Genomic DNA, 54,749 nt, shown 5'->3' on the forward strand with positions numbered 1-54,749 from the left:
TCCTCGGGCTCATCGAGCGCCTGCAGGGCGGCGGTGCGCCATTGCTCGAGCGTCTGGGGATACACGCCATGCTCGCGGCACCAGGCCCCTTTGCTCGCCTCGTCCATCGCGGCCGTCGAGAGTACCGCTTCGAAGCGGGCCCCCGCACTCCAGCCCCGCTCGCCAACGGGCTGGGAGAGTGCCTCGGCACGCCAGCGCGCTAGCGTCGCAGCCGAAATGCTCAGCTCACGGGCAACGGTCTCCACCGTCGCACTCTCTGGCGGCAACAGCCGTGCAACCGCCCTGTCCTTGAAGGACTGTCCGTATCTGGCCACTTCGTTCTTCCTTTGTCGCCCTCTGGTTTCAGGATCTATCGAGACGACAACTATTCTGACACAGAGGGGGGTAGAGTCAGCACCACTTCCGTGTTGATCGCACCCGGCACCAGTTTGCTCACCGTGCCGCGCAGGCGGTTGCGGGCGCTAGCTTTCATGATGACTCCTTTTTCAAGAGAATGGGTTGCGTAGCCGTTGTTTAGAGCAATGCGGCCAAGGCCGCCTCCGGCGCTGTGTCCAATAATATTATTTTGAGTGGCGCTTTGGCGGCCCCCATGGGGCTGCGCTTGCCTTGTTCCCTGTTGTGTAGGGTATCCAGGGGAACATTGCAAAGCAAGCCTCGCTTTTCACCTACCCCAAACCCGCCTGCAGCCACAAGTCGTTGAAGTTGTCGCCCACGCCCCAGCCGACGTTTTGGCCCAGCTGGCGCACTCGGTCGAGTCTGACCAAGAAAGGCGCCTGCTGCGGCTCGGGCAAGGCCAGCACGTACTTCAGCGCCTGCTCGAACATGTTCACGAGCGCGTCGTAAAAGCCTTCGTCCTCCATGCCGCAAACGGCCAGAAACGCAAATACTTCCTCGCAATAGAATACCGTCAGTTCGGCCAAGGCCTCCGGCTGGCCCAGTGCTTTTTTGTAATCGCTGATGGCTTTCTTGGCCTTGGCCACGGACTGCGGCTTGCGGGGGTCGGCAGGGTTGATCCATTGCGTGATCGTCGCTTTGTAAGGCTTGAGCGGGTCGTCACCCAATGCAAATCGAGTGTGCAAAAAAGCCTGGTTTTCCTTGCTGGCCGCGTACAGGTCATGCACCAGCCCGATCAACCCGGCGCGGTCGAGTTCGGCGAGTTTGGCCTTGACGTCGCTCCACGTTGGAGGTGTCTTTTTCACGTTCATACTCGATACTCGGTTTCTTCACCCCAGTTTTTCTTCGATCCACTCCCAGCGCTTGTCTGTGACCATCACGAAGCGGCAGCGGCCTTGCGACAGGCTGGCCCACAGGCCGCCGATCAGGCGGTCATCTTCGGCGGCGTTCCAGCGATCCGCGCCCTTGTATTCCACCGCCAGAATTGGCCCCGGCGCGTCTGCTGTGCCGGGCAATTGGCACAGGAAATCCGGGTAAAATCGGCCGTCGGCCTTCTGTAAGAAGAACGAACTGCCTTCTCGCCGAACGAGGTTGCGCACCCAGAACTGGATACGGCCCTGCTGCGCCCACATATCCAACTGGCAGGCGCATTCGAACTCTTCCTTGCTGTCGAAGTCGCCGATGCGGCCGTAGAAGTGCTTGCGAAAGTCGAAATGCCCGAAGCGGCCGTCGTAGTCGCGGCTGGGCGCGTAGGCCAAGGCGTGAAACTCGAAGGCGTACTGATCGGTCACGGTCACGCGCGTGGCGGCGTCGTCACCAAAGAGCGTCTGCTGGTAGGCTTTGCGGACGGCCTGCCTGCGGAGTTCGCGAATGCGCGCCTCCAATAGATTGCGGATCAGGAACTTCTGCAGGTTGACGCGCGCCAGCGTGAAGCCGTCCCGGCGCAGCAAGGCCGTGAGCCACGCGGCGACGAACGCCTGCTTGTTCTCATGGGTCAGCGACGGTTCGGGCAGGTTGCGGCACAACCAGGTGGCGAGGCGTACTTCGTCCCAGTGTTCGGGTGGATACACGAGACCCAAGTCGCGCTGCAATTCGGGCAGGAAACGCGACACCACGTGACCACCCGCGTCGACGTCGATTTCGCCGCCCTCGGCCACCTTGAGCGCCGCACCCAAGGCTGCGAGTTCGCCGGCCGTCGGTTCGGCGTCGTAGAGCGAGAGGTTCCACGGATATTCGAGCACTTCCGGATCGTCGAAGAGCTGCAACTTGCCCTGCACGCGCAAGGCCAGCTGCGGCACGCGAAAGCGCTCGCCCAGCTCGGCGGGCGTGCGGAAGAACTCGATCGCGGTGGTGCGGCTTTCTTCGGCGGCCTGCTCGATGGCCGCGGCTGCCGTTGCGGAAGTGACCGATGCCTTGAGCGCTTCGGTTTCATCTTCCGAGAGCGGCGCGTGCAGGGTCAGGGTGTTGAGCGCACTGTCCCAGCTCAGTTTGTCGCGCACCGGTTTCGGCACGCTTTTGAGGTCGGGCTTTTCCGGCAGCGTCACCGCCACCGGCCGCACCACCACACGCCCGGCGTGAGCTTCCAGGTCGAGACGCGCCTGCTCCGGCAAAGCCGCAGCCACGAATTCGGCCACCTCGCGCCGCTCGAAGCCGGCCCCGGCCACCAGCCGGTCGCGCAGCGCGGCCGCTGTTTCGGCAAAGTTGCGCGACACCACGAATGCGTAGGATTGATTGAGGCGCTGGTTGGCAAAGTGGCGCGCGTTCGGCTGGCGCAGGATGCGCCCCAGCAGCTGTTCCACCGCCGTGGCCGATTTCAGCTCGGCCATGCTCACCAGAATGTAGGCAAACGGGCAATCCCAGCCTTCGGCGAGCGCCTTCTGGGTGATGACGAACTTCACCGGGCAGGCCGGGTCGGCAATGCCCCGTGGGTAGGTGGCGTCGATCTGCTCCAGCCCTTTTTCTTCGCCGGCGGCCACCACGATCTCGGCAGGCGGGATGCCGTGGTTGGCGATCAGCTCGTGCTTCACGCGGTCCAAATCCAGCGTCTCCACGCCCGCGCGGCGCGGTTCGGACTGGATCAATACCACCGGCCGCAGGTAGGGCGCGCCGGCACGGCGTTCTTCATCGGCCAGCTTGTGCAGCGCCTCGCGCCGGGCCAGCGCATCGGCCAGGCACTGCTGCCAGTTGGGCTCGGTTTCGAGCAGCACCGGCAGTTTGATCATTTCTTCCGCCTTCAATTCGGCGGCCGACACACTGTGCAGCACGTTGCTGGGCGTGCGCGTGAGGTCGGGCGTGGCGGTGAGCTCCAGCACGCCGCTCGGGCGAAAGCGCGCCAGCATGTCGAAGGCGAGCTCCGTGCGGCTGTTGTGCGCTTCGTCCACGATCACGAAGGGCCGGCGCAGGCGCAGCACGTTGGCGAGCGAATAGGGCACGGTGCGCTCGCTGCCCTCGCCTTCGGTCAGCAAGGCATCGCGCTGGTGGGGCGAGAGGTTGTCGAAGTGGTGCATCAGCGCGCCGCTCGACTGATACACCTTGCGGCATTCCTCATCCTCCACCTGAAACGCCTGGCGCGTGGCGACGATCACGGTGGTGGACGTGTCCAGCGTGGCGCGCGTCACGCTCTTGGCTTCTTCCAGATCGAGCACCGTCACCGGCCCTGCCTCGCGCAGCGCGGCGTGATAGGGGTGGCTGCGATCCTTCAGCGCCTTGATCGTCTGCTCGCGGATCGACTTGCTGGGCACCAGCCACAAAATTACGCTGTACTCGCAACGCAGCAGGTGCGTGTTCACCAGCGCCACGCTTTTCGCTGCGAGCCAGGTCTTGCCGCCTCCGGTCGGCACGCGCAGGCAGAAGTACGGCATGTCGGCCGGAAAGCCCGTGAGCGGGTGGTACGGATTGCCGCGGCCCCACAGGCGTTCGGTCGTGGCGGTGAAGGCAAGCGCGGGCGAGGGGAGTTCGTGGCAAGCCTTGAAATAGGCCTCCACGCTGTCCAGCACCTGCTGCTGGTAGGTTTTGGGGGTGAAGGGGGTCATGGCTTTCCCGTGTCTGGCGCGTGCAGTGTCTGCTGCAGCTGCGGCGGTTCGAGCTCTTGGGGCCGTACCGCCTCGATCGCGCCGGCACGGCGGATGATGATGGCCGTACCGGTCCGCGCTGCGATTTCCCAGGCACGTAGGGCGGCGCGTTGCATGGCCTGACGTGATAGGCGCAAGTCCTCATCCTGCGCGGTTTCGATCGGTCGTGGATTCATGGCTTCTCGCTCCAGTGCAAACGTAGTTTTGCCCGCGCCGTTTGGCCCGGCAATGATGATGACCTTGCGCGCCTGCATGGCTCACATCTCCAGCGCGTAGGGCGTTTGCTTGAAGATGATGCCCTCGCGCGCCAGCCGTGCGTTGCCCAGGCGGCAGGCGGCGGCGTAGATCACCTTGGGGCCGGTAAACGGCGGCAGCGCGTCGAACACTGCGCCGGTGAGCACGTTGCCGCCGGCCACGGACTTGTCTTTCAAGATGCCGTTGTAGAGCAGATAGATGGCGCGGCCTTCGTGCACGCCCAGCAGCGGCGAATCGGCCATGCCGGTAAAGCCGGTGCCGGTTTCGGCAAACCAGACGAACTCGGCCAGTTGCGCGAAGGTCACATCGCTGCGGATTTGCCCGTCGGCATCGAACAGCGGCTCGGCCGACAGGCGGCAGAACTGGAAGCCGCCGCCCAGGCCCGCGACCTCCTGCCCCTTGGCGTTGGTGTAGCCCTGCGCCACGCGCCTGACGCGCTCGGCGGTGACGTTCTGCGCAATGCCTTCGTCCATCTCGACGAGGATGAAGCGCCGGTTGCCGCCGTCTTCGGTGTTTTGCTTGAGCACCGCGTGGCCCGTGGTGCCGGAGCCGGCGAAGCTGTCGAGGATAAGGGAATCCTTGTCGGTAGCGATTTGCAGGATGCGCTGGAGAAGCTTTGTCGGTTTTGGGGTAACAAACAGGTCGCTGGATGCTCCCAAATTCAGAATCTGGCTGATCTCCTGCTTTGAATGGCGCGTGCTACCAACTTCCTGCCAAGGCCATAGTGTTCTGGGAACAACACCGTCCTTGACCTCGCTGAGAAAACGTTTAATACCAGGGCGACTGCTACCCGTTTTACCCCACCATATTCGATTGTCCCTATCTAGCTCCCAGAATTTTTCTTCGCTTACTCGCCAGTAACTTCCTGATGGCGGACCATCGATAACTTTTCCTGATGGTGTAGTGATCGCATATCGGCCTTGTGCGTAGAAATTACGCGCAGCCAAATCGCTAAGCAACCACGGGCCCCGGGGGTCGTTATCGGGGTTTTTATACCGCGCAATCATCGCTTCGCTGCGAGGCAGAGGATTCGGTCGCCACTTGTCCTTATTCGCAGCATACAACACGATGTATTCGTGATCCTCGCTCAGATACCGAGCACTGTTTTTGGGGCTGTCTATCATGTTCCAGATGGCGGATGCCACAAAATTCTTGGCCCCAAAAATCTCATCCATCAGGAGCCGCAGCGTCGCCACCTCGTTGTCGTCGATCGACACGAAAATCGCCCCATCCTCGCGCAGGAACTGCCGCAAGAGCACCAGCCGCGGGTACATCATGCACAGCCAGCGGTCGTGCCGGTCGAGCGTCTCGCCCTCTTTGCCTACCACCTCACCCAGCCAGCGGCGAATCTCGGGGCTGTTCACGTTGTCGTTGTAGACCCAGCCCTCGTTGCCGGTGTTGTAGGGCGGGTCGATGTAGATGCATTTCACCTGGCCGGCGTAGCGCGGCAGCAGCGCCTTCAAGGCGTGCAGGTTGTCGCCCTGCACGATGAGGTTGCCCGAATCCGCCGGGCCGCAGGAAAGATCCGCGACCGGCTCCAGCAGTCGGAACGGGACGTCCTTGTGATGCTTGACGACGGCGTCTTTGCCGATCCAGTTCAGTGTTGGCATGGGCGCTCATTTCTTGGAAAGGGAAACCCGGCAGGCGCCGCGTTTCCGTTATTGCGTGGGAATGAAGTGTAGCGGTTCGCGCCGGCTCCGGCAACGGCATGGAATGATCCGGTGCAGCGTCGCTGCAGCGCCCGAAATATTTCGACCTGTGCCGCTCTCGGGCAGGCGCAGCGATTCCGGCCCGCGGATGCGGTGGACGCGGCGGCCGCGCAAAGATTCGACTAGATTTTTGTGTCGGTTTTGGTGTCGGGAGAGAGATTTTTTCGGCGAACTGCGCTTCGACGTCCATGGCCCCGTGCAGCACCCGCACGATCCGCACCAGGCCAGGCTCTTCAAAAAACAGCACGAGGTAGTTGCCGTATCCGCTTCGGCCTGCGGCAGAAAGATAAGCCGTACCAATCAGGTTCTTTCGGCCGCTTCAGCCATGGCGAGATACTTCGCCTCCAGTCGATCGAACACCTCGTCCGCCGGGATATCCGGTCCGCTGGCCAGCCCCACCGCAACGGCTTCGCGCAGGGCCTGCAGCTTGGCCGCTCGTTCGGCTTCGTACTCTTCGAGTAGGCGCAGTCCGGCGCGCACCACTTCGCTGGCGTTGTTGAAACGGCCCGACTCCACCAGCTGGCGGATGAAGGCTTCGAAATGGGGGCTGAGTGCCACACTGGTCGGCATCGCGGTGTCTCCTGATGGCTAATAACAGTTATTAAAGTCGGGCTCCTGCCCCTTGTCAAGGGCCGGTCCAGCCTTGGCACAGCGCCCACTTCTGAACAGACAGGCTTCTGATGGTTGGGCCGCCTTTGTCTCGTCGTTTGCCGCAAGAGTTTAGGACGCAAGGAAATCTTCCGGTCCGTGCCGCTCGGGCAGGCGCAGCGATTCCGGCCCGCGGATGCGGTTGACGCGGCGGCCGCGCTGGACGGCGGGGCGCGCGGCGATGTCGTTCGCCCAGCGCACGACGTTTGCGTAACTGTGGACTTGCAGGAACTCGGCGGCGTCGTAGAGGTTTTCTAGGATCAGGCCGCCGTACCAGGGCCAGATGGCCATGTCGGCGATGGTGTATTCGTCGCCGATCATGAATCGGCGCTCGGCGAGGTTGCGGTCGAGCACGTCGAGCTGGCGCTTGACTTCCATAGCGAAGCGGTCGATGGGGTATTGCAGCTTGACGGGCGCGTAGGCGTAGAAGTGCCCGAATCCTCCGCCCAGGTAGGGGGCGGAACCCACTTGCCAGAAGAGCCAGGAGAGGCACTCGGCCCGCGGGGCACCGGAAGCAGGGAGGAATTCGCCGAATTTTTCCGCCAGATAGACCAGGATGGCGCCCGATTCGAACACCCGCGTCGGGGGATCGGTGCTGCGGTCGAGCAGCGCGGGAATCTTGGAGTTGGGGTTGATGGCGACGAACCCGGTCGAGAATTGCTCGCCTTTCATGATGTCGATGGGCCAAGCGTCGTATTCGGCGTCGGCATGACCGGCTTCGAGCAGCTCTTCGAAGAGGATGGTGACTTTTTGGCCGTTGGGCGTGCCGAGCGAGTAGAGCTGGTGGGGGTGCTTGCCCACGGGCAGCTCGGCTTCGTGCGTGGGGCCGGCCACGGGGCGGTTGATGCTGGCGAAGCGCCCGCCGCTGGGTTGTTCCCACTTCCAGACGCGCGGCGGGGTATAGGCTTGATCGGTCATGGGGGGCTCCTCGTCAAAGGGCGTTTCAACGATTCTCTTGGAAAATCACCACATGCACCCTCCTCGGCCCATGGGCGCCGAGCTGGATCGTCTGTTCGACGTCACCCGTGCGGGAGGGGCCGGCGACGAAGTTGATCGTGCGGGGGAGCCGTTCGCGCCAGTCGGCGTCGGAGGTGGCGAGGTGTTGGCGCAGGCGCTGCCACAGGTCTTCGAAGTGGCGCACGATGGCGGCGGCGTCCAGCAGGATGAAGTGGTTGTCGGGCACGAAGAGGTGGGTGACGGGGCTTTCCGGGCCGGAGAGGAAGGCGAGGTTGCCGACTTCGGCAATGCCGGCAAACGCGAGGCTCACGGCGCTCTGGGTGTCGATGCCGGCGGGGCCGGGGTCGAGGGACCAGTCGGCGGGCCAGGGGAGTTCGAGCAGGGGCCGGGCGGCGTGGGTGGGGGGAGGGAGGTCGTGTTCGCGGCACCAAGCGACGAGGTGCTCGACCGCGGATGCTTTCGTGGGCACGAGGGCGCTGGTGCCGCCGCGGGCTTCCCAGCGCCGGCGCCAGCGTTCGACCAGATCTTCGTCGGGCACGGCAATGCGCGGGTGCACCGGGGGCAAGGGGAATTCGGGCGCGGGCGGGGCGGCGTCACGGCCGAGGTTGCGGCGAATCGCGCCGAGCACGGTGTCGCGGCGTCGGGCGGCGAGGGCGTGGTCGAGGGGATCGGGTTCGTTCATTCGTCGCGGCCTTTGGCGTGCCAGAGTTCGAGGAAGGTACGGCCAGCGGGGGCGGGGAGGTCGCGCGCGTCCGTCCAGGCGTGGAGCCCCGCCAGGCGGCGGATGCGTCCTTTGGGTCCGAGGGTGGCGAGCAGCCGCACGGCGAGGCGTTCGAGCCCGTGGTAGAGGGCGGGGCGTTCGGCGACGCGCCGCCACAGGGCCTTGACGCGCTGCTCCGCCGGGGGGTGCAGGCCGTCGCGCTGCTGGGCGTGGCGTACTTCGCGGATGAGTTCGGGCAGGGGGATTTTCACCGGACAGACTTCGCCGCAGCGGCCATTGAGGGTGCAGGCGTTGGGGAGGTCGTAGGCGGTGTCGAGCCCGACGAAGAGCGGCGTGAGCACCGAGCCCATGGGGCCGGGGTAGACCCAGCCGTAGGCGTGCCCGCCGATGGCGCCATAGACGGGGCAGTGGTTCATGCAGGCGCCGCAGCGGATGCAGCGCAGCATGGGGCGCCAGGGGCCGCCGAGCATGCGGCTGCGGCCGTTGTCGACGAGCACGACGTGGTATTCCTGCGGGCCGTCGGGGTCGTCGGCGCGGCGCGGGCCCATGGAATAGGTGGTGTAGGTTTCGCTGTCCTGGCCGGTGGCGCTGCGCGCGAGCAGCCGCAGGAAGAGGGTGGCGTCTTCCAGGGTGGGGACGACTTTTTCGATGCCGGCGGTGACGATGTGCACGCGGGCGAGCGACTGCGTGAGGTCGCCGTTGCCCTCGTTGGTGACGATGACGGAGGCGCCGGTCTCGGCGATGAGGAAGTTCGCGCCGGTGATGCCGACGTCGGTGCGGAAGAACTTGCGCCGCAGCTGCAGTCGCGCCTCGGTGACGAGCTCGGGGACGGTAGTCTTCGGCGGGCCGCCGTGGTGTTCGGCGAAGAGTTCGGCGACCTGTTCCTTGGTCTTGTGTACGGCCGGGGCGATGATGTGCGAGGGGGGTTCCTTGGCGAGCTGCACGATGTATTCCCCCAGATCGGTTTCGATCACTTCGAGCCCGTCGGCAGCGAGCGCTTCGTTGAGTCCGATCTCTTCGGAGACCATGGATTTGCCCTTGGCCACCGTCTTGGCACCGGCGCGCCGGCACAGGGCGAGCACGATGGCGCGGGCTTCTTCGGCGTCGCGCGCCCAGTGGACCTGGCCGCCCACGGCGCGTACGCGCGCTTCGAAGCGTTCGAGCCAGAGGTCGAGCTCGGAGAGGATCTCGTCCTTGCGGGCGCTGGCGGCTTCGCGCAGGGCCTCGAACTCGGGGACTTCGGCGATGGCCTTGGCGCGCTTGCCGATGAACCCGTCGGCGGCTTTGGCGAGCGCGCGCTGCAGGTTGGGGTCGTGCAGCGCGAAGGTGGCGCGGGGGACGAATTCACGGGTACGGATCTGCATGGGGTCGCTCCGTTCAGGCCTGGCCGATGCCGGGGCCATCGGCCAGGCCGGCGAGCACTTCGACCGTGTGATAGACGCGCACCGGGGCGCAGATGCGGGAAAGCCGACCGGCGAGGTGCAGGAGGCAGCCGAGGTCGCCGCCGAGCACGACCTCCGCGCGAGTGGCAAGGAGCCGTTGCACCTTGTTCTCGGCCAGGCGCTCGGAGAGGGCGGGGTATTTGACGCTGAAGGTGCCGCCGAAGCCGCAGCAGACTTCGCGCTCTTCGGCCTCGACGAGTTGCAGCCCCTCGACGCGGGCAAGGAGCGCGCGTGGCGCCTCGCGGATGCCGAGCTGGCGCAGCCCCGAGCAGCTGTCGTGGTAGACGACGCGATGGGGGAATCGGCTGCGGATGTGCTCGACGCCGACCCGTTCGTGGAGAAAAGTGAGGATCTCCCAGGATTTGTCGGCGAGCGCCTGGGCGCGGCCGGCCCAGAGCGGGTCGTCGCGTAGCAGCCGGGGGTAGTCGTACTTGAGGGTGGCAAGGCACGAGCCGGAGGGAGCCACGAGGGCGTCGAAGGCCTCGAACTGGGCAATGGTGCGGCGGGCGAGCGCCCGGGCGGCGTCTTCGTCGCCCCCGTTGTAGGCAGGCTGACCGCAGCAGGTCTGCTCGCGCGGAACTTCGACCCGCCAGCCGGCGTCTTCGAGGAGCCGCGCAGCGGCGAAGCCGATGTTGGGCCGCATCGCGTTCATCAGGCAGGTGGCGAAGAGACCGACGGTGCCGGCGCGACCGGGGGGAGAGGACATGGGCAGTTCGCTCCAGAAAAGTTCTTTGCGTAGGATAATGAGAATCGATGGGCCCGGCAAGGCGGGCGAAGGATGAGGAACGATGCGGCAGACGGAAGTTTGGAACGGAGAGACGATCATCGCGCCGGCGAGCGCCCGGGCGCCGGTGCCGTTCTTTCCGATGACGCGCGCGGAGATGGAGCGGCTGGGTTGGGACGCGTGCGACGTGATCCTGGTGACGGGGGATGCGTACATCGACCATCCGAGTTTCGGCATGGCGCTGCTCGCGCGTTTCTTGGAGGCGCACGGCTACCGCGTGGGCATCCTCAGTCAGCCGGATTGGCACAGCGCCGAGCCGTTCAAGGCGTTGGGGCGCCCGCGCCTTTATTTCGGCATCACCGCCGGCAACATGGATTCCATGGTCAACCGCTATACCTCTGAGCGACGCATCCGCTCGGACGATGCCTATACGCCGGGCGGGGTGGCGGGCAAGCGCCCGGACCGGGCGGTGATCGTCTATGCGCAGCGGGTGCGCGAGGCGTTTCCCGGCGTGCCGGTGGTGCTTGGGGGGATCGAGGCGAGCCTGCGACGGCTGGCGCATTACGATTACTGGTCGGAGAAAGTGCGCCGCTCGGTGTTGCTCGACGCCAAGGCCGACCTCCTCCTCTATGGCAACGCGGAGCGGGCGCTGCTCGCGCTCACGCGTCGGCTCGATGCGGGCGAGCCGATCGGTTCGATCCGCGATCTGCGTGGCACGGTGTTCGCGGTGCCGCCGGGTTGGAAACCGCAGGCGGATTGGCGCGAGATCGACGCGAGCGAGATCGAGGCGCCCGGCCGGCCTCTGCCGCCGCCCGACCCTTATGCGCCGCGCCCCGTGTCGCACGCGCCGCAGCCTTCCGATGCGCCAGAGCCCGTGGGGGCGAAACGCGACCGTAGCCGCGAGGTGGTGCGTCTGCCTTCGTTCGAGTCGGTGCGCGATGATCCTCTGCACTATGCGCACGCCTCGCGGGTGATGCACCTGGAGTCGAACCCGGGCAACGCCCGTGCCCTGGTGCAGCGCCACGGCGAAGGGCCGGGGGCGCGCGAGGTATGGGTCAATCCGCCGCCGCTGCCGCTATCCACCGCCGAGATGGATTTCATCTACGGTCTGCCCTATGCGCGACGACCCCACCCGAGCTATGGGCAAGCGCACATCCCTGCCTGGGAGATGATCAAGTTCTCGGTGAGCATCATGCGCGGCTGTTTCGGCGGCTGCACGTTCTGTTCCATCACCGAGCACGAGGGGCGCATCATCCAGAGCCGTTCGGAAGACTCCATCCTGCGCGAGATCGAGGCGATCCGCGACCGCACGCCGGGCTTTGCCGGGCACGTGACCGACCTGGGCGGCCCGACGGCGAACATGTACCGCATGCGCTGCAAGGACCCCGCGATCGAACGCCATTGCCGGCGCCTGTCCTGCGTCTATCCCGGCATCTGTCCGAACCTGGATACCGACCATGCGCCGCTCGTGCAGCTCTATCGCCGCGCGCGGCAGGTGCCGGGGGTGAAGCGCATCACCATCGGCTCGGGCGTGCGCTACGATCTGGCGGTGCGCTCGCCCGAGTACGTGCGCGAGCTCGTCACCCACCACGTGAGCGGGCGACTGAAGATCGCACCGGAGCACACCGAGCCGGGGCCGCTCTCCAAGATGATGAAGCCGGGCGTGGAGGCGTTCGAGCAGTTCCGCGCCCTCTTCGAGCGATTCTCGCGCGAGGCGGGCAAGAACCAGCAGCTGATTCCGTACTTCATCGCCGCGCATCCGGGGACCACCGACGAGGATATGGTGGCCCTGGCGCTGTGGCTGAAGAAGAACGGTTTTCGCCCCGATCAGGTGCAGACTTTTCTGCCCACGCCGATGGCGCTCGCCACGGCGATGTATCACAGCGGGCGCAATCCGCTGCGGCCGCTCGCGCGCGGCGAGACGGTGGAGGTGGTGCGCGAGGGGCGGCGTCGGCGGCTGCACAAGGCGCTGCTGCGCTGGCACGATCCGGCCAACTGGCCCCTCATTCGCGAGGCGTTGCTGAAGATGGGGCGGCGCGATCTGATCGGGAATCGGCCGGATCAGCTGGTGCCGTGGCAGGATGCACCGGGGGGGCGGGTTGGCTCCGGTGGGCGGCGTTCGCCGGGCACCTCGAGGAGAGGGTGATGTCCACGCTCCGAATGGGTCTGCGCGAAGGGGGCCGTGAAATTCTGGCCTTTTCCCTCGGGCTGGTGCCTTGGGCGATCGCCACGGGCATCGCCATGCGCGCCAGCGGCCTCTCGATCGGCGAATCCTTGGCGATGAACGTGCTCGTTTTCGCGGCGACCGCCCAGCTGGGCACTTTGCCGCTGCTCGTGAGCGAGGCTCCGGTGTGGCTGATCCTGGCCACCGCGGCGATCTTGAACCTGCGTTTCGTCATCTACAGCGCGGCGATGGCTCCGGCGTTCCACGATCAACCTTGGGCGCGCCGTGCCTTGGGTAGTTACCTGCTCGTGGATGTGGTCTTCCTCGTCCAGGGACCAGGTCTGCTCCAGGAACAGGACGCCCAGCGACGTTGGGGGCGTTTCCTCGGCGCCGGCCTGTGGTGCTGGGGGACGTGGCAGATCGCTTCGCTCGTCGGGATCGTGGGGGCGAGTTGGGTGCCGGAGCACTGGTCGCTGGGATTCATGGGAACCATTGCCCTGTTGGTGCTGCTCGTCCCCATGTGCCGGGAACGGGTGATGCTGGTCACGGCTTTGGCTGCCGGTGCGTCGGCTTTGCTGCTGCGGGATTTGCCGCTGCGTACCGGGGTGATCGCCGCCGTGATCGTCGGCTTGGTGGCGGGCTATCTTTTCGAACGGCGACAGCAAGGCGTTGCTCGGGAGCGATGATGGGTGAGTGGCGACTCTATGGGATCTTCGCATTGATGTTCTTTGCCACCTGGCTCACCCGGGGGGCGTTCCTGCTCGCGGGCGAGCGGGTGCGTCTGCCGGCGGGCATGCAGCGCTTCCTGCGCTTCGCGCCAGCGGCGGCGCTGGGTGCGCTGATCGCGCCGGAACTGGTGGGGGGGACGGGACAGCCATTGGATTTTCTCTCGCCGCGCCTCGTTGCCGCCGCGGCGGTGGTGCTCGTGGTGCTTCGCTGGCGCAATCCGTGGGTGCCTTTCCTCGCGGGGATGGGCGTGTTGCTCGCCCTGCAGCATCTGGGGGGGTGAGATGCCTGAACTGCCCGAAGTGGAGGCGGTGCGCCGCGGCGTGGAGGAGCGCCTCGTCGGGAAAATCCTGACGGAAGTGCGGGTGCGCGAGCCGCGCCTGCGCCGGCCGGTGCCGTTGCTCGCCTCCTGGGTAGGGCGGCGGCTGCTGCGGGTGGAGCGGCGGGGAAAGTATCTGCTGTGGCGCTTCGACGGGGGGACGCTGCTCGTGCATCTGGGCATGAGCGGGCGGATCGCGTTCGTGGCGCCGGACGTGCCGCCGGGGCGGCACGATCACCTGGATTTTCTTTTCGCAGAAACTTTGCTGCGCTATACCGACCCGCGGCGTTTCGGTCTCGTCGAGCCACTCGATGCAGCCGCCGAACGGACCCTGGAGGCGCGCCTGGGGCTCGAGCCGTGGGACGAGCGGCTCACCCCGGCTTGGGCCCGCGCCAAGGTGCAGGGACGGCGGCGGGCGATCAAGGAAGTGCTGCTCGCGGGCGACGTGGTGGTAGGGGCGGGCAACATCTACGCCTGCGAAGCGCTCTTTCTTGCCGGTATCCCGCCGGGTCGGCCAGCGGAATCGCTCGACGAGGGCGATTGGGCGCGGCTGATCGCGGCGCTGCGCGCGGTGTTCGAGGCGGCGATCGCCGCCGGCGGCACGACCCTGCGCGATCACCGCACGGTGGAGGGCAAGGGAGGCGAATATCGCGGCCGGCTCGCGGTGTATGGGCGCGAAGGGGAGCCGTGTCCGCGCTGCGCTACGCCGGTGCGCCGGGTGACACAAGGAGGACGGAGTACCTTTTTCTGCCCCTCGTGCCAACGCAGTGGATGAGGGGCATGGTAAGCTTATATGGTGTTTCCATGCCTGGGGATCGGCGGTGAGTCTCGAACGGTATTTCACGGCCTATGACGAATGGCGTCGAGAGGCGCTCGAGGCGCTGGAATCTCTTGCCCGCACGCTGGAATCCCTGGGCGTGGCGGACGAAGCGTTCGCCGGCAGGCTCGAGGCGGCCCGTGAGCGCCTGCGCGAGGAGTGTCTGCGCCTGGCGTTCGTGGCGGAATTTTCGCGGGGCAAGTCGGAACTGATCAACGCACTCGTTTTTTCTTCGCTCGGTGCACGGGCCTTGCCCTCTCGCAGCGGCCGTACGACGATGTGCCCCACCGAGATCGAATGGTACGAGGGAGCGCGTCCCGAAGTCTTGTTGCTGCCGATCGACACGCGCCGCGAGATCGTTTCACTGCACGAGGCGCGACGTCGCCGCGAGTGCTGGAGCGTGCAGTCCTACCATCCAGAAGACCTCGCCTCCGTCCAACGGGCGCTCGAGCGCGTGGGCGAGACCCGGCGTATCCCGGTCGACGAGGCAGAATCCTTGGGTTTTCACATCGACCCGAGCGGCGAGGCCGGCTTGGTGCCGGGTGAAGACGGCCTCGTGGAAGTGCCCGCCTGGCGCCATGCCATCGTGCGCTATCCGCATCCGCTGCTCGCCCGCGGGCTGGTGATTCTCGATACGCCGGGGTTGAATGCCATCGGCGCCGAAACGGAACTGACGCTCTCGCTTTTGCCGCAGGCCCACGCCGTGGTCTTCGTGCTGGCCGCCGACACGGGCGTCACCCAGAGCGACATGAAGATCTGGCGCCATTACGTGCTCGAATCGCGCGTCGACCCCGGCGAAGGGTGTCTGATCGCGCTCAACAAGATCGATTCGCTGTGGGACGGCATCCGCAGTGAAGAGGAGATCGAGCGCGAGATCGCCGCCCAGGTCGACTCCGTGGCCCGTATGCTGGGGGTGAGGCCGGAGCACGTCTTCCCGTTGTCGGCGCAGAAGGCGTTGGCCGCTCGCATCCATGGTGAACGGGACTTGCTGCGCCGTAGCCGCATCGAACCGTTCGAACACGCCTTGTCTCAGGATTTGCTCGGAAAACGCCAGGCACTTACGCGCGAGGCGGTGGAGTCCGCCTTTCGCGAGATCGGTTCGTTGGCTGCGGGAATGTTGCGCGAGCGCTTGTCGGCCGTGGGAACGCAGGAGTCGGAGCTGGTCGCCCTGCGGGGCCAGAACCGCAGCCGAGTGGCGTATCTCTTGCGCAAGGCCCAGACGGAGAAAGAGGAATTCGACGCGGCCTTTCACCGTTATCAGGCCACTCGCGCCGTTTATGTCAAACTCTGTCGTGAGTTGCTCGACGCGGTGGCGATGTCGCGGTTTCGTTTCGAGCTGGCCGACGTGCGCCATCAGATGGAGATGGCGGCGTTTTCTTCCGACTTGAGGGAGCGCATCGAGCAGTTTTTCGAACGGGTGTTCGCCCTCATCGACCGGGCTCAGGCCAAGGTGGCGGAGATACACGAGATGCTCACCACCATGATGCGCCAGCTCGAAGTGGAACACGGCATCGTCTGCAAGCCACCGGCGCCGCTCGATTTCGCCGCCGCCCGAGAGTCGCTCGAGACGGCGCGTACCTTGGCCTTACGCCAGCTTGCCAGCTGGGGCACCATGCTCGCGCATACCAAGTCGGGAGTCATCGAACGATTCCTCGCCTTGGTCGGAAGCGAGGTGCAGCATCGCTGGGCGGCGATGCACCGCGAAACGGTCACCTGGGTCCGGCAGGCGTTGTTGCCGCTCGAGGCGGCCTTGAAAGAGAAGAAGACCGAGCTCGAGTTGCGCATGAACGGCATCGTACGGGTGCATCAGGCGGCGGAATCCCTGGAGCCGCAGCTGGCCGAACTGCATGCGGAGCGCGAGCGGCTCGAACAGCAACTCCAGCGGCTCGAAACCATGTTGCAACGAGGGCTGGCGACCATCGCGCGCCCTCTGCTCGAACGCGCGCCCGAACATGCCGCTTGATCCTGGCGCGGCTTGCGTGTAAATTCTGCAACGATTCATTCACGCGGCCAAGATCATGAGAACACGACAAAAAATGATAAGGGAGTGTGAGCGAGTCGCCCATTTGCTCGTTCAGTCCATCCTGGCCGGTCATCATCCGCGTGGTGCCCGCTTGCCGTCCGAACATGCCTTGAGCGAACGGTTCGGGGTGAGTAGGGCGGTGGTACGCGAGGCGATCGCTCATCTGAAGGCCGAAGGGGTGGTCATGGCACGTCAGGGCTCCGGCACCTACGTGATCGATCGCCCCGGTCGCAAGGGGTTCCATCTGAAGAACGTCGAGGAGGTTTCCATCCTCGAAGAACTGCGCCACATCCTCGAGTTGCGCAAGGTGTTCGAAACCGGCGTGGCCGAACTGGCGGCGGTGCGGCGTACCGAGGCAGATTTGCATCATCTCGAAGCGGTGGTGCTCGCCATGGATCGCTGGGCTCAGCAGGCAGCGCACAGCCCTACCGAGGAGACGACGGGGGCGCAGTGGGACGACGAATTCCACCTGGCGCTCGCGCGGGCGACGCACAACCCCGAGGTCGAACGTTTTCAGGAATATCTGGGCGTGAAAAATACTGCCGTGCACCGCGTCCTGTGGGGCGATGAGGGGCGCGTGCGCGGCTGGCCCGTCGTGGCCAATGCCGAGCACCGCGAGATCCTCGAAGCAGTGCGTGCAGGCGATCCGGCGGCGGCGCGGCGCGCGGCCGAGCGTCACTTGGAAGGAACGGCGGATCGCGTCTCCGAGGTGCTGTGTCCGGCAGGCGAAACCCCTGAAGAACCTTCTTCTTTGGAACCCATCGATGGCTGAGACTGCGCTCCATACTCCTTCTCCCGCCGTCACGCGCGAAGTCTTCGTCGCCGAGTTGCGCCGCCTCCTGCCTGCGGACGGTCTGATCCACGAAGAAGCCGAGCTGCGTGCCTACGAGTGCGACGGTCTGTCGGCCTTTCGCGAACTGCCCTGGGCCGTGGCCCTGCCGCGTACCGAAGAGGAAGTGGTGGCGCTGCTGCAGACGTGCCATCGCCTGCGGGTGCCGGTCGTGCCACGCGGCGCGGGTACGGGCTTGTCGGGCGGGGCGCTGCCGCAGCCGCAGGGGCTGGTGCTGTCGCTCGCGCGGCTCAACCGCATCCTCGCCCTCGATCCCTTCGCGCGCACCGCCACGGTGCAGCCGGGGGTGCGCAACCTCGCCATCTCGGAAGCGGCCGCGCCCTACGGACTCTATTACGCGCCGGATCCTTCCTCACAGATCGCCTGCACGCTGGGAGGCAACGTGGCCGAGAATTCCGGCGGCGTGCATTGCCTGAAGTACGGCCTCACGGTGCACAACGTACTGCGCGTGCGCGGTTACACCGCCGCGGGGGAGCCCGTCGTGTTCGGCAGCCTCGCGCCGGATGCGCCGGGCTACGACCTGCTCGCACTGGCGATCGGCTCGGAGGGAATGCTGGCGGTGGTCACCGAGATCACGGTGAAACTGCTGCCCCGACCGCAGACGGCGCGCTGCATCCTCGCCGCCTTCGACGCGGTGCGCGCCGCCGGCGAGGCGGTGGCCGCGATCATCGCCGAGGGCATCATCCCCGCGGGGCTGGAGATGATGGACCAGGGGGCGACGATCGCTGCGGAGGACTTCGTCCACGCGGGCTATCCGCTCGAGGCCGCGGCGGTGCTGCTGTGCGAGTCCGACGGCACGCCCGAGGAAGTGGAAGAAGAGATCGCCCGCATGGGCGCGGTGCTCGAGCGCTGTGGCGCCACCGAGTGGCGCGTCTCGCGCGACGAGGAGGAGCGGCTGCGCTTCTGGGCCGGACGCAAGGCGGCGTTTCCGGCCGCCGGGCGCGTCTCGCCCGACTACTACTGCATGGATGGGACGATTCCGCGCAAGGCCCTGGGCGAGATGCTGGAGGCGATCGCCGAGATGGAGCGCGAATACGGGCTGCGCTGTCTCAACGTCTTTCACGCGGGTGATGGCAATCTGCACCCTTTGATCCTGTTCGATGCGAATCAGCCCGGCGAATGGGAGCGGGCCGAAGCGTTCGGGGCCGACATCCTGGAGCTTTCGGTGCGGCTCGGGGGCACGGTCACCGGCGAGCACGGCGTGGGCGTAGAAAAAATCAACCAGATGTGCGTGCAATTCTCGCCCGTGGAGCTCGAGGCGTTCTTCCAGGTGAAAGCGGCTTTTGACCCGGCGGGAATCCTGAATCCCGGCAAGGCGATTCCCACGCTGCACCGCTGCGCCGAATACGGCCGGATGCGCGTGTCGCGCGGCAAGCTGCCTTTTGCTGAATTGCCGCGGTTCTGAACGGCGTGATTGCTCGTGAAGCAATCGTCGCAATCAGCAGATGGATTCACAAGCCATGAGTGAGAGGGCCTGGGTGCAGCTGCTGTTGGTCGCCATTCCCGTGTTGGGGCTGATCGGTTCCCTGCTGTGGCTGCGCGACGAGGCGCGACTCGCCGAGCGGCGGCGCAAAAAACGAGAGGAGAAACGATGAATGCGATCGTCGATCGCTTGCGCGAGCAGGTGCTGGCGGCGCGCGGGCGCAGGCGGCTGGAGATCCGCGGCGGGGGCAGCAAATCCTGGTACGGGGCGTCGGATCCGGAGGCCGAGCCGCTGAAGGTGGGTCTGCTCTCCGGCATCATCCGTTACGAGCCCTCGGAATTGGTGCTCACCGCCTATGGCGGCACGCCGCTGGCGGAGGTGGAGGCGCTGCTCGCGCGTCACGGGCAATGGTTGCCTTTCTCTCCGCCGCACTTCGCCGATTCGGCCACGATCGGCGGGGCGGTGGCCGCTGGTCTCTCCGGCCCGACCCGCTGGGGACACGGGGCGCTGCGTGACTACGTGCTGGGAGTGCGGGTGCTCGACGGCCAGGGGCGAGTGCTGCGCTTCGGCGGCGAAGTGATGAAGAACGTGGCCGGCTACGATGTCGCGCGGCTCTTTGCCGGTTCGCTCGGCACCCTGGGGGTGATCCTCGAAGTGTCGCTGAAGGTTTTGCCGCTGCCCCCGGCCACCCTCACCCTGCGCTTTGCCTGCAGCCAGGACGAGGCGATCGAACGCTTCAACCGCTGGGCGGGACAGCCGCTTCCCCTGTCGGCGAGCGTGTGGTGGCAAGGGGAAATGACCCTGCGCCTTGCCGGCGCCCGGGCGGCGGTGGAAGCGGCCGCGGCGCGCCTGGGCGGCGAGGTGCTGCCGGAGGCGGCGGCGCAGCGATTCTGGGAGGAAGTGCGCGAGCAGCGCCTGCCCGTCTGGAACCTGCACGAGGGTGAGGTGCTGTGGCGTCTGGCGTTGCCGCCGACCACGCCTGCCTGGGCGGATGCGGAGGATGCGCTCGTCGAATGGGGCGGAGGGCTGCGCTGGCTGCGCCGCCCGGTGGGCGACGATTCCTGGTTCGAACGCGCTCGCGCCGTGGGCGGACATGCCGTGCGCTGGCGCGGCGCCCGGGCCGGTGAGCGCGTGTTCGCGCCGCGCGGCGCCGCCGAGCGCGCCATCGAAGAGCGGCTCAAGGCCGCCTTCGACCCCGACGGCGTGTTCGCGCGTCGCTTGCCCTTGGAGTGAGCGATGCAGACGAATCTGGCCGATTTCATTCGTGACACCCCCGCCGGCCGGGTGGCCGACGTCATTCTGCGCAAGTGCGTACACTGCGGCTTTTGCACCGCCACCTGCCCGACGTATCAGCTGCTCGGGGACGAGCTCGATGGGCCACGCGGGCGCATCTATCTGATCAAAGAGGTGCTCGAGGGCGTGCCGCCCACGCGCGCCATCCAGCAACATCTCGACCGCTGCCTCACCTGCCGCGCCTGCGAGACGACCTGTCCTTCGGGCGTGGAATACGCGCACCTGCTCGACATCGGCCGGCACGAGGTCGATGCGCGCGTGCCGCGGCCGCTCGCCGAACGGGCCAAGCGTTGGGCGCTGGCGCGCGTGCTGCCTGAACGCCAACGCTTCGCCGCGGCGCTGCGGCTCGCCCGTTTGGGCAAAGGGGTGCTGCCGGATTCCCTGGCGGCGAAGATTCCGGCGAAAAAAGAGGCTGGCCCGCGACCGACGGCGCGCCACCCTCGCCGCTGGTGGCGGCTGGAAGGCTGCGTGCAGCCCGAGCTGGAACCGGCGATCGACGCGGCGGCCGAGCGCGTGTTCGACCGGCTGGGCATTTCGCTCGAGGCCGCGCCGGGGGCGGGGTGCTGCGGGGCGATCGAATGGCACCTCGACGAACAGGAACGGGCGCGAGCGCGGGCGCGGCGCAACATCGACGCCTGGTGGCCGGCGATCGAGTCGGGTGAAATCGAGGGCATCCTCATCACCGCCTCCGGCTGTGCAGCCCAGGTGCGCGACTATGGGTTTTGGCTCGCCGAGGATCCGGCCTATGCCGACAAGGCAGCGCAGGTGGCGCAGCGGGCGCACGATGTGAGCGAAGTGCTCGCCGCCGAATCGGCTGCACTCGAAGCGCTGCTGCCGGCGCAGCCGACGCCGCGCGGGGCCGTGGCCTTTCACGCGCCCTGTTCCTTGCAGCACGGTCTGAAGGTGCGCGGCGTGGTCGAGCGGTTGCTCGCGCGCGCGGGCTACACTCTGGTGCCGGTGCGCGATGCCCACTTGTGCTGCGGTTCGGCCGGAACCTACTCGCTGCTGCAGGCGGAATTGGCCGAGGCGCTCAAGCGCAACAAGCTCGCCGCCCTCACCGAACACGCTCCGGCCCGGATCGCCTCGGCCAACATCGGCTGCATCACCCATCTGGCGCACGGCGCGAGCGTGCCGGTGTGCCATTGGATCGAGCTCATCGACGAGGCGTTGAGGGCATGAACCTTCTCCATTTCACCAAGATGCACGGCCTGGGCAACGATTTCGTCGTGATCGACGCGATTCGCCAGCGCTTCACGCCTACGCCGGAACTAGTACGCTGGCTTGCCGACCGCCATTTCGGCATCGGCTGCGACCAGCTCCTGCTGGTGGAGGCGCCCACCCGCCCCGACGCCGATTTCCGCTACCGCATCTTCAACGCCGACGGCGGCGAGGTGGCGCAGTGCGGCAACGGTGCGCGCTGTTTCGCCCGCTTCGTGGTGGAGAAAGGGCTCACCACCAAGCAGCGCCTGCGCGTGGAGACGGCGAGCGGCGTGATCGAACCCGAGCTGCGCGAGGAAGGGGAGGTGGCCGTCGACATGGGCGTGCCGGTGCTCGAACCCGCGCGCATCCCCTTCGTCAGCGACACCGATGCAGTGGTGCAGACGCTCGAAGTCGACGGCAGGCCGGTGGAACTCACGGCAGTCTCCATGGGCAATCCCCACGCGGTGCTGGTGGTGCAGGACGCCGATCGGGCGCCGGTGGCCGAGCTCGGTCCACGAATCGAGCGTCATCCCCGTTTTCCCGAACGCGTCAACGTCGGCTTCATGCAGGTGCTCGCGCCCGACGCGATCCGGCTGCGCGTATTCGAGCGCGGGGCGGGTGAGACGCTCGCCTGCGGCACGGGTGCCTGCGCCGCGGTGGTGGCCGGTACCCTGCGCGGGCTGCTGTGCCCGCCGGTGACGGTACACACGCGCGGCGGGCGGCTGCGCATCGAATGGGCCGGGCCGGGTCGGCCCGTGATCATGATCGGCCCGGCGCGCACCGTGTTCGAAGGAGTGATCGACCTCGACCAACCCTGGGAGCTACCGCGATGAGCTGCTCGCACGACGACGTTCGCCATTATCTGCAGGAGCATCCGGACTTCTTCCTGCATGAGCCGGCGCTGGCGGCCTCCTTGGCCCTGCCGTCCGAAGGGCCGGGGGGGACTGTGTCGCTCGCCCAGCATCAGGCGAACCTGCTGCGTGGTCAACTCCAGGCGATGGAAGAAAAATTCGCCCAGCTCCTGCAGATCGGGCGGCAGAACGATCAGCTCGCCGAGCGGATGCACCGCCTGGCGCTCGCCCTCATCGGGGCGGAGACGCGTCCGCAGGTGCGCCAGATCCTCACGCGCACCCTCACCGAAGAGTTCGCCGTGCCGACGGTGCGCCTGGGCCTTCCCGGCTGGCTCGCGGCGGAATTACCCGAGACGCTCGCGGCGTTCGCCCGCACGCTCTCCGAGGTGCACGTGGGGTCGCCTCCCCATCCGGCGCTCGCCGCCTGGCTCGGTACCGACGTCGCCTCCTGCGCCGTGCTGCCGCTGCCCGTGCCCGAGGAGGGCGTGGGGCTGCTGGCGCTCGGCAGCCCCGAGCCGCAGCGCTTCTATCCGGCGATGGGAACCGTCTTCCTGCGGCGTATCGGCGAGCTCGCCACGGCGGCGCTCGCCCGCTGCCGCGAGGTGGTGTGAGCCCCGTGGACGAATCCAAGCTGCCCGAGCCGCTCGAGCGCTACCTCGCCGTGCTCGCTGCCGAGCGGCGTAGCGCCACGGCCACGTTGCGCGCCTACCGGCTGGAGCTCGCGGCGCTTTCCGCGGCAACGGGCGGTGAGCCGCTGCGCGCCGACGCGGCTGCCTTGCGCGCGGCGCTCGCCCGGGCCCACGGGCAGGGTCTGGCGCCGCGCTCGCTCGCCCGGCGCCTCTCATGCTGGCGTGGGTTCTACCGCTGGGCGCTGCGCCAGGGCTGGGTGGCGGTCAATCCCGCCGAGGGGCTGCGCGCGCCGCGCGCGCCGCGCCTCCTGCCCAAGGCGTTGGGCGTAGACGAGACCCAGCGGGTGCTCGATGCCACGCCCGAGGCGGAGCTGGAGGTGCGGGATCGCGCCATGGCCGAGCTCCTCTATGCCACGGGATTGCGGGTGGCCGAGCTCGTTTCGCTCGACCTCGATCCCGCCTGCCTCGATCTCGACCAGGGCTGGGTGAGCGTGACCGGCAAGCGCGGCAAACGCCGGACCGTGCCGCTGGGGCGCACGGCCATCGCGGCGATTCGCCAGTGGCTTTCCGTGCGCGCCGGGTTGGCGGCGCCGGGCGAGAAAGCGCTCTTCGTGAGCCGCGAGGGCAGGCGCCTCTCGCCGCAAGGGGTGGGGAGCCGCCTGGTGCGCTGGGGGCGCAAGCACGGCGTGGAGGGGAATCTCCATCCGCACCGGCTGCGCCACAGTTTCGCGAGCCACCTGCTGCAATCCTCGGGTGACCTGCGCGCGGTGCAGGAGCTCCTGGGGCACGCCTCGATCGCCAGCACCCAGGTCTACACTCGACTCGATTTCCAACATCTGGCACACATCTACGACGCGGCCCATCCGCGGGCCAAACGCAAATAGACCGGAATCTGCCCATGGCGACCTTGATCCTCAAACCCGGGCGGGAGCGCTCGCTCATGCGGCGCCATCCCTGGATTTTCGACACCAGCGTCGAGCGCATCGACGGACCGGTGAAAAACGGCGACACCGTGCTCGTGGCGCGGCACGATGGCACGCCGCTCGCGCGCGCCGGGGTGTCGCTCGCCTCGCGCATCCGCGCGCGGGTGTGGCACTTCGCGCCGGATTCGCCCGTCGATCATGCGTTTTTCCGTCGCCGCATCACGCAGGCGATTGCCCGGCGTCTGGCGCATCCCCAGTTGCGCGGACAGCAGGGACTGCGGCTCGTGCACGGCGAGGCCGACGGTTTGCCCGGCGTCATCGTCGATCGCTTCGGCGCGGTGGCGGTGCTGCAGCTCACCTTTGCCGGCGCCGAGCGCTGGCGGGAGGCCATCGTCGATGCCCTCCGGCGCGCCTTGCCGGAGCTGGAAGCACTCTACGAGCGCTCGGATTCCGGGGTGCGCCGGCTCGAAGGGCTGGAGCCGCGCACGGGTCTCGTCTTCGGAACCTTGCCCGAGACGGTGGTGATCGAAGAGTACGGCGTGCGTCTGCTCGTCGACGTGGTGCAGGGGCACAAGACGGGGTTCTACCTCGACCAGCGCGAGAACCGGCGGCTCGCCGGGCAGCTCGCCGACGGGGCGCGGGTGCTCAACGCCTTTTGCTATAGCGGCGGATTTTCGCTCCACGCGCTCGCGGGCGGCGCGCGCGAGGTCTGCTCGATCGACTCGAGCGGCCCGGCGCTGGAACTCGCACGGCGCAACCTCGCCCTCGATCCCGCGCTACCGACGGATCGGGCGCGCTGGTTCGAGGCCGACGTCTTCACCCTGCTGCGCGAGTGGGAGCGCGACGGCGAGCGCTTCGACCTCGTCATCCTCGATCCGCCCAAGTTCGCCCCCTCGGCGGCCCACGTGCCGCAGGCGCGGCGGGCGTATCGCGACGTCAACCTCCATGGCATGCGCCTGGTCGCCTCCGGCGGGCTTCTGATGACGTTTTCCTGCTCCGGCGGCATCGGCACGGAGGAATTCCGCGAGATCGTGGCCGACTGCGCCGCCAAGAACGGGCGCGACGCGCAGGTGCTCGCCCGCCTGCAGGCCGGGCCGGATCATCCCGTGGGGTTGGCGGTGCCCGAGAGCGAATATCTCAAAGGGCTGCTCGTGCGGCTGGAATGAATCCGCTCGGGGGCGAGGTCGAAGATTTTTTCGTTCGATCAACCCCTTGCATTCGTTTCGTGGTACCATCCCGCGCTCTTTCGGCGACCTCGGCGTCGAGGTCGGGTCCTTTGTCCATGGAGGGTTCGATCATGTCGGAGATGGGTTCTGGGGTCCGTCTGCAGCCGGCGGCGCTGCAATTTCCGGTGTCGTGGTATTTCGACGAGGCGCTGTTTCACCGCGAGCTGGAGATCTTCTTCCGCCAGGGGCCGGGTTATGTCGGGCACGAGGCGATGGTGCCGGAGCCCGGCTCCTACCGCTCGCTCGAGTGGTTCGACCACGCCAAGGCGCTGGTGCGCGACGCCCAGGGGCCGGCGCTGCTGTCCAACGTCTGCCGCCACCGGCAAGCCATCATGCTGCAGGGGGAAGGGAAGACCGAGCACGTCGTCTGCCCCTTGCACCGCTGGACCTACGATCTCACGGGGCGGCTGGTGGGTGCGCCGCATTTCTCCGAGACGCCCTGCCTCAACCTGCAGCGCGAGGCGCTCGAATCGTGGAACGGGCTCCTCTTCCGCGGGCCGCGCTCGGCGGCGGCCGATCTCGCCGGCATGGAGCTCGCCCGCTGGTTCGACTTCTCCGGCTACAAACTCGACCGGGTCGTGCGCCACGACTGCCACTACAACTGGAAGACCTTCGTCGAGGTGTATCTCGAGGATTACCACGTCGTGCCCTTCCATCCGGGGCTGGGCAACTTCGTCGATTGCAGCGCGCTCGAGTGGCAGTTCGGTGAATGGTACTCGGTGCAGCGCGTGGGCATCACGGCGCTCGACAAGCCGGGCACGCCGGTCTATGCGCGCTGGCACAAGGCGGTACTCGATCATCATCAAGGGAAACTGCCCGAGCACGGCGCGATCTGGATGCTGTACTACCCCAACGTGATGGTGGAGTGGTATCCCAACACCTTGGTGGTGAGCACCCTGTGGCCGGTGTCGGTGAGCGAGACGATCAACGTGGTGGAATTCTATTATCCCGAAGAGATCGTCGAGTTCGAGCGCGACTACGTCGAGGCGCAGCAGGCGGCCTACATGGAGACGGCGATCGAGGACGACGAGATCGCCGAGCGCATGGACCGCGGCCGCAAGGCGCTCCTGGCCGAGGGTAGGGACGAGGTCGGGCCTTATCAGGAGCCGTTCGAAGTGGGGATGCCGCATTTCCACGCGTTCTATCGCCGGCTGATGGGTCTGGAGGGCGGCTGCTGAGGAAGTGGCGCGACCCGTTTCCCTCGAGGCGCCTGCGGGCGCCTTTTTCATTGCCTGGCTGCGGGTGGGTCGGCATCGGCCGGCCACAGCAGCCACAGGGCGACTTCGTCGCGCCGCCGCCCGGCGCGCTCGCCGGCTTCCTGGCCGCTGCCTTCATAGACGTCCACGCGCAACGGTCCTTGGATGGCGCCTCCCGTGTCCTGCGCCAGCATCAGCCGGGACAGGGGATGCCTGCCTGAGACCACGGCATAGAGCGGCGCACCCAAGGGCAGGAGCGCCGGATCGACCGCGAGGCTGCGCTGCGGCGTGAGCGGTACGCCCAGGGTGCCGATGGGGCCGGGGCCGTCGGGGGGCAATTCGCGGAAGAAGACATAGGCCGGATTGGCGTCGAGTAGCGCCTGACGCTGCTCGGGGTTGCGTTCGAGCCAGCGCCGAATGCCCTGCGCCGAGGCTTCTGGCAGGGTGAGTTCGCCGGCGTCGATGAGCAGGCGCCCGATGGAACGGTAAGGGTGTCCGTTGTGATCGGCATAGCCGATGCGCACGGTGGAACCGTCGGTCAGACGCAGCAGGCCGGAACCCTGAATCTGCAGGAAAAAGAAATCGAGTTCGTCGGCTGCCCAGAAGAGTATCGGGGCGGGCAGCTTCTCGCCCAGGGCGCGGATCTCGGCGCGGCTGTAATAGGGGACGAGCCGATTGCCTTCCAGCCGGCCCTTGAGGCGTAGGTGCTTCGTCGCGGGCACGATTTCACCCAGATCCACGGTGACGAGATCGGCAGGCGGCCCAAGGATGGGGGTACGATGACGGGCATCCGGCGTGCGGCTCGCGGCGATCAGCGGCTCGTAATAGCCAGTGGCGAGCCCGGTGTCGCGGGTGCCGCCATCGGGTAGCACTGCCACGAGCTGCCAGGGGCGCAGGCGTCGTTCGAGGAATCGGCGCAGCACCGCGTCCTCGCGCGGCTGTTCGCGTGCCTCGCGGCAGACGGCCTGCCAGGCGGGTTCGATCGCCTCGAGGCGGGGGCAACCGGCGAGGAAAGCCTCCCACGCCTCGCTGGGGCGATCCTCGCGCCAGCCCGGCAGATCGCTCCAAGCGCGAGCCTCGGCGCGCAGAGCGGGCGCTGGCGCGTGAGGGGGAGCGGGTTGGGTCGTAGCCGGTGGGCAGACACAGGGTTCGGGCGGTGTGGGGGATTCCTGCCTGGTACAGGCGGCGAGAGAGAGCAGGAGTGCGAGCAGCAGGCTGGGGCGTGTGGCCAGTGGCGTCATGGGCGATCGGGCGCGAGAGGTCGTGCGCCGAGTATACTCGGACACCGCGTAACCGTGGCGAGCGGGGGCTGAGCCAGGCGCCCGGAGTGCACAATGCCAGACCCATCAACCGGATAGGCGAGCAGAGCATCCGGGCCTCGTGCACTGCCGCCATGCCGCCGCGCAGTAGGTCATTCGCAGCGCCTACTCGTCTATCATGGTGACCTGCCCGATGGCAGAATCTTTGGGGGAGGGGGACGATGCATCAGCCGAGCAGGAAAATTGCGCCGCCGTTGGTGCTGGCTTGGGTGTTGGCCTTGGTTCTGACGGGGTGGATCGAGGCGCACGCGGGGGATGAACCGTGGTCCGATCTGGACGAGGGCAGGCGCGACGGTATGGACGTCGGTCGCGTGGATTTTGCCCGCTTGCCGTTCGATCGGGCGATCGCGCTGGTGTATGGGACGGGCTCGCGGACGATCGTTTCGTTCGCAGATCCCAACTGCGGCTACTGCAAGGAATCGATGCGCGAACTCGATGCGCTCGGGGACGTAACGGTCTACCTCTTTCTCTACCCCATTCTGGGCGAGGATTCACGGGAAAAGTCCGAACGGATCTGGTGCGCGCCGGATCGGGCGCAGGCATGGCGGGCGTGGATGCTCGAAGGCCGGTTGCCTGCCCCGGCGGCTTGCGATGCGAGTGCGATCGAAGAAAACCTCCGCCTGGGGCGAGAACTGCGGATCTCTTGGGTGCCGACGATCATTTTGCCCTCGGGAAAGCGCATTTCGGGGTTGATCCGTGCCGACGATCTCGGCGATCTGTTGACCGGGGAAGCATCGGGGCTTCGTCGTTGACGACACCCCGAGCGTCGGGTGTGGGGTTCCGTGAGCGTTCGCGACGGCTTTCGCGGTGCCCTCGAGACACGGCGCGGGTATACTCGGGGCCCTTGGTCGCGATGCTCGCTGGAGTAGGGAGACGATGGAAACGATGAACGTGCAAGGACTGGTGGCCGCGATCGAGCGCCTGGCCTCGGTGTTGGAGGCTCGGGCGGCCAGTCAGGAAACGGCGCGGGTGTGCTGGCCGGAAGAAGAGGGTTTGGCCTACTGGTATCGGCGGGTGGGCGGGCGCGGCGTGTTGCAGCCGGTGCGGCGGCCGCATCGTTTGCGCCTCGACGATCTCAAGGACATCGAGCCGCAGAAAGTGCGCGTGGTGCGCAACACCGAGCAGTTCCTCGCCGGACGCCCGGCGAACAACGTGCTGCTCACGGGGGCGCGGGGCACGGGTAAATCTTCCCTCGTGAAGGCGCTGCTCACCGAGTACGCTGATCGGGGGCTGCGACTGGTGGAAATGGAAAAGGCCGATCTGGTCGATCTGCCCGACGTGCTCGCCTGCCTCGAGACGCGGCCCGAGCGCTTCATCGTCTTCATCGATGATCTCTCGTTCGAGGAGGGCGAGCCGGCCTATAAGATGCTCAAGAGCGTGCTCGACGGTTCGGTGTGGGCGCAGCCGGACAACGTGCTCCTCTACGCGACCTCCAACCGGCGGCATCTGATGCCGGAGTTCTTCCACGAGAACGAGGGGACGCGCCACGTCGGCGAGGAGGTACATCCGGCCGAGGCGGTGGAGGAAAAAATCTCGCTCTCCGAGCGTTTCGGCCTGTGGGTGTCGTTCTACCCCTTTTCGCAGGAGGAATATCTCACCATCGTCGCGCATTGGCTGCGTTCGTTCGGCGTCGGTGAGGCCGAGATCGAGGCGGCGCGCGCCGAGGCGTTGCAATGGGCGATCGAGCGCGGCTCGCGTTCCGGCCGGGTGGCCTGGCAGTTCGCGCGAGATTGGGCGGGGCGACATGGCTTGCCGCGCAAGGAGCCTCGAGGGTGAAACGCGTGGAAGTGGCCGCGGCGGTGCTGCGGCGCGACGACGGCGCCGTGCTGCTGGGGCAACGGGCAGAGGGAACGTTCTGCCCCGGCTACTGGGAATTTCCCGGCGGCAAGGTGGAGCCGGGCGAGACGCCGGCGCAGGCGCTGGTGCGGGAGTTGGCCGAAGAGCTGGAGATCGCCGTGGCGCCCGAAGACGTGCTGCCGTGGGTGGTGCGCGAGCATGCCTATGCGCACGCGCACGTGCGGCTGCATTTCTTTCGCATCGTGCGCTGGTCGGGCGAGCCTCGGGCGCGGATCCATGCGGCGCTCGCCTGGGCGCGGCCGCCGGCGATGACGGTCGCGCCCCTGTTGCCCGCCAACGGTCCGGTGTGGAAGTTCCTCGCCCTGCCGGAGCGGATGTTGGTGAGCGGCGTGGCGGCGATGCTCGAAGCGGGGGAGCCGCTCGCCGGGGCGCTCGAACGGCAGGAAGAGGCGCTCGTGCGTGCACGTGCCCTGGGGTCGGTGCTCGTGCAGGTGCGCGAGCCGGCGGCGCTCGCCGAAGTTCTGGTACGACGGCTGCGTCCCCATCTGGGGCCGGAAGATCTCCTGGTGCTCAATGGCGAGGTCGATGCCGCCCGGGCGCTGGGCACGGGGTTGCATCTGTCGCAGCGGCGCTTGGAATCGCTTTTCCGGCGACCCGATCTGCCCTGGGTCGGAGCCTCCGTGCATGAGGCGTCCGCCTTGCGTCGCGCCGAGGCTTTGGCGCTGGATTATGCGGTCTTGGGGCCGGTACGACCGACCCGCTCGCATCCGGGCACGGCGGCGCTCGGTTGGCAGGGGTTCGAGGAAATCGCGCGCGGTGCGGCGATCCCGGTCTATGCCATCGGCGGGTTGGGACCGGCGGATCTGGAGGATGCGCGCCGTGCCGGCGCGCACGGCGTGGCGGGGATCCGTGCCTGGTGGAGCTAGCTAGCCGTCTATTGCGATTCGCCGCCGGATGCGGAGGGCGTGTCCCCGCCCGAGGCCAGGCGATAGCGTTCGTCGGCCCAGGCGCCGAGATCGATGAGTTTGCAGCGCTCGGAGCAGAATGGGCGCCAGCGCGATTCCGGCGTCCAGGGCACCGGTTTGCCGCAGGTGGGGCAGGAGACGAGGCGCGGAGTCTTCGCAACGGTGTCGTTCATGGCGTATCCCTTTCACAGGCGGCACAGTTCGAGCACGAAGGGGACGTCGAGTTCCAACGGTTGCGTGGAGGGGCGCAGATCGCTGCGGGGGGGGCCGAATCTCAGACTGATGAGGTACTTGTTGGCCGACATTGTGGGGATGACTTGCAGAGCGGGGTCGACATGGACGCGAGCGAGCAAGCAGTAGGTCCCTTTGAGTTCGCGCTGGTATGCGCCGCGAGGGGCGATGGCCTCGAAGCGTTCGGCATTGCCGCGCAAGAGGCCCAGCACGAGCTCGACGCCCTCGCGAATCGGCTGCAGCGCAGCGGTCCAGCGTTCGAGCGCCGCGGTGCGCAATTCGGGGGGCTGTTCCAGCCAGAAATGGTAGGCGGGGGCGTCGAAGACGCACAGGCCGCCGGGGACGTGGGCGCGTGAGCGCAGCGCCATCAGCCATTCGTTTTCACGTAAGTAATGATCTACCCGGCCGACCATGTTCAACAGGGCGGCGCGCGTTCGTTCGATGTCTTCGACCAGGTCGGCAACGCGCTGGGCATCGACTTGTTCTGCGGGCAGGGCGAGCAGGGCGGCGCGCTGGCGATCGAGTTCCTGCATCAGGTCGAGCTTGAGGTCGGTGCGTCCGGCGATGTCGGCGAGTTCAAAGAGAGTAACGATCGCGGCGTGGTGGTCGTACCGGTGTGTGCTGTCGAGAAAATGTTGCCACCGCCGCCACACGTCCTCGAGGCGCAGCAAGGTGCGGATGCGTTCGCTGAAGGGGAATTCGAAGAGAATCATGGCGGCGCGTGCCGGGCGAGTTCGCGGTAGAGGCGGTCGAGCGCTTCGACCTGGGCGTGGAGCTGGGCGAGATCGCCTCCGTTGTCGAGAATGTCGTCGGCGGCGGCGAGCCGCTCGGCCCGGCTCGCCTGCTGCGCCATGATGCGGCGGATCAGGTCTTCATCCAGGCCGCTGCGCGCGCGTACCCGCGCGATTTGGATTTCCTCGGGGCAGTCGACCACGGCGATGCGTTGGCAGCGGCGGCGGTAGTCTTCGCCCGCTTCGATGAGTAGGGGCACCACCAGCACGACGTAGGGTGCCTCGGTGGCGGCACGGCAGCGCGCATCGGATTCCTGGCGAATCAGGGGGTGCAGGATGGCTTCCAGCCGACGTTTCACCTCGGGGTCGGAGAAGGCGAGCGTGCGCATCTGGGCGCGATCGAGCGCCCCGGCAGGGGTGAGGATGTCGGGACCGAAGGCGGCGACGAGCGCCGGGATCGCCGCGCCGCCAGGTGCGGTGAGTTCGTGCGCGATCGCGTCGGTGTCGACCACGGCGGCACCGAGCCGGGCGAAGTGCTCGGCGGCGGCGCTCTTGCCGCTGCCGATGCCGCCGGTCAGGCCGATGATGAAGGGGGGATGGCTCATGGGGGGCAGGTGTCGATGGCGATCTGGGGAAAACGGGCTCGGATGCGCTGGCGCAGGTCGGCGATGGCATCTTGGGGGCCGAGGTAGGTGAGGTCGTGGACGGTAGTGCGGTGCTCCACGATCTGGGCATCCTCGACTTTTTTCGCCCGCAGTTCCGCGATCCGCTTCTCGGCGCTGTCGCGGGAGCGGAAGAGCCCGAGCGAAATGCCCCATTGCAACGGACCAGGGTCTCGGATCACGAAATAATCTTCGACCCCGGCTAGACGCAATTGTTCGAGCCGACGATTCGCGGCTGCCGCGCCTCCTTGGGGGGGAAGGAGCACGCGCCAAGCCGTGGTTTTTGTATTGGTTCGCTCTTGGATTTGGATGCTGGTCAGCCCGCGTGGTACGTCTTTGAGCGCCGGCAGCCGATCGGGATCGACCCCGGTGAGCTGCAGGCAATCCGGAGGGGGAGCCAGGCTCGGAGTCATGGCCGGTCGTTCTGTCCCCGAGGTGCCCGAGCCGGGTGCAGCAGAGGCAGGTGGAGTCTCGATGCGCGGTGTGCCGGCAAGGAGGAGCGGGTCGTTGGCTGTGGGGGGGGTGGGCTCCGGCTCGGTGGCGGTGTGCGCGACCAAGGGCTGCGCCGCTTTGGGATCGTGAGCTTCGACCGATGGGGGAGCGGGCGCCTCCGGCCCCGCTGCCGTTTCGAGTATCCTCAGGCGTTCGGGGCGCAGAGGGTGCTCGCCGGCTGCGCGTGCCGCTTCGGGAGAAGGTCGCGGCAGCAGCCCCGCGGTCATCGCCAGCAGGAGCGCGTTGACGAGCAGGAGCAGCGCGATCAGAAGGCGCATCGCCTCGGTACTCCTCTCAGCCTACGCTTGGCAAAGCGCGTAGCGCCTCGGCCAGAAGCTCATCGGGCAGAGTGTAATCTTCGAGCTCGCCGCGCAGGTAGCGCTCGTAGGCGCTCATGTCGAAGTGTCCGTGTCCCGTGAGGTTGAAGAGCAGCACCTTGGCTTCGCCTGTTTCCTTGCAGTGCAGGGCTTCGTCGATCACGGCGCGGATGGCGTGACAGGATTCCGGTGCGGGGATGATGCCCTCGGCGCGGGCGAACTGGATGCCGGCCTCGAACGTGGCCCGCTGCGGCACGGCGAGCGCCTCGACCTGACCCTCATGCACGAGCTGCGACACCAGAGGGGAGGCACCATGGTAGCGCAGCCCGCCGGCGTGGATGCCCGGCGGCACGAAGTCGTGTCCCAGGGTGTACATCCGCATCAAGGGGGTGAAGCCGGAGGCATCCCCGTAATCGTAGGCGTAGGTCCCCTTGGTGAGGGTGGGGCAGGATTCGGGCTCCACCGCCACGCAGCGCAATCCCGCGGCGCGCCGTTCGCCGGCGAACTTGTCGGCGAGAAAGGGGAAGGCGATGCCGCCGAAGCTAGAGCCACCGCCGCAGGGACCGAAGATCACATCGGGATAGAGCCCGATTTTCTCGAACTGCTTCTTCGCTTCCAGTCCGATGAGGCTCTGATGCAGCAGGACGTGGTTGAGCACCGAACCGAGGGTGTAGTTGGTGTCGGGGCGGGAGGCAGCTTCTTCGACGGCTTCGGAAATGGCGATGCCCAAAGAGCCCGGATGATCCGGCTCGGTGGCCAGGATGCGGCGGCCGGTTGCGGTGAGCGGCGACGGGCTGGCGTGCACTTCCGCGCCCCAGGTTTCCATCAGCACGCGGCGCTGCGGCTTTTGCTGGTAGCTCACGCGCACCATGTAGACGCGCACCTCCAGCCCGAACATTTGGCCGGCGAAGGCGATCGAGGAGCCCCATTGACCGGCGCCGGTCTCGGTGGTGAGCCGTTTGATGCCGACCTGGCGGTTGTAATAAGCTTGGGGCACGGCGGAATTGGGCTTGTGCGAACCGGCAGGGGAAACGCCCTCGTACTTGAAGAAAATCTTGGCCGGCGTGCCCAGGCGCCGCTCCAGGCGTACGGCGCGCATGAGCGGCGAGGGGCGCCAGATGGCATAGGTTTCGCGCACCGCGTCGGGAATGGCGATCCAGCGCTCGCGGCTCATCTCCTGCTCGAGGATGGGCTCGGGAAAGATCGCGGCCATCGCCGAGGGATCGACCGGTTTGCCATCGGGCCCGAGCGGGGGTGCCGGCGGGGTGGAGAGATCGGCGGCGATGTTGTACCAATGCGTCGGAATCTCGTGCTCTTCGAGGAGGACCCGGGTTGGTTCGCTCATGGGGTGTGCTCTCGTGCGTCATGGGAGGGATTGGGACGGGCGCTGGCAGCGGCGACCACGGCTAGGCCCCGCAGGACGAGATTATCCACCGTCCGGGCAGGAATGGCCAGATGCCCGGCGATGATGTCGGCGTCGCCACCCGAGAGCAGGGCCATGGCACCGCAGGCAGGCCCCTCCATGACCCGATAGTAATGTTCGATGGCCCCGACCTGGGCGAGCAGGCAGCCGCTGGCGATGGCGTCGTGCGTGTTCGTCGGCGGCAGGCGGACGTCGCCGGTGGCAAAGGGCAGGCGGGCAGTGGCGTGTGCCAGGCTCGCACGCATGGTCGTGAGCCCAGGCAGGATCAACCCGCCACGAAAGAATCCGTCGGCGTCGAGCCAGTCCACCGTGGTGGCCGTGCCGCAGCAGACGACGAGCGCTGCGCCCCGGTGCAGGTGGTGCGCGGCGATGAGCGCGGCCCAACGGTCGGCGCCGAGCCGCTCGGGCTCGTCGTAGCCGTTCGTGACGCCGCAGGACTGCGCCTGCGCCACGAGCCAATGGATCGGACCGAGCTGTCGCTCGAGTTCGCGGGCGAGGCGATCGTGGGCGACATTCACCCCGAAGCACCGGATCGTGGCGGGTAGCCGCGCGCGCATCGCGGCGACCCACGTCGCGATGTCCTCGTGGCGGCAGGCGCCGGTCTCGCGCCAGGTATCCCCGTCGAGCAGGGCCCATTTGAGCCGCGTGTTGCCCAGATCGAGGAGCAGGGTGGGATTCATGCGAGAGGACGCAGCGAGACGTCGCCGACGCAGCAGGCGATGCGCCCGGCCGCGGTGTCGAGCAGCAGGCGACCCGTGTCGTCGACGCCGGCGGCTATCCCGACGGTTTCGCGCTCGCCGTCGCGCACGGTTACCGCAAGCCCCCGGTAGGCGTCGAGTGCGTTCCACTGTTCCTGCCAGGGAGCGAAGCCGTGGCCGGCGAGATAGGCCGCGCGGACGGCATCGAGCCGTTCGAGGAGGGTCGCAAGGAGTGCATCCCGCGGCGGTAAAGGGGAGAGGTGTCGCGCGAGCGCGGTGGCGGGTATTCCGCCGTCGGGGTGGAAGTCCGGCGGCAGGTCGAGGTTGAGCCCCACGCCGACGACGACGCGGATCGGCGCCGCGCTGCGGCTCTGCGCCTCGATGAGTACACCGCCCACCTTGGCGCCGGCAACGAGAAGGTCGTTGGGCCACTTGAGCCCCACGCCGGACACGCCCAGCGCGTGCAAGGCTTGGGCGAGCGCCACGCCGACGGCGAGCGGCAGCGCGGCGAGCGAGGTGCCCGGAGGAAAGGCGAAGAGGCAGGAGAAGGTGAGACTCGCGTCGGGCCAGGATTGCCAGGCGCGCGCCTGGCGTCCCCGCCCTTGGGTCTGTCGGTCGGTACCCACGACGGTGAGCGAGCCGGGATCGGGCAGAGGCAGGCGCATCGCCTCGTCGTTGGTCGAGGCGCATTCGGCAAGCCAATGAAGGTCGAGCCGCCGGGCGAGCGATTCGGGTAAGCGCCGGTGCACGGCCGCCGGATCGACAGGGGGAGAAACGGACATTGGGGTGTCGCAGCCAGGGTGCGAAGCGGTTATTGTACGGCAGGCATCAGCGCTTGAGCTTGCGCGTGAGCGTGTTGCGACCCACGCCGAGCCGAGCGGCGGCTTCTGCTCGGCGCTGGCCGGTGTGGGCGAGTGCCCGCTCGAAGAGGACGCGTTCGAAACGCGCGTGCAGCTCATCGTAGAGGGCGCTGCGGCCGGTGGCAAGCAGGCGGTCGACTTCCTTGGCGAGCAAGTGTTCCCAGGCCGGGGATGCGGAGGAAGGTTCGGTGGTGCCGGCAGGTTCCACGGGGGCGCGCACTTCCGGCGGCAGATCGTGCGGTTCGATGCGCTGCGCCGGGGTCATGACGGTGAGCCAATGGCAGAGGTTCTCGAGCTGGCGCACGTTGCCGGGAAAAGGGTAGCGTACGAGCGCTTCCAAGGCGGCCGGCGAGAGCGTCTTGCGCTCCACCCCCAGTTCGCGCGCGCTCTTCGTCAGGAAGTGGCGCGCCAGCAGCGGGATGTCCTCGGCGCGCTCGCGCAGTGGCGGCAGGCGCAGCCGGATGACGTTGAGGCGGTGATAGAGGTCTTCGCGAAAGAGCCCCTCGCGCACGCGGGCTTCCAGGTCCTGGTGCGTGGCGGTGATGATGCGCACGTTGGCGCGCAGCGGCTGCTGTCCACCGATGCGGTAGTAGTGCCCGTCGGAGAGCACGCGCAGCAGCCGGGTTTGGAGGTCTGCGGGCATGTCGCCGATCTCGTCGAGAAAGAGCGTGCCGCCCTCGGCCTGCTCGAAGCGGCCGCGGCGGGCGGCGGCGGCGCCGGTGAAGGCGCCTTTCTCGTGGCCGAAGAGCTCGGCTTCGAGCAGTTCGCGCGGGATCGCCGCGGTGTTGATGGCAACGAACGGGCCATCGCGCCGCGGACTGTGACGGTGGAGTGCCCGGGCGACGAGTTCCTTGCCGGTGCCGGATTCGCCGGTGATGAGCACGGTGGCGCTGGAGTGCGACAGCCGCCCGATGGCGCGAAAGACTTCCTGCATCGCCGGGGCCTGCCCCAGGATCTCGGGGGTGGCGTCCGGCTCGTCCTGGGCCACCGCGCCGGGGCGCGCCTCCAGCGCCCGACGCACCAGGCGCACGGCCTCGGGTACGTCGAAGGGTTTGGGCAGGTACTCGAAGGCGCCGGCCTGGAAAGCGCTCACGGCGCTGTCGAGGTCCGAATAGGCGGTCATCACGATCACCGGTGTGCCAGGGGCACGCTCATGCAGCTGCCGCACGAAGGCGAGCCCGTCGGTGCCGGGCATGCGGATGTCGGTGAGCACCACGGCCGGCCTCTCCCGCGTGAGCGCCTCCAGCGCCGCCTCGGCACGCTCGAAACCGCGGTGGGGCAGGTTCTCACGCTCGAGCGCGCGTTCGAGCACCCATCGGATGGATTTGTCGTCGTCGAGGATCCAGATGGCGTCGTTCATGTCGGGCTCCCGGCAGTGAGCGGCAGCAGGAGGTGGAAACGCGTGCGCCCGGGGCGGCTGTCGAACTCGATGACCCCGTGGTGCTGGGCGACGATGTCCTGGGCGATCGCCAGACCCAGCCCCGCGCCGCCCTCGCGCCCGCTCACCAGCGGATAGAAGATGCGCTCGCGCAGCGCTTCGGGGATGCCGGGACCGTCGTCGGCGATCTCGACATGAGCCGCGAGGCGGTAGCGCCGCTTGGCGAGCGTCACCTGGCGCGCGGCCCGGGTACGCAGTTCCACTTTGCCCCTGCCCTCGGTGGCCTGGGCGGCGTTGCGTGCGATGTTGAGGATCGCCTGCAGCAGGCGCTCGCGGTCGGCGGTCAGCTCCGGCAGGCTCGCGTCGTAGTCACGCTCCACCCTCAAGGCGGGGAATTCGGCGAGCAGCAGCCGACGTACGTGTTCCAGGATCTCATGGACGTTGACCGGCGCCGGGCGCGGTGCCTGGTGCGCGGCGAGAAGCCCCGTGAGCAGGCGCTGCAGGCGGTCGGTCTCGAGGATGATGACTTCGGTATACTCCGCGAGCGCCGGATCGGGTAGTTCCATCTGCAGCAGTTGCGCCGCGCCGCGAATGCCCCCCAGGGGGTTCTTGATCTCGTGGGCGAGCGCACGCACGAGTTCCCTCGCGGCCTGCTGCAGGCGCAGGCGCTCTTCTTCCTGGGTCGTCTTGAGGCGTTGGTCGATGGGGCGGAATTCGAGCACGAAGCCTTCGCCGTCGTCCTGGATGGGGCTCACCGTGACGTCGGTCACCAGAGTTTGCCCGGAAGGCAGGTGCAGGCTGAGCCCGTGGCAGGTGTAGAACCAGCGGTTGCGTTCGGCCTCGTCGAGAGCGGTGCGCAAGGTGGGCGAGGCACCGAAGATCTCTTCCCAGGGGCGACCGGCGAGGCGTTCACGGGCGAGTCCGAAGAGGTGTTCGGCCGCGGCATTGGCCGTTTGCAATCGCCGCTCGGGAGTGGCGAGGACGACGGCGGTGGAGAGCCAGTCGAGGGCGGTGAGATCGGGCGGCATGGCGGTGCCTGGAGAGAAGACGGAAAAAATTTAGCAAGAACGGTGCCAAGTGAGCTGAAGACTCAGCGCAGGCGCTGGAGTTCGCGTTCGATCGCTTCGAGGTTGCGCCGCTGGCGTTCGGCTTGGGACTGTAGCTCGGGGAGGAGATCGGGGGCAGCAGACTGCAGTGCGCGCTGGGTCTCTTGTAGGCGCTGGTGCTCGGCGGCTTTCTCCTCTTCGAGGATGCGGCGACGCAGGTCGTCGCGCTGGCGCTGTTCGCCGGGGCTCACGCGGGGAAAACTCGAGGGAGAGGCGGCAGCGGGGGCGGAGGGGGCGGGCCTCGAGTCGAGATAGGGGAGGTCTCGCAGGGCTTCGCAGTGCATCCCTTTGGTGCTGGTACGATCGTTGGTGTAGGTGACGCGTCCGTCGCCGTCGGTGCATTTCCACAACGTGGCCGAGGCAGCCGGTGCGAACAGCACGCCCAGGCTCGAGAGGGCAATGAAAAAGAGGCGGGATGGGAATCCGTTCATGCAGCAAGTATAAAGGAAAAAGGGCGACCCTCGGCCGCCCTTTCGTATCGTTTCCCTCGGGAAGGGAAAAATTGCTCAGAGGCTGTAGTAGAGCTCGAATTCGAGCGGATGGGTGGTCATGCGCAGGCGCTGCACTTCCTCGTTCTTCAGTTCGATGTAGGCATCGATGAAGTCGTTGGAGAACACGCCCCCGCGGGTGAGGAATTCACGGTCGGCATCGAGCGCTTCCAGCGCCTGGTCGAGGCTGTGGCACACGGTCGGGATCTTGGCGTCCTCTTCCGGCGGCAGGTCGTAGAGGTTCTTGTCGGCCGGATCGCCCGGGTGGATCTTGTTTTGCACGCCGTCGAGCCCGGCCATCATCAGCGCGGCGAAGGCGAGATAGGGGTTGGCGAGCGGATCGGGGAAGCGCGCTTCGATGCGCCGTGCCTTGGGATTGGCCACGTAGGGGATGCGGATCGAGGCCGAGCGGTTGCGCGCGGAGTAGGCGAGTTTGGTCGGGGCCTCGAAGTGCGGCACCAGGCGCTTGTAGGAGTTGGTACCGGGGTTGGTGATGGCGTTCAAGGCGCGGGCGTGCTTGATGATGCCGCCGATGTAATAGAGCGCGAATTCGGACAGCCCCGCGTAGCCGTTGCCAGCGAAGAGGTTTTGGCCCGCTTTCCAGATGGATTGGTGAACGTGCATGCCCGAGCCGTTGTCGCCGACGATGGGTTTGGGCATGAAGGTGGCCGTCTTGCCGTACTGGTGCGCCACGTTGTGCACCACGTATTTGAGCGCCTGCGTCCAGTCGGCGCGGCGCGTGAGGGTGCTGAACTTGGTGCCGATCTCGCACTGGCCGGCGTTGGCCACTTCGTGGTGGTGCACTTCGACCGGCACGCCGATCGATTCGAGGGCGAGCACCATGGCGGCGCGTAGGTCGTGCAGGCTATCGACCGGGGGGACGGGGAAGTAGCCGCCCTTGACGCGCGGACGGTGGCCCGTGCCTTCCCACGAGGCTTCGCTGGAAGTGAGTTTTACGGAGCAGCCGGACATGTCGACCGACCATTCGACTGAGTCGAAGATGAAGAATTCGGGTTCGGGGCCGACGTAGATGGTATCGCCCAATCCCGTCGATTTCAGATAGGCTTCGGCGCGCTTGGCGATCGAGCGGGGGTCACGGTCGTAGCCTTTGCCGTCGGCCGGCTCGACCACGTCGCAGGTGATCACCACCGTGGGTTCTTCATAGAAAGGGTCGACGTAGGCGGTTTCCGGGTCGGGGACGAGCAGCATGTCGGAGGCCTGGATGCCTTTCCAGCCGGCGATCGAGGAGCCGTCGAAGGCGTGGCCGCGCTCGAAGATTTCTTCGTCGAAGGCCGACACCGGTACCGTGACGTGGTGCTCTTTGCCGAGGATGTCGGTGAAACGGTAATCCACGAAACGGGCTTCGCTTTCGTGGATGAGCTTGAGGACGTCTTGTGCATTCATCGGGTCGACTCCGGGTCAGGAAAAAATGAATGAGAAAAATAGAGCAATGTTCGTGCCAGGTTTTTGTGTGGCGAGATGGGGCATTTCGTCGGGACGAGTGCAGCCCGGCGGTATCGATCATGCACTGGATTCGTGCGATTCGGCCTTTGGTATGCACTTTTCTGGTGCAATTTCGACGAAGAGTCGGATCGTGGCGAGATCGGGGTGGCGCTGGCGCAGGGATTCGAGCTGTGAAAAAAGCGCCGTTCGATCCGTGGCAAGCAGGAATGGCGCCTGTTCGGCCGGGATCTGTAGGTCGAGATGGGTACGCCCACCCTGGTAGTGCAGGATGATCCAGTCTGGGGTGGCGGCAGCGAAAGCGGGCAGTGCGCGTAGCTCTTGCACCAATTCGGTGCGATCGGTGAGGGCTTGCATCTGCCCGGGCGGACGGGTCATGTCGTTTTCGTGGTCGACGTGGATCAGCGCATCGTCGAGGTGGGGGAAGCGTTCCTTGAGGCGGGCAAATACGAGGTCGGCCACGCGGTGACCTTCGGAGACCGACAGGCGAGGAGCGACCTGGATGTGCGCATCCAAGAGGATGCGGTCGGCCATGCGCCGCGTGCGGATCTGGTGCAGATCTTCGACGCCGGGGGTGGTGCGGATCGCTTCGGCGATGCGGGCGACTTCTTCCGGATCGAGCCCGGTGTCGACGAGCTCGCGCACCGCTCGGTAGGCAAAGCGCACGCCCATGGAGGCGATCATGAAGCCGACGAGCGCGGCGGCCAGGAGTTCGAGAAAACGGTAGCCGGCGAGGCTGCCGCCGATGCCGATCGCCACGACGAGCGAGGAGGCGGCATCCGAGCGGGCGTGCCAGGCGGCGGCCTCCAGCACCTGCGCCTTGAGGGCGCGTCCGCGGCGGCGTAGCCAATGGAACATGCCTTCTTTGGCGAGCAGTGTGATGAGCGCCATGACGAAGGCCGCGGTTTCGATCGGCGGGGCGTGCTCGAGCGTCTGCAGCCGCATGCCCGCCGCCCACAGGAAGCCGCAGCCCACCCCCAGCAGTACGAGCCCGAGAACGAAGCTGGCAAACGTTTCGAAACGCCCGTGTCCGTAGGGATGGTTGTCGTCGGGCGGAGCGCCGCCGCTGCGCCCGGCCCAGCTCACCATGGCGTCGGTGGTGAGGTCGGCGAGGGTATGGATCGCATCGGCCACGAGGCTGAACGCGTTGGCGGCTAGCCCGATGATGATCTGCAATATGGCCAGGATGGCGTTGATGGCCATGGCCGTGAGACTGGCGCGGGCGATGGCGTTGCCGCGCATCCGCGCTGCGTTGGGCAGTGGAGGCGGTATACTAGATTCGGAGCTCATGGAGGACGCCGTGGGAAATCTGCACGATATTCTAGCGCTTGCCGGCGAGCGCGCCGAGCGCTTCGGCCTGCCCTACGCCGGGGCTTTGACGCCCCCCGAGGCGTTTTTGGTGTGGCAAACGGCGCCCGGCGCGGTACTCGTCGATTGCCGTACCCGCGCCGAGTGGGATTGGGTAGGCCGTATTCCCGGTGCCGTGGAGATCGAATGGCTGCACTATCCCGACTTGATGCCGAATCCCGATTTCCTCACCCACCTTCGGGCCCAGGTCGACCCCGAGTCCTTGGTGATGTTCTTGTGTCGCTCGGGTGGCCGTTCCGATCAGGCGGCGCGTGTGGCTACGGCGGCGGGTTTTACTTCGTGTTACAACGTGCTCGAAGGCTTCGAGGGTGCGAAAGACGCCGCCGGGCATCGGGGAACGGTGGGGGGATGGAAGTTTCACGGTCTGCCGTGGGTGCAAAGTTGAATCGATGCCCTTTGGGAGGGAGGAGATGACGACGATTCTCGAGAAAGCCTTGCCGTTCGCGCCCTACGCGGCGATGAGCGACGAGCAGGCGCAGGAGCGCATCCTCGCGGCGCGATCGCGCCTGGGCGAAGAGGCGGTGATTCTGTGCCACCACTACCAGCGCGCCGACGTCTATCGGCACGCCGATCTCACCGGCGATTCGCTCAAGCTCGCCCGGCTCGCCGCGCAGACTTCCTCGCGTTACATCGTTTTCTGCGGCGTGCATTTCATGGCCGAGGTCGCGGATATCCTGTCGCAGCCCGAGCAGGTGGCGATCCTGCCGGATCTGGCCGCCGGTTGTTCCATGGCCGACATGGCCGATCTCGCCAAGGTCACGCGCGCCTGGCGAGAACTGGGCGAGGTGCTCGACGGCGATCCGGCCGAGGTCTATACGCCGGTCACCTACATCAATTCCGCGGCCGATCTCAAGGCCTTCTGCGGCCGCCACGGCGGCATCGTGTGCACCTCGACCAACGCGCCGCACATCATGGAGTGGGCTCTGGCGAGACGCCCCAAGCTCCTCTTCTTCCCCGACCAGCATCTGGGGCGCTGGACCGGCTACAAGCGCGGTATCCCGCTGGAGGACATGCTGGTGTGGGATCCCGATCTGCCTTACGGCGGTTTGACGCCGCAGCAGATTCGGCGGGCCACCATCCTGCTATGGAAAGGGCACTGCTCGGTGCATCAGATGTTTACCAAGGCGCAGATCGATCGCTGGCGGGCCAAGCATCCGCACGGCTACGTCATTTCGCACCCCGAGTGCGCCTTCGAAGTGTGCCTGGCTTCCGACTACGTCGGTTCGACCGAATTCATCCAGAGCACGATCCGCGCCGCCCCGGCGGGCACCGAATGGCTGGTGGGCACCGAGTTCAACCTGGTCAGTCGTCTGGCCGAGGAGATGGCGCCGCAGGGCAAGACGGTGCAATTCATGGGCGGGGTGGTGTGCATGTGTTCGACGATGCAGCGCATCGACCCGCAGCATCTCGCCTGGACGCTCGACAATCTGGTTCAGGGGCGGGTGGTCAATCGCATCGCCGTGCCCGAGGAGACGGCCCGATGGGCGAAAGTGGCGCTGGAGCGGATGCTGGCGGCAACCTGAGCCGGCAGGGGAAAAAGCAGCGACCCTGGTGGCGCCGGCTACGCCCCATGGGTCATCATCTACCTTCCCGCGAGCCGGCGCCCTCGCCGACGGTGTGCCGCCTGCGCATCGTGAGCTACAACATCCACAAAGGTTGGGGTCCTTTCAACCGCCGACTGACCATCGCCGAGATGCGCGAGGCGCTGCATGCGCTCAGCCCCGATCTGGTGCTGCTGCAGGAGGTGCAGGGCGTGCACCTGGGTCATGCGCAGCGCCATCCCCAGTGGCCGGCTCAGCCGCAGTATCAGTTCCTGGCCGATGAACGTCTGCCCGAGCGCATCTACGGCGGCAACCGGTTCCACGAGCTGGGGCATCACGGCAACGCGGTGCTGTCGCGCTTCCCGGTGCAGGACTGGGCCAATCACGACGTCTCGGCGCACCGCTGGGAGAGCCGCGGCATCCTGCATTGCGCCTTCAGCTTGCCCAACGGCGTCGTCTTGCATGTCTTTTGCGTTCATCTCGGGCTGCGGGCCCATTGGCGTCGGCAGCAACTCGAGCGGCTGCGTGAGCTGATCGCCGCCTTGCCCCCGCAGGCGCCGGTCGTCGTGGGCGGGGACTTCAACGACTGGGGTCGAGCGGCGGAAGAGCTCCTCGCTCTGCCCTTGGGCTTGCAAGATGCTTTTACCGCTGCCGGACGCCGCGCGCCGCCGCGAACCTATCCCGCGCGCGGCCTGGCGATCGGCCGGCTCGATCGGCTCTACGTGCGCGGCGGTACGGTGCGTGAAGCGCATGTTCTGCGCGGGCGTCCTTGGTCGCGTCTCTCGGATCATCTTCCCTTGTGGATCGAATTCGACGTGGAGCGGCGATGAGTGCCGGGGGCGCGGGGAGGCTCGGGCGTGCCTCTGGATTTTTTACCCGGTAACCGTCTCCAGTTGCTGGAGAACGGCGCGGAATTCTTCCCGGCGCTGCTGCAGGCGATCGATGCGGCTCGCGAGGAGGTGCGGCTCGAGACCTACATCTTCGAATGTGACGAAATCGGCGAGGCGGTGCTCGCGGCGCTGGTGCGGGCAGTGGCCCGGGGCGTGCGCGCTCATCTCCTGGTCGATGGCTTCGGCAGCCGTGATTTCGTCTTGCAGCGGATGCACGGCGTGGCGGCCGCGGGCGTGGAGGTCGAAGTCTATCGCCCGCTGCGTGGCCCCTGGTTCATCCCCCGGCGCCATCGCCTGCGGCGCCTGCACCGCAAGCTCGTCTGCTGCGACGGACGCGTCGCCTTCGTCGGCGGCATCAACATTATCTCGGATTTCACCCGTCTGCCCGGGCGCCGGACCCGCCAACCGCGGTGGGATTACGCCGTGCGGATCGAGGGGCCGCTCGTGCGTTCGGTGCAACAGGCGATGCGCCGCCTGTGGCGCCTGGTCTACTGGACCAACGTCAAGCGCCGCCCTCCTCCTGAGCCTCGCCTCACGGCAGCCGCGAGGATCGACCCGGCCGGACCCCATCGCGCTGCCCTGGTGCTGCGTGACAACTGGCGCCATCGTCACGACATCGAGCACGCCTATCTGCAGATGCTCGCGCGCGCCCGCGAGGAGGTCTGGATCGCCTGTGCCTACTTCTTTCCCGGCAAACGCTTTCGCCGGGCGCTGGCGGCCTGTACGGCGCGGGGCGTGCGGGTGCGCCTCGTCCTGCAGGGACTGAGCGATCATCCCATCCTGTCGCAGGCCACGCGCGCCCTCTATCCCTGGCTGCTGCGCCATGGCATCGAACTGTGGGAATATCATGCCACCGAGATGCACGCCAAGGTGGCGGTGTTCGACGGTCGTTATTCCACGGTGGGCTCGAGCAACATCGATCCCTTCAGCCTCTTCATGGCGCGCGAGGCCAACGTCTGGGTGGATGACCCGGGGTTCAGCACAGATCTGCGTGCACGGATCGAGCGGCACGTGGCGCAGGGCGCGGTGCGCCTTGACGAAGAGGGGGTCGCGCGGCTGCCCCGCTGGCGCAAGGCATTGAGCTGGGTGGTGCTCGGCTGGGTGCGCCTCATCATCGGTTGGGCGGGCTACACGCGCGACATGGAGGGGTGAAATTGGTATCATCGCGCTTTTCCGCGACCCGTACCGACCATGACGATCCTCGTGACCGGCGGCGCCGGCTTCATCGGCAGCAACTTCGTGCTCGACTGGCTCGCGCGCCATGACGAGCCCCTGGTAAACCTCGACGCCCTCACCTATGCGGGCAATCTGGAGAACCTCGCCTCGCTCGAGGACGATCCGCGCCACGTCTTCGTACACGGCGATATCGCCGATCGGGACCTCGTGCGCTCTCTGCTCGAACGGCACCGGGTGCGCGCCGTGGTGCATTTTGCCGCCGAATCGCACGTCGATCGCTCCATCCATGGGCCCGAGGCTTTCGCGCGCACCAACGTGCTGGGCACCTTGCGGCTGCTGGAGGCGGCGCGGGCCCATTGGGAAGGGCTGCCCGAACCAGAGCGCTCGACCTTTCGCTTCGTCAACGTCTCCACCGACGAAGTCTATGGCTCGCTCGGCCCGGACGATCCGCCCTTCACCGAGACCACGCCCTACGCGCCCAATTCGCCTTACGCGGCGAGCAAGGCCGGGGCGGATCACTTCGTGCGCGCTTTCCATCACACTTATGGTCTGCCGACGATCACCACGAACTGCTCCAACAACTACGGCCCCTATCAGTTCCCGGAAAAGCTCATCCCGCTGTGCCTGACGCGCGCGCTCGCCGGCGAGCCGCTACCCATCTACGGCGACGGGCAGCAGGTGCGCGACTGGCTCTACGTGGGCGATCATACGGCCGCGCTCAGGCGCGTGCTGGAGGCGGGCCGGCCGGGGCAGACCTACAACATCGGCGGCTGGAACGAGCGCACCAATCTCGAGGTGGTGCACACCTTGTGTCGCTGGCTCGATGCGCTTGCGCCGCGCGCCGACGGCCGCTCGTACACCGAGCAGATCACTTTCGTCACCGACCGTCCGGGGCATGACCGGCGCTACGCGATCGATGCGCGCAAAATCGAGCGCGAGCTCGGTTGGCGGCCGGCGGAAACGTTCGATACCGGCATCGAAAAAACGGTGCGCTGGTATCTCACGCATCGCGACTGGGTCGAGCACGTCACTTCCGGCGCGTATCGCGAGTGGCTCTCGCGCCACTACGGCGCCGCTTTGTCGGCGCAATGAGCGAGGCCCCCATCCTCCTGCTGGGCGCGAGCGGTCAGCTCGGCTGGGCACTCGCCCCGCTCCTGGCGCTGCAGGCCCCGCTCGTCGCCCCTTCACGCGCCGAGCTCGATCTCGGCGATGCGGCGGCCCTGCGGGCGCGGCTCGATGCCCTGCGCCCTCAGGGCATCGTCAATGCCGCGGCCTACACCGCGGTGGATCGGGCCGAGACGGAAACGGCGCTCGCCTGGCGGCTCAACGCCGAAATGCCCGGAGAACTCGCCCGCTGGGCCGCGGCGCACGGTGCCTGGCTCATGCACTATTCCACCGACTACGTCTTCGACGGTACGGGGCAGCGCCCTTGGCGCGAGGACGATGTGCCCCGGCCGGTGAACGCTTATGGCCGCAGCAAGCGTGCCGGCGAAGTATTCGTGCTCGAAAGCGGCGCCCGTGCACTCATTCTGCGGGTGAGCTGGCTCTACGGGCTGCACGGAGCCAATTTCCTCAAAACCATGCTGCGCCTGGGCGCGAGCCGACCCGTGGTGCGCGTGGTGGCCGACCAGGTGGGCGCACCCACCGGCACCGGGCTCGTTGCCGCAGTGAGCGCCGAGCTGGTGCGCCGGCTGCGCAGCGCGCCCGATGCCTGCCCCACTGGTCTCTACCACCTCGCGCCTACCGGTGAGGCCAGCTGGTACGACTACGCCGCCTTCGTTTTCGAGCGTGCGCGCGCGGCCGGCTGGCCACTCGTGCTCGAGCGCCTCGAGCCGATCGCCAGCGCCGATTATCCGACCGCGGCCCCGCGCCCGGCCAATTCCCGGCTCGACACCACGCGGCTTGCCACCACCTTCGGCCTGCGGCTGCCGCCCTGGCAGGACGAGGTGGCGCGTACGGTGGCCGTGCTCGCCGAGCCGCTGTCCCTTCTATCCCCATTGATGCAGAAATCATGAATCCGACTTCTTTCCGCAAGGGCCTCATCCTCGCCGGCGGTTCCGGCACCCGGCTCTATCCCTCGACGCTGGCCGTCTCCAAGCAGTTGCTGCCGGTCTACGACAAGCCGATGATCTACTATCCGCTGTCTACCCTGATGCTCGCCGGCATCCGCGACATCCTGGTGATCTCCACGCCCCAGGACACGCCGCGTTTCGCCCAGCTCCTGGGCGATGGCAGCGCTTGGGGGGTGTCCTTGTCCTACGCCGAGCAGCCCTCGCCCGACGGACTCGCGCAGGCGTTTCTCATCGGCGAAACCTTCCTTGCCGGCGCCTCTTCGGCCCTGGTGCTGGGGGACAACCTCTTCTACGGCCACGACCTGCCGCAGCTCCTCGTCGCGGCGGATGCGCGCGAGCAGGGCGCCACCGTCTTCGCCTATCACGTGCAGGATCCGGAGCGCTATGGCGTGGTTGCATTCGACGCCACCGGGCGCGTGGTCGACATCGAGGAGAAGCCCGTCCGCCCCAGATCGAACTACGCCGTCACCGGGCTCTACTTCTACGACGGCAGCGTGGTCGAGCGCGCGCGGGCGCTGCGCCCCTCGGCGCGCGGCGAGCTGGAGATCACCGACCTCAATCGCAGCTACCTGCAGGAAGGGCGACTCGCGGTCGAACTCATGGGGCGCGGCTATGCCTGGTTCGATACCGGCACGCACGATTCGCTGCTCGAGGCCGGGCAGTTCATCGCCACCATCGAACGGCGCCAAGGGCTGAAAATCGCCTGTCTGGAAGAAATCGCCTGGATGCAGGGCTGGATCGACGACGCGGGGCTCCTGCGTCAGGCCGAACGGCTGGGCAAGAGCGGCTACGGACGCTATCTGCGCCAGCTGCTCGAACAGGGGCGGGGGGCGGCATGATGCGTGCAATGGCGCTCGAGATTCCCGAGGTGATCCTGCTCGAGCCGGTGGTGCACGGCGATGCGCGCGGCTATTTCTTCGAAGCCTACAATCGGCGCGCGTTCCTCGCTGCCACGGGGCTCGAGGTCGACTTCGTGCAGGACAATGAATCGCGCTCGCGCCGCGGCGTGCTGCGCGGCCTGCATTATCAGCTGCCGCCGCACGCGCAAGGAAAGCTGGTGCGCTGCACCGAGGGGGCGGTGTTCGACGTGGCCGTCGACCTGCGCCGCAGCTCGCCCACGTTTGGGCGCTGGGTGGCCGCAGAGCTCTCCGACGAGAACAAGCGCCAGCTGTGGATTCCGCCCGGATTCGCCCACGGTTTCCTCGCGCTTTCCGAATACGCGCGGCTTTTCTACAAGACGACCGATTATTACGCGCCCCAGTGCGACCGGTCGCTGCGCTACGACGACCCGACGCTGGCGATCGCCTGGCCGGATCTGGGGATGGAGCCTGTCGTGTCCGACAAGGACCGTGCGGCGCCGTTCTTGGCCACGGCCGAGTGTTTCTGCTAAGAGCGCGGCGAATAGCCTACCCAGAGAAACGCAACGCTGCCCGGATGCCCGCCCGTCCTTGCGACGGGAGAGCAGCCCACCGTGCTTGGGCGCTCGACCTTGGCGCCGCTCGCACGGGCCGCTTCCCGCGCGTTCCCGGTTCAATCGGCTGCGGCGACTTCGACCGGCGTGCGGGTGAGCAGCGCGATTTTTTCCAGCAGCGGTGCCGTTTGTTGACGGAAGCGGGCGAGTTCGCGTTCTGGCAGCGGCTCGGGGGCGGGCAGGGCGATTTTGAGCGGATCCTGCGGTTTGCCGTTGATGCGTACTTCATAGTGCAGGTGCGGGCCGGTGGCCCAACCGGTGGAGCCGACGTAACCGATCACGTCGCCCTGAGAGACGCGCTTGCCCGCCCTGAGACCCGGCGCGAATCCTTTGAGGTGGCCATAGCCGGTGACATAGCCGCTGCGGTGCTCGAGGAGTACGAAGTTGCCGTAGCCGTTCTGCCAGCCGGCGAACTTTACCACGCCGTCGGAGGCGGCCATCACCGGCGTGCCAGGAGGGGCAGCGAAGTCGGTACCGGCATGGTGGCGCCATTCCCGTTTGATGGGATGGAAACGGCCGCCGAAATTCGAACTCACGCGAGTGAAACGCAGGGGGTAGCGCAGAAAACCCGTGCCGAGCACTCGACCGTCCGGGGTGTAGTAGCCGCTTTTGCCGCCGGGAAGGTCGTAGCGCAGCACGACGTGGCGCTTGCCCTGATTGACGAATTCGGCAGCGACGATCTCGCCCGGTTGCGGCAGCCCTTCGGCGTCGAGTTTCGTTTCGTAGATCACGGCGAAAGAATCGCCCACACGCAGGTCGCGTGAGAAATCGATCTGGGTGCCGAAGATCTCGGCGAGCTTGGAGGCGACCGCATCGGGCATGCCGATCTCGGAGGCGGTGGCAAAGAGCGAGTGCGTGATCACCCCCTGGCGTAATTCGAGAAAGGCGGTGCCGTCGTCGTTCTCGGTGCCGACAGGGGCCATGCGAAAGCCGTCGTCGGCTCGGTGGATGGCGACGCGTGCGCCGCTGACGAGTGGCAGGATCAGAGAATCGACCCGACCGTCGGCGCGAAGGCGTACCGTGGCGGTGGAGTGTGCACGGAGTTGCCGCTGGATGGCGCGGACCTCTTCATCGAGCGAGGTATAGTCGAGCAGCCCCTCGTCTTCGGCACCGATGCGCTCGAGGAAAGCGGGCAACGTCTCACCGCGACGAAACGCCTCGCGAATCACGTACGCCTGCGCCGTATCGGTGGTAGCAGGAGGGGTGAGGGTGATCGGGGGGAGGTCGGTGACGAGGGGGGTGCGGGCGTACGGTACCTGGTCGGAGAAAGCGGCCACGGCTAGACCGACGACGGCGGCGCCGTAGAGTGCGAGGGTAGTACGCAGTACGCGGCGACGAAGGGGTGGTCGGTTCATCGAGTGTTTCCTCGGGCACGCAATGGCAGGAAATGGTCGGGATTATGAACCAGCTTTGGCGTAGGTGCAATGCTGGTTCGCCCGACTGAACGGGGATCAGTGCGCCCAAAGCCAATCGAAGAGCGCCGTGAGCGCCTCTCCGGCTTGAGCGGCATTCGCGTGCTCGATGACGGCGGCGATCACGTAAGGCGTCCCGGACTGGCTCTGGGCGAAACCGGCGATCGCGCGCACGTCGCGCAGCGTTCCCGTTTTGACGTGAGCCCACTCGCGGATGGGGGAATCCTTGAAACGGCGCCGGGCCGTGCCATCGACGCCGGCCACCGGCAGCGTGGCGATGAATTCGGCCGCGTAAGGGCGGTTCCAGACCGTTTGCAGCAAGCGGGCGAGGTCGGCGGCGGTGATGCGTTCTTCGCGCGACAGCCCCGCGCCGTTTTCCAACACCACCCCGTGGCGATCGATCCCCGCTTCGGTGAGCAGCGAGCGTACGGCACTCGCACCAGCGGCGACGTGATCCGGCGCTACCGGCATGCGACGCGCGCCGACGAGGGCGAGGAGCTGGCGTGCGATCGGGTTGCTCGACCACTTGTTCATTTGATACGCGATTTCGGTGAGCGTGGGCGAGTCGTCGGTGGCCACGAGCCATTCGCCTCCGGCCGGGGCGGGGGCGTCGGCGGGCAGCAGCCGGCCGCCGAGTTCGAGCCAGATGCCTTCGAGCATGGCCGAGGCGAAACGCTCCGCGGGTAGCGGCGAGAGCCCGAGGAAACGGATGCCGCAGCTTGCCGGATAGCGACCCGCGAGCGTGATCGCCACGCCTTGCGCATCTTCCTGCACGCCCGTCTCGAGGCGTTTGACGACGTCGGCCGGGCAGGCGCCGGTTTCGATCTTCAGGGCGTTACCCACGCTCACGCCGGCAAGCGGCGGATGGAGCGTGGCGAGCACCCGCGCCCCGTCGGACGAGGGCTGTAGCTGCACGATCACCGTGTTGAAATTGACGAGCTCGGCGCTCGCCGGGGTGTTGTAGGGACGATAGCCGTCGCCGTCGAAAGCGAAGGGATCGGTTGGGGGAATGCGCAGCCCGTCGGCCTCCAGTATCAACCTACCCCTGATCGTGTGGATACCGAGGGCACGCGCCGTGCGCAGCAGTTTCCATGCACGCTCGGCAGTGAGATAAGGGTCGCCGTCGCTGCGCAAAACCAGATCACCCACGAGCTCCTGACCGAGCACGCGGCCGCGGGCCACCAAGCGGCTCGTCCAGCGATACTGGGCCCCGAAGGTTTCGTAGGCGGCAAAGGTGGTGACGAGTTTCATCACCGAGGCCGGGTTGCGCGGCACGGTCTCGTTCACCGCCAGCAGCGGCGCACCGCCTTCGAGCGGCTGCACGAGGAGGGAGACGGCCTGCACCGGCACCTGCGCCCGCTCGAGCGCGGCGGCGATCGGCGGGGGCAGGGATTGGGCGCGGACGAGCCCCGCTCCCATCCACAGGAGGAGGGCGAGCAGCAGGCGCATGGCCGAGGTCAGGTTTCTTCTGGCGCCCACAGGCTCTCCATCGATTCGCGCCGGCGGATGAGGCGGTGTGTCGCCCCGTCCACCAGCACTTCGGCCGGCCGCGGCCGGGCGTTGTAGTTCGAGCTCATGGCCATGCCGTAGGCACCGGCCGAGAGTACCGCGAGCAGATCCCCGGGTTCGAGGGCGAGTTCGCGCCCGCGGCCGAGGAAGTCGGACGATTCGCACACCGGCCCCACCACGTCGTAGCGGCGCACCGGCCCCGGTCGCGGCACGACCGGGACGATCTCGTGCCAGGCGTCGTAGAGCGCCGGGCGCATCAGGTCGTTCATGCCGGCATCGACCAGGGCGAAGTCCTGCTCTTCCCCCTGTTTGAGGTATTCGACGCGCGTGAGCAGCAAGCCCGCGTTGCCGACGACGGATCGTCCCGGTTCGAACACCAGTCGTTCGGGGCGGTCGGCAAAGCGATCGGCGAGCGCGCGCAGCACGGCGGGGATGTCGGGCGGGGTCTCGTCGCGGTAACGGATGCCCAGGCCCCCGCCCAGATCGATGTGCCGCAGCCGAATGCCGTCGCGCTCGAGCCGCGCTACCGCGTCTTTCACGCGATCGGCGGCTTCCAACAAGGGAGAAGGGTCGAGCAGCTGCGAGCCGATGTGGCAGGCGATGCCGATGAGCTCGATCTCCGGTGCCGACTTGGCCTGGCGGTAGAGCTCGAGTGCTTCCGCCACGGGGATGCCGAATTTGTTGCGCTTGAGCCCGGTGGAGATGTAGGGATGCGTCTTGGGGTCGACGTCGGGGTTGATGCGCAGGGCCACCGGGGCACGCCGACCCAGTTCGCGGGCGATGTGCGCGATACGGGCGAGTTCCGCCGCCGATTCGACGTTGAACACGCCGATCCCGACTTCCAGCGCGCGGCGGATCTCGGCGGCACCCTTGGCGACGCCGGAGAAGACGATGCGATGCGCTTCGCCGCCCGCGGCGAGCACGCGTTCGAGCTCGCCGCGGGAGACGATGTCGAACCCCGCCCCGCGCGCGACGAGTAGCCGCAGGATCGAAAGATTGCCGTTCGCCTTGACGGCGTAGCAGATCTCGGCGCGTTCGGGCGGCAGCGCCGTGCGATAGCGGTCGAACGCCGATTCGATCGCCGCACGCGAATAGACGTAGCAAGGGGTGCCGTAGGCGGCGGCAATGGCCGTGAGCGGAACGTCTTCGAGGGCGAGTCCTCGTGCCGTGACCCGTAGCGTCGGCATGGGGAAATTCATTTCGATTCCCCCGAGGCAGGAGGTGGGGGCAGGTAGAGCGGTCCTTTCACACCGCAGCCGGCGAGCGCCAATGCGAGGACGAGGGGGAGGAGAAAGCGCATGGTCTGCAGGAAGGAAGTTCGGTCGAAACGCTATCCTAGCAGAGCCGGCGGCAGGGGAAAAGCAAAACGCCCGCGCATGGCGGGCGTTTCACGCAACGCGGTGCCCGGCACCGCGTCCAGTGTGCGACTCAGGCCGCGCTCTGGGTGGTTTTCTTGGCTGCCGTCGCCGCGGGGGCGGCTTTGGTGGCGAGCTGCTGGGAGGCGGACGTCACGGCCTTCACGGTGGCGCTGGTTGCCGCAGTCATGTTGGCCTCGGCGATCTCGGCCACTTGCTTGGCGGCCTTGGCGAGGTTGTCGTAGGCGCTGTTGGCCGCCGCGATGGCGGACTTGGCTGCCGCGATGACCGTCTCGGCGCCGGTGGGCGCAGATTTTGCCATCTTGTCGAGCAGCTCGATCATTTGCCGGTTGGCTTCGGCCAATTGTGTTTCGATGATTTTGGCGATCTCGGTCTGGCTCTGCTGCAGCACTTCGTAGACGTTGCGCTGATAGGCGAGCGTCTTCTCGATCGAGGGGGTGAGGGCTTCTTGCTGCAGCTTGAAGAATTCCTGCGCGTCTTTGGTTTCGGCAACGCGCTTGGCGTGCGCGAGCGACTGCTCGATCGCTTCGCGCAGAGTGTTCATCTGCAGCGCGATGAGCCGCTCGGTCGCGGAGAATCCGGAGCTGGCCACGGCGAGCCACGCATCCGAGAGTTGGCGGCCACGTTGGGTGAGGGTGTCGACGGTGGTGTTCATGGTACGTCCTCCTTGAATGGAAAAGATTGCTGCAATGCAGCAACGATCCCACTATAGTTCAAGGTCGGGGCCTTGTCAAGCGTTTTTGTGCAATGCACAAACTCAATGGAACACAAGGATTTTCCGGGATTTGGATGCAAATGAAGGGGAAAGGTTCTCGTTTGCCGTATCGCGACATGAGCCGCCCCCGTAGGGGCGGCTTTCGAGCGCTCAGCGATGGGTGAATCGTGGGGCGCGTTTCTCGAGGAAAGCGGCCATGCCTTCCTTTTGGTCTTCCAGGGCGAAGCTGGAATGGAACATGCGGCGTTCGAAGAGCAGACCTTCGTTGAGGGGGCTCTCGTAGGCGCGATTGACGCACTCCTTGATCATCATGACGACTGGCAGCGAGTAACTGGCGATGGTCTTGGCCGTCTCGAGGGCGTCTTCGAGCAGCCGCTCGGCCGGGACCACGCGCGCCACCAGGCCGCTGCGCTCGGCTTCTTCGGCGTCCATGAAACGACCGGTGAGGCACAGCTCCATCGCTTTGGCCTTGCCCACGGCGCGCGGCAGGCGCTGGGTGCCGCCGGCGCCGGGCAGGATGCCGAGCTTGACTTCGGGCTGACCGAACTTGGCATTGTCGGCGGCGATGATGAGGTCGCACATCATGGCGAGCTCGCAGCCGCCGCCCAGAGCGAAACCGGCCACCGCGGCGATCACCGGTTTGCGGCAGGTCTTGACGCGTTCCCAGTTGCGCGTGATGTAGTTGCCCTTGTAGGCGTCCATGTAGGAGAAATTGGCCATGGCGGCGATGTCGGCCCCGGCGGCAAAGGCTTTTTCGTTGCCGGTGATGACGATGGCGCCGATTCCTTCGTCGGCCTCGAAGGCATCGAGCGCATGCCCCAGTTCATCGACGAGCGCATCGTTGAGGGCATTGAGCTGCTTGGGGCGGTTGAGCCGGATGAGGCCGACGCGGTCGTGGGTCTCGACGATGATGTTTTGGTAGTCCATGGAATGCTCCTCTCGTGGGTGGAAAAAATTCATTGTTCCTCGGTGTTCTTCGGCTGAATCACGGCACGCACACGGCCCGATGGCGCACTGGAGGTGCCGCCGGCGGTGGTGACGTAGTACTGGTCGGTGTTCTGGTCGTACTCGATGTAGGCGCCACGCACTTCGTCCTGACCCGAGGTGGCGCGGGCCCGACCGATGAGCTTTACTTTGTTGGTGCGCGCGTCGTATTCGAGCCGCTCGGCTTCTCCGGTGACCCATTCGTCGCTGTTGTCGCGTTTCTGCTTGAAGGTGGCGAGCCTGCCG

General features: G+C 67.0%; 57 protein-coding genes (1 of these 57 running past the window's edge). 26 read left to right on the top strand and 31 right to left on the bottom strand.

What is annotated here, in order from left to right; translation table 11 throughout:
- The 11 genes from EPD81_RS07500 to EPD81_RS07555 form a co-directional block, all read right to left on the bottom strand.
- On the bottom strand, window positions 1-314 hold a 314-nt coding region (locus EPD81_RS07500; RefSeq protein WP_142804841.1), incomplete at its 3' end, for a transposase.
- 50 nt (window positions 315-364) lie between these two features.
- A complete protein-coding gene (locus EPD81_RS07505; RefSeq protein WP_185955392.1) occupies window positions 365-472 on the bottom strand; it encodes a TOBE domain-containing protein in 108 nt (35 codons plus the stop codon).
- Window positions 473-665: 193 nt separating this feature from the next.
- Entirely contained in the window at window positions 666-1,205 is a 540-nt protein-coding gene (locus EPD81_RS10680; RefSeq protein WP_185955393.1) for a hypothetical protein, read from the bottom strand.
- Window positions 1,206-1,223: 18 nt separating this feature from the next.
- On the bottom strand, window positions 1,224-3,926 hold the full coding sequence (locus EPD81_RS07520; protein ID WP_142804842.1) for a DEAD/DEAH box helicase: 2,703 nt from the start codon (window positions 3,924-3,926) through the stop codon (window positions 1,224-1,226).
- A complete protein-coding gene (locus EPD81_RS07525; RefSeq protein ID WP_142804843.1) occupies window positions 3,923-4,219 on the bottom strand; it encodes an ATP-binding protein in 297 nt (98 codons plus the stop codon). Before EPD81_RS07525 ends, EPD81_RS07520 begins: the two co-directional genes overlap by 4 nt.
- Before the next feature lie 3 nt (window positions 4,220-4,222).
- Window positions 4,223-5,830, bottom strand: coding sequence for a site-specific DNA-methyltransferase (locus tag EPD81_RS07530; protein WP_142804844.1), 1,608 nt, complete (start codon window positions 5,828-5,830; stop codon window positions 4,223-4,225).
- Between the two features lie 399 nt (window positions 5,831-6,229).
- A complete protein-coding gene (locus EPD81_RS07535; RefSeq protein ID WP_142804845.1) occupies window positions 6,230-6,499 on the bottom strand; it encodes a type II toxin-antitoxin system ParD family antitoxin in 270 nt (89 codons plus the stop codon).
- A 150-nt stretch (window positions 6,500-6,649) separates the two neighbouring features.
- Complete coding sequence (yghU, locus tag EPD81_RS07540; protein ID WP_142804846.1) at window positions 6,650-7,495, bottom strand: glutathione-dependent disulfide-bond oxidoreductase; 846 nt, start codon at window positions 7,493-7,495, stop codon at window positions 6,650-6,652.
- Window positions 7,496-7,520: 25 nt separating this feature from the next.
- On the bottom strand, window positions 7,521-8,216 hold the full coding sequence (locus EPD81_RS07545) for an LUD domain-containing protein (RefSeq protein ID WP_142804847.1): 696 nt from the start codon (window positions 8,214-8,216) through the stop codon (window positions 7,521-7,523).
- A complete protein-coding gene (locus EPD81_RS07550; RefSeq protein ID WP_142804848.1) occupies window positions 8,213-9,619 on the bottom strand; it encodes a LutB/LldF family L-lactate oxidation iron-sulfur protein in 1,407 nt (468 codons plus the stop codon). Before EPD81_RS07550 ends, EPD81_RS07545 begins: the two co-directional genes overlap by 4 nt.
- Window positions 9,620-9,632: 13 nt before the next feature.
- Window positions 9,633-10,403 carry a (Fe-S)-binding protein gene (locus tag EPD81_RS07555; protein WP_142804849.1) on the bottom strand — a complete coding sequence of 257 codons (771 nt, stop codon included), beginning with the start codon at window positions 10,401-10,403 and terminating at the stop codon, window positions 9,633-9,635.
- A gap of 160 nt (window positions 10,404-10,563) precedes the next feature.
- Here EPD81_RS07555 and EPD81_RS07560 point away from each other — a divergent pair, with 160 nt between their 5' ends.
- The 15 genes from EPD81_RS07560 (at window position 10,564) to EPD81_RS07625 (ending at window position 26,043) form a co-directional block, all read left to right on the top strand.
- A complete protein-coding gene (locus EPD81_RS07560) occupies window positions 10,564-12,567 on the top strand; it encodes a YgiQ family radical SAM protein (protein WP_142804974.1) in 2,004 nt (667 codons plus the stop codon).
- Window positions 12,567-13,271, top strand: a complete 705-nt coding sequence (locus EPD81_RS07565) for an AzlC family ABC transporter permease (protein WP_221928856.1) — start codon at window positions 12,567-12,569, stop codon at window positions 13,269-13,271. The genes EPD81_RS07560 and EPD81_RS07565 overlap by 1 nt, the downstream gene beginning before the upstream one ends.
- Window positions 13,268-13,594, top strand: coding sequence for an AzlD domain-containing protein (locus tag EPD81_RS07570; protein WP_142804851.1), 327 nt, complete (start codon window positions 13,268-13,270; stop codon window positions 13,592-13,594). The genes EPD81_RS07565 and EPD81_RS07570 overlap by 4 nt, the downstream gene beginning before the upstream one ends.
- Window position 13,595: 1 nt before the next feature.
- Entirely contained in the window at window positions 13,596-14,405 is an 810-nt protein-coding gene (gene mutM / locus EPD81_RS07575) for a bifunctional DNA-formamidopyrimidine glycosylase/DNA-(apurinic or apyrimidinic site) lyase (protein ID WP_142804852.1), read from the top strand.
- A 46-nt stretch (window positions 14,406-14,451) separates the two neighbouring features.
- Complete coding sequence (locus tag EPD81_RS07580; RefSeq protein ID WP_185955394.1) at window positions 14,452-16,410, top strand: dynamin family protein; 1,959 nt, start codon at window positions 14,452-14,454, stop codon at window positions 16,408-16,410.
- Between the two features lie 73 nt (window positions 16,411-16,483).
- On the top strand, window positions 16,484-17,242 hold the full coding sequence (locus EPD81_RS07585; RefSeq protein ID WP_255446499.1) for a FadR/GntR family transcriptional regulator: 759 nt from the start codon (window positions 16,484-16,486) through the stop codon (window positions 17,240-17,242).
- Complete coding sequence (locus EPD81_RS07590) at window positions 17,235-18,725, top strand: FAD-linked oxidase C-terminal domain-containing protein (protein WP_142804855.1); 1,491 nt, start codon at window positions 17,235-17,237, stop codon at window positions 18,723-18,725. The genes EPD81_RS07585 and EPD81_RS07590 overlap by 8 nt, the downstream gene beginning before the upstream one ends.
- 55 nt (window positions 18,726-18,780) lie before the next feature.
- The gene (locus tag EPD81_RS10850; protein ID WP_255446500.1) at window positions 18,781-18,915 is read left to right on the top strand and encodes a hypothetical protein; all 135 of its coding nucleotides are present in this window, start codon (window positions 18,781-18,783) and stop codon (window positions 18,913-18,915) included.
- Complete coding sequence (gene glcE, locus EPD81_RS07595) at window positions 18,912-19,976, top strand: glycolate oxidase subunit GlcE (RefSeq protein ID WP_142804856.1); 1,065 nt, start codon at window positions 18,912-18,914, stop codon at window positions 19,974-19,976. The genes EPD81_RS10850 and glcE overlap by 4 nt, the downstream gene beginning before the upstream one ends.
- A gap of 3 nt (window positions 19,977-19,979) precedes the next feature.
- The gene (glcF, locus tag EPD81_RS07600) at window positions 19,980-21,215 is read left to right on the top strand and encodes a glycolate oxidase subunit GlcF (protein WP_142804857.1); all 1,236 of its coding nucleotides are present in this window, start codon (window positions 19,980-19,982) and stop codon (window positions 21,213-21,215) included.
- On the top strand, window positions 21,212-22,069 hold the full coding sequence (dapF, locus tag EPD81_RS07605; protein ID WP_142804858.1) for a diaminopimelate epimerase: 858 nt from the start codon (window positions 21,212-21,214) through the stop codon (window positions 22,067-22,069). The genes glcF and dapF overlap by 4 nt, the downstream gene beginning before the upstream one ends.
- A complete protein-coding gene (locus tag EPD81_RS07610) occupies window positions 22,066-22,698 on the top strand; it encodes a DUF484 family protein (RefSeq protein ID WP_185955396.1) in 633 nt (210 codons plus the stop codon). The genes dapF and EPD81_RS07610 overlap by 4 nt, the downstream gene beginning before the upstream one ends.
- A 5-nt stretch (window positions 22,699-22,703) precedes the next feature.
- Window positions 22,704-23,600, top strand: a complete 897-nt coding sequence (locus tag EPD81_RS07615) for a tyrosine recombinase XerC (protein ID WP_142804860.1) — start codon at window positions 22,704-22,706, stop codon at window positions 23,598-23,600.
- Window positions 23,601-23,614: 14 nt separating this feature from the next.
- Window positions 23,615-24,805 carry a class I SAM-dependent rRNA methyltransferase gene (locus EPD81_RS07620; RefSeq protein WP_142804861.1) on the top strand — a complete coding sequence of 397 codons (1,191 nt, stop codon included), beginning with the start codon at window positions 23,615-23,617 and terminating at the stop codon, window positions 24,803-24,805.
- 131 nt (window positions 24,806-24,936) lie between these two features.
- Window positions 24,937-26,043 carry an aromatic ring-hydroxylating dioxygenase subunit alpha gene (locus tag EPD81_RS07625; protein WP_142804862.1) on the top strand — a complete coding sequence of 369 codons (1,107 nt, stop codon included), beginning with the start codon at window positions 24,937-24,939 and terminating at the stop codon, window positions 26,041-26,043.
- A gap of 47 nt (window positions 26,044-26,090) precedes the next feature.
- Here EPD81_RS07625 and EPD81_RS07630 read toward each other — a convergent pair whose 3' ends face one another.
- Complete coding sequence (locus EPD81_RS07630) at window positions 26,091-27,302, bottom strand: murein transglycosylase A (protein ID WP_185955397.1); 1,212 nt, start codon at window positions 27,300-27,302, stop codon at window positions 26,091-26,093.
- 239 nt (window positions 27,303-27,541) lie between these two features.
- Between EPD81_RS07630 and EPD81_RS07635 the strand changes: the two genes are divergently transcribed.
- The 3 genes from EPD81_RS07635 to EPD81_RS07645 all read left to right on the top strand — a co-directional run bounded on the left by EPD81_RS07635 (window position 27,542) and on the right by EPD81_RS07645 (window position 30,103).
- The gene (locus tag EPD81_RS07635; protein ID WP_142804863.1) at window positions 27,542-28,132 is read left to right on the top strand and encodes a DsbC family protein; all 591 of its coding nucleotides are present in this window, start codon (window positions 27,542-27,544) and stop codon (window positions 28,130-28,132) included.
- 124 nt (window positions 28,133-28,256) lie between these two features.
- Window positions 28,257-29,156 (top strand): ATP-binding protein, encoded by a 900-nt coding sequence (locus EPD81_RS07640; protein WP_221929269.1) that lies wholly within the window; start codon window positions 28,257-28,259, stop codon window positions 29,154-29,156.
- Window positions 29,153-30,103, top strand: a complete 951-nt coding sequence (locus tag EPD81_RS07645; protein ID WP_221928858.1) for a Nudix family hydrolase — start codon at window positions 29,153-29,155, stop codon at window positions 30,101-30,103. Before EPD81_RS07640 ends, EPD81_RS07645 begins: the two co-directional genes overlap by 4 nt.
- Before the next feature lie 8 nt (window positions 30,104-30,111).
- On the opposite strand, the gene EPD81_RS07650 is transcribed toward EPD81_RS07645, so the two are convergent.
- The 12 genes from EPD81_RS07650 to EPD81_RS07705 all read right to left on the bottom strand — a co-directional run bounded on the left by EPD81_RS07650 (window position 30,112) and on the right by EPD81_RS07705 (window position 41,279).
- Complete coding sequence (locus EPD81_RS07650; RefSeq protein WP_142804865.1) at window positions 30,112-30,315, bottom strand: DNA gyrase inhibitor YacG; 204 nt, start codon at window positions 30,313-30,315, stop codon at window positions 30,112-30,114.
- A 12-nt stretch (window positions 30,316-30,327) separates the two neighbouring features.
- Window positions 30,328-31,086, bottom strand: a complete 759-nt coding sequence (gene zapD / locus EPD81_RS07655; RefSeq protein ID WP_142804866.1) for a cell division protein ZapD — start codon at window positions 31,084-31,086, stop codon at window positions 30,328-30,330.
- Entirely contained in the window at window positions 31,083-31,709 is a 627-nt protein-coding gene (gene coaE / locus EPD81_RS07660; protein ID WP_185955398.1) for a dephospho-CoA kinase, read from the bottom strand. Before coaE ends, zapD begins: the two co-directional genes overlap by 4 nt.
- Entirely contained in the window at window positions 31,706-32,536 is an 831-nt protein-coding gene (locus tag EPD81_RS07665; RefSeq protein WP_142804867.1) for an SPOR domain-containing protein, read from the bottom strand. Before EPD81_RS07665 ends, coaE begins: the two co-directional genes overlap by 4 nt.
- Window positions 32,537-32,552: 16 nt before the next feature.
- On the bottom strand, window positions 32,553-33,920 hold the full coding sequence (locus EPD81_RS07670; protein WP_142804868.1) for a TrpB-like pyridoxal phosphate-dependent enzyme: 1,368 nt from the start codon (window positions 33,918-33,920) through the stop codon (window positions 32,553-32,555).
- A complete protein-coding gene (locus tag EPD81_RS07675) occupies window positions 33,917-34,678 on the bottom strand; it encodes a type III pantothenate kinase (RefSeq protein ID WP_142804869.1) in 762 nt (253 codons plus the stop codon). The genes EPD81_RS07670 and EPD81_RS07675 overlap by 4 nt, the downstream gene beginning before the upstream one ends.
- The gene (locus EPD81_RS07680) at window positions 34,675-35,478 is read right to left on the bottom strand and encodes a biotin--[acetyl-CoA-carboxylase] ligase (RefSeq protein ID WP_142804870.1); all 804 of its coding nucleotides are present in this window, start codon (window positions 35,476-35,478) and stop codon (window positions 34,675-34,677) included. Before EPD81_RS07680 ends, EPD81_RS07675 begins: the two co-directional genes overlap by 4 nt.
- A gap of 46 nt (window positions 35,479-35,524) precedes the next feature.
- Window positions 35,525-36,916 (bottom strand): nitrogen regulation protein NR(I), encoded by a 1,392-nt coding sequence (gene ntrC / locus EPD81_RS07685; protein WP_142804871.1) that lies wholly within the window; start codon window positions 36,914-36,916, stop codon window positions 35,525-35,527.
- A complete protein-coding gene (glnL, locus tag EPD81_RS07690) occupies window positions 36,913-37,962 on the bottom strand; it encodes a nitrogen regulation protein NR(II) (RefSeq protein WP_142804872.1) in 1,050 nt (349 codons plus the stop codon). Before glnL ends, ntrC begins: the two co-directional genes overlap by 4 nt.
- A gap of 62 nt (window positions 37,963-38,024) precedes the next feature.
- On the bottom strand, window positions 38,025-38,471 hold the full coding sequence (locus EPD81_RS07695) for a DUF4124 domain-containing protein (RefSeq protein WP_142804873.1): 447 nt from the start codon (window positions 38,469-38,471) through the stop codon (window positions 38,025-38,027).
- A 75-nt stretch (window positions 38,472-38,546) separates the two neighbouring features.
- Entirely contained in the window at window positions 38,547-39,932 is a 1,386-nt protein-coding gene (gene glnA, locus EPD81_RS07700; protein ID WP_142804874.1) for a type I glutamate--ammonia ligase, read from the bottom strand.
- Between the two features lie 117 nt (window positions 39,933-40,049).
- Window positions 40,050-41,279 (bottom strand): cation diffusion facilitator family transporter, encoded by a 1,230-nt coding sequence (locus EPD81_RS07705; RefSeq protein WP_142804875.1) that lies wholly within the window; start codon window positions 41,277-41,279, stop codon window positions 40,050-40,052.
- A gap of 10 nt (window positions 41,280-41,289) precedes the next feature.
- Between EPD81_RS07705 and EPD81_RS07710 the strand changes: the two genes are divergently transcribed.
- The 8 genes from EPD81_RS07710 (at window position 41,290) to rfbC (ending at window position 48,426) form a co-directional block, all read left to right on the top strand.
- On the top strand, window positions 41,290-41,742 hold the full coding sequence (locus EPD81_RS07710) for a rhodanese-like domain-containing protein (RefSeq protein ID WP_142804978.1): 453 nt from the start codon (window positions 41,290-41,292) through the stop codon (window positions 41,740-41,742).
- A gap of 73 nt (window positions 41,743-41,815) precedes the next feature.
- Window positions 41,816-42,880 carry a quinolinate synthase NadA gene (gene nadA / locus EPD81_RS07715; RefSeq protein ID WP_370456500.1) on the top strand — a complete coding sequence of 355 codons (1,065 nt, stop codon included), beginning with the start codon at window positions 41,816-41,818 and terminating at the stop codon, window positions 42,878-42,880.
- The gene (locus EPD81_RS07720) at window positions 42,838-43,728 is read left to right on the top strand and encodes an endonuclease/exonuclease/phosphatase family protein (protein WP_221929271.1); all 891 of its coding nucleotides are present in this window, start codon (window positions 42,838-42,840) and stop codon (window positions 43,726-43,728) included. The genes nadA and EPD81_RS07720 overlap by 43 nt, the downstream gene beginning before the upstream one ends.
- A gap of 27 nt (window positions 43,729-43,755) precedes the next feature.
- Window positions 43,756-44,940, top strand: coding sequence for a cardiolipin synthase ClsB (gene clsB, locus EPD81_RS07725; protein ID WP_221929272.1), 1,185 nt, complete (start codon window positions 43,756-43,758; stop codon window positions 44,938-44,940).
- Window positions 44,941-44,979: 39 nt separating this feature from the next.
- A complete protein-coding gene (gene rfbB / locus EPD81_RS07730; protein ID WP_142804877.1) occupies window positions 44,980-46,056 on the top strand; it encodes a dTDP-glucose 4,6-dehydratase in 1,077 nt (358 codons plus the stop codon).
- Entirely contained in the window at window positions 46,053-46,979 is a 927-nt protein-coding gene (gene rfbD / locus EPD81_RS07735; RefSeq protein ID WP_142804878.1) for a dTDP-4-dehydrorhamnose reductase, read from the top strand. Before rfbB ends, rfbD begins: the two co-directional genes overlap by 4 nt.
- The gene (gene rfbA / locus EPD81_RS07740; RefSeq protein WP_142804879.1) at window positions 46,976-47,875 is read left to right on the top strand and encodes a glucose-1-phosphate thymidylyltransferase RfbA; all 900 of its coding nucleotides are present in this window, start codon (window positions 46,976-46,978) and stop codon (window positions 47,873-47,875) included. Before rfbD ends, rfbA begins: the two co-directional genes overlap by 4 nt.
- Window positions 47,875-48,426 (top strand): dTDP-4-dehydrorhamnose 3,5-epimerase, encoded by a 552-nt coding sequence (gene rfbC / locus EPD81_RS07745; protein ID WP_142804981.1) that lies wholly within the window; start codon window positions 47,875-47,877, stop codon window positions 48,424-48,426. The genes rfbA and rfbC overlap by 1 nt, the downstream gene beginning before the upstream one ends.
- A 140-nt stretch (window positions 48,427-48,566) precedes the next feature.
- Here rfbC and EPD81_RS07750 read toward each other — a convergent pair whose 3' ends face one another.
- The 7 genes from EPD81_RS07750 to lptA form a co-directional block, all read right to left on the bottom strand.
- Window positions 48,567-49,862, bottom strand: a complete 1,296-nt coding sequence (locus tag EPD81_RS07750) for a M23 family metallopeptidase (RefSeq protein WP_142804880.1) — start codon at window positions 49,860-49,862, stop codon at window positions 48,567-48,569.
- A 96-nt stretch (window positions 49,863-49,958) separates the two neighbouring features.
- Window positions 49,959-51,398 carry a D-alanyl-D-alanine carboxypeptidase/D-alanyl-D-alanine-endopeptidase gene (dacB, locus tag EPD81_RS07755; protein WP_142804881.1) on the bottom strand — a complete coding sequence of 480 codons (1,440 nt, stop codon included), beginning with the start codon at window positions 51,396-51,398 and terminating at the stop codon, window positions 49,959-49,961.
- Window positions 51,377-52,627 carry a diaminopimelate decarboxylase gene (gene lysA / locus EPD81_RS07760; protein ID WP_142804882.1) on the bottom strand — a complete coding sequence of 417 codons (1,251 nt, stop codon included), beginning with the start codon at window positions 52,625-52,627 and terminating at the stop codon, window positions 51,377-51,379. Before lysA ends, dacB begins: the two co-directional genes overlap by 22 nt.
- Window positions 52,624-52,728: a lipoprotein gene (locus EPD81_RS07765; RefSeq protein WP_142804883.1), complete on the bottom strand. Its 105-nt coding sequence runs from the start codon at window positions 52,726-52,728 to the stop codon at window positions 52,624-52,626. Before EPD81_RS07765 ends, lysA begins: the two co-directional genes overlap by 4 nt.
- 128 nt (window positions 52,729-52,856) lie before the next feature.
- The gene (phaP, locus tag EPD81_RS07770) at window positions 52,857-53,459 is read right to left on the bottom strand and encodes a TIGR01841 family phasin (protein ID WP_142804884.1); all 603 of its coding nucleotides are present in this window, start codon (window positions 53,457-53,459) and stop codon (window positions 52,857-52,859) included.
- A gap of 210 nt (window positions 53,460-53,669) precedes the next feature.
- Entirely contained in the window at window positions 53,670-54,446 is a 777-nt protein-coding gene (locus EPD81_RS07775; RefSeq protein WP_142804885.1) for an enoyl-CoA hydratase, read from the bottom strand.
- 29 nt (window positions 54,447-54,475) lie between these two features.
- Window positions 54,476-54,749 carry the final stretch of a lipopolysaccharide transport periplasmic protein LptA gene (gene lptA, locus EPD81_RS07780; protein ID WP_221928861.1) on the bottom strand. Its footprint extends 395 nt past the window's final position, so the window shows 274 of its 669 coding nt (coding positions 396-669); the start codon falls outside the window, past its right edge — the gene reads right to left on this strand; it ends in the stop codon at window positions 54,476-54,478.

Source organism: Tepidiphilus sp. J10, assembly GCF_006980785.1.
GTDB classification, from domain to species: domain Bacteria; phylum Pseudomonadota; class Gammaproteobacteria; order Burkholderiales; family Rhodocyclaceae; genus Tepidiphilus; species Tepidiphilus olei.

Bases quoted from the DNA above. Each gene is read 5' to 3' on its own strand.
- EPD81_RS07505 (WP_185955392.1), bottom strand. From the start codon at position 472: ATGAAAGCTAGCGCCCGCAACCGCCTGCGCGGCACGGTGAGCAAACTG.
- EPD81_RS10680 (WP_185955393.1), bottom strand. From the start codon at position 1,205: ATGAACGTGAAAAAGACACCTCCAACGTGGAGCGACGTCAAGGCCAAA.
- EPD81_RS07520 (WP_142804842.1), bottom strand. From the start codon at position 3,926: ATGACCCCCTTCACCCCCAAAACCTACCAGCAGCAGGTGCTGGACAGC.
- EPD81_RS07525 (WP_142804843.1), bottom strand. From the start codon at position 4,219: ATGCAGGCGCGCAAGGTCATCATCATTGCCGGGCCAAACGGCGCGGGC.
- EPD81_RS07530 (WP_142804844.1), bottom strand. From the start codon at position 5,830: ATGCCAACACTGAACTGGATCGGCAAAGACGCCGTCGTCAAGCATCAC.
- EPD81_RS07535 (WP_142804845.1), bottom strand. From the start codon at position 6,499: ATGCCGACCAGTGTGGCACTCAGCCCCCATTTCGAAGCCTTCATCCGC.
- yghU (WP_142804846.1), bottom strand. From the start codon at position 7,495: ATGACCGATCAAGCCTATACCCCGCCGCGCGTCTGGAAGTGGGAACAA.
- EPD81_RS07545 (WP_142804847.1), bottom strand. From the start codon at position 8,216: ATGAACGAACCCGATCCCCTCGACCACGCCCTCGCCGCCCGACGCCGC.
- EPD81_RS07550 (WP_142804848.1), bottom strand. From the start codon at position 9,619: ATGCAGATCCGTACCCGTGAATTCGTCCCCCGCGCCACCTTCGCGCTG.
- EPD81_RS07555 (WP_142804849.1), bottom strand. From the start codon at position 10,403: ATGTCCTCTCCCCCCGGTCGCGCCGGCACCGTCGGTCTCTTCGCCACC.
- EPD81_RS07560 (WP_142804974.1), top strand. From the start codon at position 10,564: ATGACGCGCGCGGAGATGGAGCGGCTGGGTTGGGACGCGTGCGACGTG.
- EPD81_RS07565 (WP_221928856.1), top strand. From the start codon at position 12,567: ATGTCCACGCTCCGAATGGGTCTGCGCGAAGGGGGCCGTGAAATTCTG.
- EPD81_RS07570 (WP_142804851.1), top strand. From the start codon at position 13,268: ATGATGGGTGAGTGGCGACTCTATGGGATCTTCGCATTGATGTTCTTT.
- mutM (WP_142804852.1), top strand. From the start codon at position 13,596: ATGCCTGAACTGCCCGAAGTGGAGGCGGTGCGCCGCGGCGTGGAGGAG.
- EPD81_RS07585 (WP_255446499.1), top strand. From the start codon at position 16,484: ATGATAAGGGAGTGTGAGCGAGTCGCCCATTTGCTCGTTCAGTCCATC.
- EPD81_RS07590 (WP_142804855.1), top strand. From the start codon at position 17,235: ATGGCTGAGACTGCGCTCCATACTCCTTCTCCCGCCGTCACGCGCGAA.
- EPD81_RS10850 (WP_255446500.1), top strand. From the start codon at position 18,781: ATGAGTGAGAGGGCCTGGGTGCAGCTGCTGTTGGTCGCCATTCCCGTG.
- glcE (WP_142804856.1), top strand. From the start codon at position 18,912: ATGAATGCGATCGTCGATCGCTTGCGCGAGCAGGTGCTGGCGGCGCGC.
- glcF (WP_142804857.1), top strand. From the start codon at position 19,980: ATGCAGACGAATCTGGCCGATTTCATTCGTGACACCCCCGCCGGCCGG.
- dapF (WP_142804858.1), top strand. From the start codon at position 21,212: ATGAACCTTCTCCATTTCACCAAGATGCACGGCCTGGGCAACGATTTC.
- EPD81_RS07610 (WP_185955396.1), top strand. From the start codon at position 22,066: ATGAGCTGCTCGCACGACGACGTTCGCCATTATCTGCAGGAGCATCCG.
- EPD81_RS07620 (WP_142804861.1), top strand. From the start codon at position 23,615: ATGGCGACCTTGATCCTCAAACCCGGGCGGGAGCGCTCGCTCATGCGG.
- EPD81_RS07625 (WP_142804862.1), top strand. From the start codon at position 24,937: ATGTCGGAGATGGGTTCTGGGGTCCGTCTGCAGCCGGCGGCGCTGCAA.
- EPD81_RS07630 (WP_185955397.1), bottom strand. From the start codon at position 27,302: ATGACGCCACTGGCCACACGCCCCAGCCTGCTGCTCGCACTCCTGCTC.
- EPD81_RS07635 (WP_142804863.1), top strand. From the start codon at position 27,542: ATGCATCAGCCGAGCAGGAAAATTGCGCCGCCGTTGGTGCTGGCTTGG.
- EPD81_RS07640 (WP_221929269.1), top strand. From the start codon at position 28,257: ATGGAAACGATGAACGTGCAAGGACTGGTGGCCGCGATCGAGCGCCTG.
- EPD81_RS07650 (WP_142804865.1), bottom strand. From the start codon at position 30,315: ATGAACGACACCGTTGCGAAGACTCCGCGCCTCGTCTCCTGCCCCACC.
- zapD (WP_142804866.1), bottom strand. From the start codon at position 31,086: ATGATTCTCTTCGAATTCCCCTTCAGCGAACGCATCCGCACCTTGCTG.
- coaE (WP_185955398.1), bottom strand. From the start codon at position 31,709: ATGAGCCATCCCCCCTTCATCATCGGCCTGACCGGCGGCATCGGCAGC.
- EPD81_RS07665 (WP_142804867.1), bottom strand. From the start codon at position 32,536: ATGCGCCTTCTGATCGCGCTGCTCCTGCTCGTCAACGCGCTCCTGCTG.
- EPD81_RS07670 (WP_142804868.1), bottom strand. From the start codon at position 33,920: ATGAGCGAACCAACCCGGGTCCTCCTCGAAGAGCACGAGATTCCGACG.
- EPD81_RS07675 (WP_142804869.1), bottom strand. From the start codon at position 34,678: ATGAATCCCACCCTGCTCCTCGATCTGGGCAACACGCGGCTCAAATGG.
- EPD81_RS07680 (WP_142804870.1), bottom strand. From the start codon at position 35,478: ATGTCCGTTTCTCCCCCTGTCGATCCGGCGGCCGTGCACCGGCGCTTA.
- ntrC (WP_142804871.1), bottom strand. From the start codon at position 36,916: ATGAACGACGCCATCTGGATCCTCGACGACGACAAATCCATCCGATGG.
- glnL (WP_142804872.1), bottom strand. From the start codon at position 37,962: ATGCCGCCCGATCTCACCGCCCTCGACTGGCTCTCCACCGCCGTCGTC.
- EPD81_RS07695 (WP_142804873.1), bottom strand. From the start codon at position 38,471: ATGAACGGATTCCCATCCCGCCTCTTTTTCATTGCCCTCTCGAGCCTG.
- glnA (WP_142804874.1), bottom strand. From the start codon at position 39,932: ATGAATGCACAAGACGTCCTCAAGCTCATCCACGAAAGCGAAGCCCGT.
- EPD81_RS07705 (WP_142804875.1), bottom strand. From the start codon at position 41,279: ATGAGCTCCGAATCTAGTATACCGCCTCCACTGCCCAACGCAGCGCGG.
- nadA (WP_370456500.1), top strand. From the start codon at position 41,816: ATGAGCGACGAGCAGGCGCAGGAGCGCATCCTCGCGGCGCGATCGCGC.
- EPD81_RS07720 (WP_221929271.1), top strand. From the start codon at position 42,838: ATGGGCGAAAGTGGCGCTGGAGCGGATGCTGGCGGCAACCTGAGCCGG.
- rfbB (WP_142804877.1), top strand. From the start codon at position 44,980: ATGACGATCCTCGTGACCGGCGGCGCCGGCTTCATCGGCAGCAACTTC.
- rfbD (WP_142804878.1), top strand. From the start codon at position 46,053: ATGAGCGAGGCCCCCATCCTCCTGCTGGGCGCGAGCGGTCAGCTCGGC.
- rfbA (WP_142804879.1), top strand. From the start codon at position 46,976: ATGAATCCGACTTCTTTCCGCAAGGGCCTCATCCTCGCCGGCGGTTCC.
- rfbC (WP_142804981.1), top strand. From the start codon at position 47,875: ATGCGTGCAATGGCGCTCGAGATTCCCGAGGTGATCCTGCTCGAGCCG.
- EPD81_RS07750 (WP_142804880.1), bottom strand. From the start codon at position 49,862: ATGAACCGACCACCCCTTCGTCGCCGCGTACTGCGTACTACCCTCGCA.
- lysA (WP_142804882.1), bottom strand. From the start codon at position 52,627: ATGAATTTCCCCATGCCGACGCTACGGGTCACGGCACGAGGACTCGCC.
- EPD81_RS07765 (WP_142804883.1), bottom strand. From the start codon at position 52,728: ATGCGCTTTCTCCTCCCCCTCGTCCTCGCATTGGCGCTCGCCGGCTGC.
- phaP (WP_142804884.1), bottom strand. From the start codon at position 53,459: ATGAACACCACCGTCGACACCCTCACCCAACGTGGCCGCCAACTCTCG.
- EPD81_RS07775 (WP_142804885.1), bottom strand. From the start codon at position 54,446: ATGGACTACCAAAACATCATCGTCGAGACCCACGACCGCGTCGGCCTC.